Source organism: Tepidiforma sp. (assembly GCF_034433535.1).
Classification (GTDB): Bacteria; Chloroflexota; Dehalococcoidia; order Tepidiformales; family Tepidiformaceae; genus Tepidiforma.
Genome location: NZ_DAOUAO010000082.1, coordinates 1 through 47,786 on the forward strand (window position 1 = coordinate 1; position 47,786 = coordinate 47,786).

Here is a 47,786-nt window from a genome sequence, read left to right on the forward strand (position 1 = left end):
GCTTCGCCCCCGCCCGCGGCCCCGCGCGACCCCTTCGGCCGCGGGCAGGCCGGCCAGGCGGCGAACAGCCCGGCGGCCGACGAAGGCCCGGTCATCGGAGGGTAGGGCTCGCCGGCGGGCCGTGGCCGGCAGTGTGCGACGGGACGCTTCAGGAAGCGGCAGGAGCGGGAACGCCGACGAGCGCGGCGAATTCGACCGAGTCCAGCAGCTCCGCCATGCGCTCGAGCTTGCGCTCGCCGCGGAAGCGGGTGCGTTCGAAGACCCGCTCGAGGGCGATGACGGTGTTCTCCGTATCGGTGCGGGAGAGGACGACGGGCACGCCGCTCGCGCTGGCGGCATCAATGGTGTAGCCGCTCGGCTGGCGGCCGCCGGTGAGGATGAGCGCGTTGGGCGAAGCCCGCAGGGCCGCAAGGTGCATATCGGTGCGGTCGAAGCGGGCGACCACGGTCATCGAGGGGAAGCGGCGGAAGTAGGGCTGCCCGGCGTCGGAACCGATCGGGGCGATGACGAGGTGGTCGGAGGTGGCATCCGGCGGAACGTCCCCGGGCACGATAAGCTGGCCGTGGAGCAGCGCGAGCGCCTCATCGAGCGCGAAACCGGCGAGCGTGCGGTCTTCGCCGAGTTCGACCAGGGCGGGCGTGCCATCCTTGCGGCGCGCGCCGCGCAGGCGGGGTACGGCGGTGACCACGCAGGCAGCCGTGCCGGCCGGGAAGGATGCCGGCGCGGCCTTTCGCTGCACGAAGACCACCTGCGCGCCCGCGGGGATGGCTGCGGACGGCCCTTCGACCACAAGCAGCTCGCCGTCCGCGGCCGGCACCGCAGCCTGGGGGCTGGCGGGGCTGCCCGGCGCGAACTCGAGGGTCGCGAACCAGGCGGCATCGGCGGCGGCGTTCGCCTCCGGCTCTTCGAGCCGCACGAGGCGGGTCGGCTGGCCGGCATAGGCGAAGTGGCGGGCGAGTGCGGCGGCAACGCCGGTCCGGCCCTGGCCGGGTTGGGCGGAAGTCACGTACAGCAGCGTCACGGCATGGCTCCCGGCGCCGGCAGGCGCCACGGTGATTGTGACGAACTGCACGGATTGCGGCAACGCGCCGACAACCGGGGACCGCTACGATGGGGGCATGCACACGAGCCGACGCATCACCGTTGAACGCAACCGCCTCCGCTTTGCCGCCGCCCACATGGCCACCTTCGGCGGCGCCTGCGAGCCGCTCCACGGCCACAACTACGACGTCTTCATCGAGCTCGAGGGGCCGCTGACGGAGGACGCCTGGGTCTGGGACTTCGGGGCGACGAAGCGCGCCGCGCGCGAGCTGGTCGAGCTGCTCGACCACAAGTTCCTGCTGCAGCGGCGGAGCCCCCACCTGGAGATCCGCGAGCTGCCGGATGGCTGGGAGGTCGGCTTTGGGGGGAAGACCTACCGCTTCCCCGCGAGCGATGTGCTGCCGCTGCCGATCGCGAATTCGACCGCCGAGTGCATCGCGGAGTGGTTCGCTGGCGAGCTGCTGCAGCGCCTGCAGCGGGATGGCGCGACGCACCTGCGGCGGCTCTCGGTGGGCATCGAAGAAATGCCGGGGCAGGCCGGCTGGTATACACTGGAGGTGTGAGCGGAGCGCCGCGCGCGGCGCGGTGTCGCTTTCCCCGGAGGACCTTCAATGCAGCTCGATTGGGACAAGGCGATCAACGAGATTCTCTCCGAGAAGCTCGCCTGCCAGGCGTGCGGCGCACTCGGGGATGAGATGGTCGTTGGCTACACGCGCGAGGCCTCGGCTGCGGAGTTCGCTGCCCGGTGCCGGGATTGCACCGACAAGTCCGATTGCGACGCCCGCAAGCTGGTGGTCGTGTGTGAGAACTGCGCCCGCGCGCATCGAGTGAACGGCGAGCTGATGGATGAGACCGGCATGATGACGATGATGCTGGAAGAGTGCCGGCGGAATCTCGAAGAGTCGATTGACTACCTCTCCACCTACTGGAAAGAGGAGACGGACGTCAGCTACGACGACATGCAGAAGGGCCTCCACGAGGTGGACCCGGAGCTGTTCCGCGAGGAGGACGCCTGGCGCATGAAGCTGGAGGAGGAGTACCTGCAGCTCCACCGCTGGTTCCGGGAACACCGGGTGCCGATCCCCGACCCGGGCTGGCGCAGCGAGTACGTGGAGGACGTGATCGCGCTCGGGTATACGACGCTGCTGGGCGATTGACCGCCCCGCGGCCCCTTGCCCTGAGCCGGCCGCGTGCTAGGATAAGGGTGTCTCAGGCGGAAGTAGCTCAGTGGTAGAGCGCCTCCTTGCCAAGGAGGAGGTCGCGAGTTCGAACCTCGTCTTCCGCTCCAGCAACGCCGCCAACGCCCGCCGATGCGGGCGTTTCGTTTGCCCGCAGAGGGTATGATGGCAGGCGCGGCCGAAGTGGCGGAATGGCAGACGCGGCGGTCTCAAAAACCGCTGGGCTCGACGCCCGTGTGGGTTCGACTCCCACCTTCGGCACCAGGCGTGCGGGGCGAGGCCGCTCCCGGGCGTTGCCGAGTGGTGTAACGGTAGCACACGGGCCTTTGGAGCCTATGGTCGGGGTTCGAATCCCTGCTCGGCAACCACGCTGAAGGCGCTCAGCTTCCCGCCTTGCGCAGCTGCTCATCTTCGCCGGCGATCAGCCAGACGTCCCCCTCTTCGACGACGACATCACGATCGGGCCGGAAGGTTACGAGGTCGTTTCGGACCATGGCGAGCAGGACGACGTTGTGGCGGGTGAAGGTTTCGAGCGAGCCGATGGTGCGCCCGACGGCGGTGATGGGGGCTTCGAGCTTGGCCACGCCGTAGGTCGGCCCGAGGGAGAGGTACTCCCGCAGGTGGCTGGAGGGTCCGAGCGTGTGCGCGAGGCGAACGGCGGCCTCCTGCTCGGGGCTCACGACGAGGTCGGCGCCGGCGAGGCGGAGCGCTTCGGCGTGGTCGTTCGTGCTGGCCTTGGCGACGACGTGCTTGAGCGCGAGGCGGCGCTTGAGCGTCAGGGTGAGGAGCACAGAGGTTGCGATCTCGCTGCCGATAGCGACGACGACGGTGTCGTAGTCGCCGAGCGCGAGGCTCTGCAGGAACTCGAAGTCGGCGAGGTCGCCCTCGGCGGCGAGGGTCGCGGTCTCGGCGAGTTCGTTCACGCGCTCGCCGGAGCGGTCGACCGCCAGCACCTCGACGCCCATGGCCACCAGCTCTTCGACCAGCTGCGAGCCGAACCGCCCCAGTCCAAGGATGGCAACGTTCATAGTTAGCTCAACCTCACGCTATCGACAGGATGGTGGTAGGGAACCTTGCGGTGGGGGCGTGTCATGTAGAGGACGAGCATGACGGGGCTGAAGCGGCCCGCCAGCATGGCGAGGATGAGGATGAAGTGGGCGGTGGGGCCCAGGGAGACCGTGCCAGTGGTGGAGAGGCCGACCGTCGAGAGCGCGGACTGGGCCTCGAAGAGCAGGTCGATGAAGGGGCGGTCGGCGGCAAAGGTGAGCGCGAGCGAGAAACCGAACACGAGGGCGACGTGGTAGAGCGCGAGCGTCGTGGCCTGCTGGATGACGGTGAGCGGGATGCGCTTGCGGAAGGCGGAGACCTCCTCCTCGCCGCGGATGGTGGCGATCATCACCGCGAAGAGGAGGGAGAAGGCCCCGACTTTCAGGCCGCCGCCGGTGGAGCCTGCCGCGGCGCCGATGAACATCAGGCCGATGGTGGCGAGCTTCGTCTGGTCGTGCAGCGCGCTCATATCGATGGCGCTGAAGCCGGCGGTGCGGGCGCTGGTGCTCTGGAACAGCGCGACGAGCGGGCGTTCGAGCCAGGGCAGGCCCCCGAGCGTCTGGCGGTTGTTCCATTCGACCAGGGCGGTGAAGAGCATGCCGGCAACGAGCAGGGCCGCGCTGGTGGTGTAGATGAGCTTGTTATCGAGCGGCAGGCGGCGAAACGAACGGCGCCGCATGAGGTTGACCACGGGCAGGAAGCCGATGCCGCCCATGATGATGAGGACGATGAGCGTGCCCAGGACCACGGGGTTGTCGGTGTAGGGCACCATGTCGCGGCCGGTGAGGCTGAAGCCCGCGTTGTTGAAGGCGGAGACCGAGTGGAAGATGCCCCACCAGGCGGCCTGCCCGGCAGGGACTCCATCAGCCCGGAAGGCCCCCCAGAGGATGAGCGACCCGGCCCCCTCCATGATGAGGGTGAAGAGCGCCACGCTCCGGGCGAAGGAGAAGGTCTCGCTCATGCTGGGGGCGCCGTAGTAGAGGCGCAGCATGTTGCGGTCGCGGATGCCGATCTGGCGGCCGAGGGCCCACATCACGACGGTGGTGCCGACCATGTAGCCGAGGCCGCCGATCTGGATGAGGACGAGGATGGTGGCCTCGCCGAGGTTGCTCCAGTGGGTGGGGGTATCCACCACGGTGAGGCCGGTCACGCAGATGGCGGAGACCGCCGTGAACAGGGCATCGCGCGGGTGGACCCAGTCACCCCCCTCGGAGGCGAGCGGCGTGACCAGGATGAGGGTGCCGACAAGTAGGATAGCCCCGAACCCGGCCGCGAGGCGGGCGACGCCGCTGCCGACGACAGGCCTGCGGCGCTGACCCCGCATCCTCGTGGTGAGGATGCCGCGGGGCATCGCCCGGGTTTCCTGGCTCACTCCCGGCACCCGGTGCGGCCTCCTGCGGGAGCAGCCGCAGACTCAGCCATCGACCTGGACTCCGCTGAGCCGGCGACGCCCCATATCAGCTGGCGGGGGAGGCGGCCCAGCGCTCCGCGACGCTGGCGAGCTGCTCGCGCAGCTGGTTCTTGGCGAACTTTCCGACGCTCGTCCGCGGGAGGGCTTCCACGAAGACGACCTCATCGGGGAGCCACCACTTCGCCACCTTCTCGGCGAGGTAGTCGCGAATCTCCTCGGCGGTGATCTGGTTGCGATACTCGGGCCGGGGCACGACGGCGGCGACGGGACGCTCCTGCCAGCGCGGGTGCGGCAGCCCGACCACGGCGGCCTCCATCACCTTCGGATGGGCCATGATCAGGTTTTCGAGCTCGACCGAGGAGATCCACTCGCCGCCGGACTTCACCAGGTCCTTGGTGCGGTCGACCAGCTGCACGTAGCCGAGCGGGTCGATGGTCGCCACATCGCCGGTCCGCAGCCAGCCGTCCATGAACTTCTCGGAGGCGGTCGGGTCGTTGTAGTAGGTGCCGGTGATGTAGGGCCCGCGGATCTGGAGTTCGCCGATCGACTTGCCGTCCCAGGGCTGCTCCTCGCCGGTTTCGAGGTTGATGATGCGCCACTCGAGGGTCGGCACGATGACGCCTTGCTTCGCGGCCACCTCGAGCTGCTTCTCCTCGGACCAGTCCTGCATGGTCGAGCGGATACGCGTGAGCGATGCCAGCGGCGAGGTTTCGGTCATGCCCCAGGCGTGGACGAGCCGGATGCCGTGGCGGCGTAGGCCGGCGATAAGCGCAGGCGGCGCCGCCGAGCCGCCGCAGAGGACGCGTTGCAGCCGTGGGAGTTTCCGGCCGGTCTGGTCGAGGAGGTTGAGCACCGGCAGCCAGACCGTCGGCACGCCGGCAGAGATGGTGACGTTCTCGCGCTCGAGCAGGTTGACGACGCGCTCGGCATCGAGGAAGCGGTCGGGGAACACCTGGGATGCGCCGGCGAGGGCCGCGGCGTAGGGCAGGCCCCAGGCGTTCGCGTGGAACATCGGCACCGCGTACATGAGGGTGTCGACTTCGGAGATGTTGACCGAATCCGGCAGGGCGGCCACGAGGGAGTGGATCATGGTCGAGCGGTGGCTGTAGACGACGCCCTTCGGGTTGCCTGTGGTGCCGGAGGTGTAGCACATCGCCGCCGCGGAGCGCTCGTCGATCTCCGGCCAGGCGAACCGCTCATCGCCGGAGTTGAGGAACTCCCAGTAGTCGACCGTTCGCTTCAGTTTGCCCGTGGGTTCGGGGCCTTCGTTCATGAGGACCACGAGCCGCACCGTGGGGATGCGGTCGGCGAGCCCTTCGAGGATGGGCAGCACGGAGCGGTCGCAGAAGATCACCTCGTCGCCGGCGTGGTTGATGATGTATTCGAGCTGGTCGGCGAAGAGGCGCACGTTGAGGGTGTGGAGGACAGCGCCCATGCAGGGGATGGCGAAGTAGCATTCGAGGTGGCGCTGGGTGTTCCAGCCGAAGGTGGCCACCCGGGTGCCGCTGCCGACGCCTTCCTTCGCGAGGGCGCTGGCCAGCCGATGGACGTTGCGGGCGAGTTCGCCGTACGTGGAGCGGATGGCCTCGCCCGATTCCGTGTAGGTTGCGAGCGGCTTGTCGTAGTAGAGCCGTTCCAGCCGCCAGAAGATGTTCTGAACGGTGAGCGGGAGATCCATCATCGTGCTCGGGAACATCGCGCGACCTCCAGTGGGTTGGCCCGTTCGGGCGCCGTACACATTACGAACCGGGGTCAGGCGGGTGCAAGCATGCCCCGCCGGGCGCTGTCCCGTTCAGATGAGTGGCCAGGGGTAGTGGCGCGCCTGGCCGGGAACGGGGAACGTGCCGCGGTGCAGCAGCTGCCGCGCGCGCGACCGGACCATCTCCAGCTCGTGGGGGGAAATGAGGTCCCGGAGCGCCGCATCGGCGGCGGGCCGGCGCTGGAGCGCGTCGAGCAGCGCGGCGACGTCTTCGAGCAGCGGTTCGGGGATCGGTTCGCCGGCCCAGTCCCAGATCACCGTGCGCAGCTTGTACTGCTCGTTGAAGCAGAGGCCGTTATCGATGCCCCAAACGTGCCCCTCGGCGTCGAGCAGGCAGTGGCCGCCCTTGCGGTCGGCGTTATTGGCGATGGCGTCGAAGAGGCAGAGCCGCTGCAGCTGGGGCCAGAGCTCAGGGCGTTCGCGCTGCACGAAGTAGTGGGCTTCCGGGTCGTGGTCGATGTAGAGCTGGAGCGAGCCGATGCCTGCCGGCCCCTCGCGCACCACGGTGGGCGGGATGAGCTCCCAGCCGAGCAGCCGGGCGAGGCGGTAGGCCGCGACCTCTCGCCGGTAGAGGGTGCCCTCGGGGAAATCCCAGAGGGGCGTTTCCCCGCGCCGGGGCTTGTAGATGGCCGCGAAGACCTCGTCCCCCGCGCAGAGGCGCGCCAGGTAGACGTAATTCGATGAGTACCAGACCGGCCGGCAGTCGAGGAACTCGGCCGCGAGCAGACGCTGCTCCCAGGTTGCCAGCTCCGCAGCGCCGTCCATCACCCACGAGCGTAGCAGAGCCGGTCGGGGTGCGGTCAGACCGCCAGGGTGCCGCGCAGGACGGTCACGGCCGTGCCGGCGATGCGGATGCCCACCGGCTCATCGCCCTCGGCATCGACCTCGACATCGACCAGCCCCGGGCGGCCCATGATGTGGCCCTGCTCCACGCGGTAGGCGCGCTCGCGCAGGAGCCCGTACTTCCAGAGGTAGGCCGCCATCGCGCCGGTTGCGCTGCCGGTGACGGGGTCCTCGGGGATGCCGGCGCGGGCGGCGAAGTGGCGGGCGTGGGCGCGGTGGGCGGGGTCGAATGCCTCGAGGGTGAACACATGGACGCTGAAGTAGTGCCCGACCGCCTCGAGGTCGCTCAGGTGCTGGACGTTCGGTTTCAGGCGCCGGAGCACCTCGAGCGAGCGGACCGGGACCATCGCCTGCGGCGTGCCGGTCGAAACGACCTGCACCGGCACATCGGGGAGCATGTCCGAGACCGAGATGCCGAGCGCCTCGGCGAACACGTTGCGATCGAGCCGGCGGCCAAACTCGGGGCGGGCCTGGGTCATGATGACGCGGACGTGGCCGCCCTCCTGGCGGACGATGTCGACGGGCAGCACGCCGATGCTGAGCTCCTGGGTGACCCGTGCCCTGCCGGCGGAGAGGTCGATGCGGCCCTCCTCGGCGAGGGTATGCATGGTGGCGATGGTGGGATGGCCGGCGAGCGGGATTTCGCTGGTGGGGGTGAAGAAGTGCACGCGGAAATCGGCCCGGCGGGAGGGGAAGACGAAGGCGGTCTCGCTGGCGTTGATCTCGCGCGCGATGGCCTGCATCTGGGCATCGGTGAGGCCTTCGGCGCGGGTGATGACGCCGCAGGGGTTGCCGGCGTAGCGCTCGGTGGTGAAGGCATCGACAATCTTGACTTCGTACTCCGCCATGGCGGAAGCATACCAGCGCCGCGGGCGAGCGGCCGGGAGGAGCCGATGGGACGATACCCGCTCGAAGTCGATGAGCTGGCAGCCCGGGTGGGGGAGCTGCTGGTGGCCCGCGGCCAGAAGGTCGCCGTTTCGGAGACGACGGCCGGGGGCCTGATCAGCGCGCGCATGCTTAGCGTGCCGGGGGCCTCGCGCTGGTACGATGGCGGGCTCATCCCGTATGCCGGTGCGCACCGCTGGGAGCAGCTGGGGCTCGACCGCGAGATCGCGCGGGAGCACGGCGCGGTCAGCCCGCAGTGGGTGACCGCCACCGCCGAGGGCCTCCGGCGCGCGCTGGGCTGCGACTGGGCGCTGGCGGAAAGCGGCATCGCCGGTCCGCAAGGGAGCCGCCGCTCGCCGAAGCCGGTCGGCAGCGTGGTCATCGCGCTGGCCGGCCCGGCGGGGACGCGCTGCGAGGAGCACCTCTTCCCCGGCTCGCGCGTGGAGGTGATGGAGCAGATCGCGGAGCGGGCGCTGCAGCTGCTGGCCGAGGCGCTCGAGGGCAGCGGCTGAGGCGGCGTGCCGGCCGTTAGAAGACGTCGAAGAGGGCGAAGCGCGGGCCGTCCTTGCAGCAGAGCCGCACGCCGCGCCGGGTGAAGATGGCGCAGCCGTAGCACATGCCCCAGCCGCAGGGCATGTTCTCCTCCATCAGGATCTCGGGCGATTGCCGCCGGTCATTGCCGCGGAGCACGCGGGCGAGGGATTCGAACATGGCGTTCGGGCCGCAGGCGTAGATGCGGTTGGCCCACTCCTGGTAGCGGCCCAGGTGGTCGGTGACGTACCCCTTCGGCCCCGCCGAGCCGTCCTCGGTGACCACGACGTATTCCACCTCCCGCGGCCATTCGCTGGCGGGCAGGAGATGGCGGGCCGTCCGGGCGCCCATCATGGCGACCACGTGGTGGCCGGCAGCCACCGCGCGCTCTGCGGTATCCACCAGCGGCGCGATGCCCACCCCGCCGCCGATGAGGAGCAGGTTCGACGGCTGTTCCGGGAGGCGAAAGCCGTTCCCGAGCGGGCCGTACGCCCGCACCAGCGTGCCCGGCGGCTGCTGGGCCAGCCAGGCCGTCCCGCGCCCGACGACGGCGTAGCAGAGCGCGAACCGTTCGCCATCGAGCCGGTAGTAGCTGAAGGCACGGGCGAACATGGGGTCGGTTCGTTCGTGGCTGCAGTGCACCATCACGAACTGGCCGGGCTGGACGCCGCGGGTGAGCCCTGGCGCATGGAACCAGGTGATGCAGGCGCCCTCCCACGCGGGCCGGGTCTCGAGGATGACGGCGTCCTCAATCTGCACCGAGGTACTCCCGGACAGTGGCGACGTCGTAGTGCGAGGGGCGCGCGAGCGCCTGGATCGCGGCCCGCGCGGTATCGATCGAGGTGAAGCAGGGGATGCGGCGTTCGGCCGCGGCGCGCCGAATATGGAAGCCGTCCCGCAGGGAGCCGGTCATCCGGCCCTCGGGCGTATTGATCACGCACTGGACCGTGCCGTCCATGATGACATCGACCACGTTGGGATGGCCACCGCTGAGGACCTTGGTCACGGTGGTTACGGGGAGACCCAGCGCCTCGATCATCCGGCTGGTGCCCTCCGTTGCGTAGAGGCGGTAGCCGGCGTCGGCCAGCTGGTGGACCAGCGGCAGGGCGTCCGCCTTGGTGCGGTCCGAAATGCTCAGCAGGATCGATGCCTTCGGTGGGAGCGCAAGGTCAGCGGCGATGAGGGCCTTGGCGAGGGCCGCTTCAAAGGTGCGGTCGACGCCCATCACCTCGCCGGTGCTCTTCATCTCCGGGCCGAGGTAGGTATCCACGCCGGTCAGCTTCGACATGGAAAAGACCGGGGCCTTGACGGCGTAGAGCTTCCGCTCGGGCCAGAGCCCATCGGGGTAGCCGGCATCGGCGAGGCGCCGGCCAAGCATCGCGCCGACTGCCAGCTGCACCATCGGCACACCGGTCACCTTTGAGAGGAACGGCACGGTGCGGCTCGCCCGCGGGTTCACCTCGAGGACGTAGATGCGCGGCGCTTCACCGGCGCGCCGGGGCAGGACCACGAACTGGATGTTCGTCAGCCCGATGGCGCCGAGGCCCAGCACGATCCGGCGGGTATAGTCAACGATGGTGGCCTTCTCCTCGTCGTCGAGGTGCACGGGCGGGTAGACGGCCATCGAGTCGCCGGAGTGGACGCCGGCGCGCTCGATGTGCTCCATGATGCCGGGCACGAGGACCCGCTCGCCGTCGCAGATAGCGTCGACCTCGACCTCCGCGCCCTCCAGGAACTTATCGATGAGGATTGGGCGACCGCCGGCAACCTCGGCAGCCGCGCCGACGAAAGTCACCAGCTCGGAGGCGTTCTGCACGATCTCCATGGCCCGGCCGCCGAGCACGTACGACGGCCGAACCAGCACAGGGTAGCCGATGGCCTGGGCAGTCTTGATGGCGTCCTCGAGGTTGGTGATGGCGGCCCCGGGCGGCTGGGGAATGCCGAGATCCTGCAGGAAGCGCTCGAAGAGGCGCCGGTCCTCGGCGGTATCGATGGCCTCCGCGCTGGAGCCGATGATGGGCAGCCCGGCCCGGCGCAGGGGCCCCGCGATGTTGATCGCGGTCTGGCCGCCGAACTGGCAGATGCTGGCGGGGATGCCCGCGCCGCCGGCGCCCTCGTTTTCGATGACGTCGCGGATGGACTCCTCATCGAGGGGTTCAAAGTAGAGGCGGTCGGAGGTGTCGAAGTCGGTCGAGACCGTCTCCGGGTTGGAGTTGACCATGATGGCGCGGAGCCCGGCGTCCTGGAGGGCCCATGCGGCGTGGACGCTGGCGTAGTCGAATTCGATGCCCTGGCCGATGCGGATGGGCCCGCTGCCGATGACGACCGCGGCGCGGCCCTCCTCGGAGGTGGCTTCGTTCTCCTGCTCGTAGGTGCTGTAGAAGTAGGGCGTTTCGGCGTCGAATTCGGCCGCGCAGGTGTCCACCATCTTGTAGACGGGGCGGATGCCCCACTCATGGCGGAGCGCACGGATCTGCTCGGGCAGCCGGTCGGCGAGCTGGCCGACCATCTCGTCGCTGAAGCCCATGCGCTTGGCCTCGCGCAGGAGCTCGGGGCTGAGCGGCTCGTTGAGGAGGCGCTGCTCCATCCGGACGATGTTCTGGAGGCGCTCGAGAAACCACGGGTCGACCCCGCGGGAGCGGCGGGCGAGCGAGAGGACGTCTTCGCCGCGCCGCAGGGCGGCCATCAGCGCCCAGAGCCGCTCGTCGGTCGCGTGCACGGGGATTTCCGCCATCTCGCGCCACTCCGGCCGCTCCCAGAGCAGGCTCCGCCCGCCGACTTCGAGCGAGCGCACGGCCTTGTTGAGGGCCGCCTCGAAGGTGCGGTCGATGGCCATCACCTCGCCGGTGGCCTTCATCTGCGTGCCGAGGGTGCGGTCGCCGAGGGAGAACTTATCGAAGGGCCAGCGCGGGATTTTGACCACGACATAATCGAGAGCGGGCTCGAAGGCGGCGGTGGTCTTCTTCGTGACCGCGTTGGGGATTTCGTCGAGCGTCTTGCCGCAGGCGATCTTGGCGGCGACGCGGGCGATCGGGTAGCCTGTCGCCTTCGAGGCCAGCGCCGAGGAGCGGCTGACGCGGGGGTTGACTTCGATGACGTAGTAGGGGAGTGGGGCATCGGGGTCGCCGCGCCAGTCGCAGACGTCCTTGCGCGGGGCGAGGGAGAACTGGACGTTGCAGCCGCCTTCGATCTTGAGCTCCGAGATGATGCGCAGGGCGGCCGAGCGCAGCATCTGGTAGTCCTTATCGCTCAGAGTTTGCGATGGGGCGACCACGATGGAGTCGCCGGTGTGGACCCCCATTGGGTCCATGTTCTCCATGTTGCAGATCGTGATGCAGTTGCCCGCGCTGTCGCGCATCACCTCGTACTCGATCTCCTTCCAGCCGAGGAGATTCTTTTCCACGAGGACCTGCGTGATGGGGCTGGCGGCGAGGCCGGAGGCGGCGACCGCCCGCAGCTGCTCCATGGTGAAGGCCATGCCGCCCCCGGTGCCGCCGAGGGTATAGGCGGGCCGAATCACCACCGGGAGGCCAATCTTCTCGGCCGCGGCGATGCACTCTTCGACGGTGTGGCAGATTTCGCTCTCCAGCACCGGCTCGCCGAGCTTGGCCAGCATGTCGCGGAAGAGTTCGCGGTCTTCGGCGCGGCGGATCGCTTCGAGCTGGGTGCCGAGCAGGCGGACGTTGTACTTCTCGAGAATGCCGGCCTTCGCCAGTTCGACGGCGAGGTTGAGGCCGGTCTGGCCGCCGAGGGTGGGGAGCAGGCCCTCGGGGCGCTCCTTCGCGATGATCCGCTTGAGCACCGGCACGGTCAGCGGTTCGATGTAGACGGCGTCGGCGACATCGAGGTCCGTCATAATCGTGGCCGGGTTGGAGTTGACGAGGATGCTGCGGACGCCCTCTTCGCGCATGGCCTTGCAGGCCTGGGTGCCCGCGTAATCGAACTCGGCCGCCTGGCCGATGACGATAGGCCCGGAGCCGATAATCAGCACGCTCGCTGGTTTCAATCGTTCCCTCCGCGGTGGAGTGAGCTGCCGTGTGGGCAGGAGATGGTGGCCCGGTGTTCCGGCCGGGCTGCGGCTGCGAATCGCGGCATGTCAGCGCCCCCGTGCCCGCCGGGCGAGGATGCGGCGAACCGGTCGCAGGGCAAAGACGAGCAGGACGAAGGGGACCGGGATGAGCGCCGGCGCGGGCCGGAGCAGGATGAGCGCCTCGGCGACGCCGATCGCCGCGCCGATCCCCGCGGGCGCGATGACATGGCTCGCCCGGTCGTCCGAACCCGCGGAGAGCAGCACCCCGGCCGCGCCGAGGCTGACGGCGGCGAGGGCGAGGAAGGCCGCGAAAACGCGCGCCAGGTCGGTGCCGGCATCGCCCCGTGAGAGGTCGGGCACGAGGAAGGTCGCAGCGGCGAAGATGCCGGCCATGACGGCTGCCGCGGCGGCCAGCGCGAAGGCGAGATCCGGCGCCGATGAGGGCTCGCGGCGCGGCCGAATCGGTGCGTTGTTGCGGCGGCGGATGCCGGGTCGGGGCTGGGTCACGAACAGATTCCCTTCGATGGCGGCCACCTCAGAGCGGGAGCTCAAAGCGCATGTTGGGGTTGCGCAGCGGCACCATGGCGCCGATGGAGGAGAGGAAGCTGAGGGCAGGTTCGTTGCCTTCCGGGAGGCGGCCGCGAATGCGGCGGTAGCCGTGCTGGCGGGCGAATTCGAGGATCGCCTCGGCGAGGTCGGTGGCGAGCCCGCGCCGCCGGTATTCGGGCAGCACCCAGACGCCGAGCAGGCCGGTGCCGGGGTCGGCGGTATCGAAGTCGAGGGCGCCGAAGGCCACGGGGATGCTGCCGTCGTAGGCGACGAAGAGGGCGCCGTCGTCGCCGAGCCGGCGGAGCCAGGCGGTCACGCGCGCGGCATCGAACGGCCCCTCGAGGCCGACGTTTTCGTTGCCCATGCCGCGCAGGATCGCGGCGATGCCTTCGGCGTCCGCGAGGGTGGCGCGGCGGATTTCGGTGGTGCGGGTCATTTCACGCCTCCTTTGACGGTGGCCATCATCTCGACGAACCGGTCGAAAATGTACTCATTGTCGAGCGGGCCGGGGCAGGCCTCGCTGTGGTACTGGATGGTCATCAGCGGGTCCGTTTTCGAGGCGATGCCCTCGACCGTCTGGTCGTTCAGGTTGATGTGGCTGACGAAGGCCGAGCTGTGAAGGCCGTCGGGGTCGACCGCGTAGCCGTGGTTCTGGGCGGTGATGGCCACGTGCCCGCTGACGAGGTCCTTGACCGGGTGGTTGCCGCCGCGGTGGCCGAAGGGCAGCTTGTAGGTGCCGGCGCCGAGCGCGCGGGCCGCGACCTGGTGGCCGAGGCAGATGCCGAAGATCGGCACCCGCCCGATGAGGCGGCCCACCTCGCGGACCATGCCGTCGAGCAGGCGCGGGTCACCGGGGCCGGGCGAGAGCACGACGCCGTCGGGGTGCAGGGCGAGGATGTCGTCGGCGGGCGTGGCGGCCGGGAAGACGCGGACGGCGCAGCCGCGCGCCTCGAGCAGCCGCATGATGTTGCGCTTCACGCCGCCATCGAGCAGGGCGACGCGGTAGCGGCCTTCGCCGAGCGGCAGCGACCAGTCGAACACCCGCGGCGTGGTGACCTGCTCGACCCAGTTGATGTCGTCGTAGCCCGGGAGGTCGCGCACGCGGGCGAGCGCCTGCTCCGGGGTTTCGTGGGTGGTGATGGTGCCGAGCATGACCCCGTGGCGCCGGATGCGCCGGGTGACGGCCCGCGTGTCGACGCCGTCGATGGCCACCACGCCGCGGGCCTGGAGGTACTCGCGCACCGTCTGGTGGGAGCGGAGGTGGCTCGGCTGGTCGGTCGCCTGGCGCACGATGAGCCCGGCAGGCTGGATGCGCGCCGATTCTTCCACCCGCTCATCGATGCCGTAATTGCCGATCAGGGGATAGGTGAGGACGAGCAGCTGCCCGGCGTAGGAGGGGTCGGTGAGCATCTCCTGGTAGCCGGTCATGGAGGTGTTGAACACCACCTCACCATCGGCGTGGCCGGCGGCGCCGATGCTGCGTCCGGGGTAGGCGGTGCCGTCGGCGAGCACCAGCCAGGCATCAGACATGCAGTTCCTCCTCGAGCAGGGTAAGCGCGCCGCCGGCGACCACCGCCCGGACGCGCCCGGTGAGGCTGCGCCCGGCGAGCGGAGTGTTCTTTCCTTTCGATGCCCAGCGGGCCGGGTCGATGGTGACGGGGGCCGCCGGGTCTATGACGACGAGGTCGGCCGGGCTGCCCGGCTGGAGTCGGCCGAGCCCAGGGACGCGGCGGTTGAGTTCGAAGGCGGCGACGGGGCCGATGGTGAGCGCCCGCGCTACCGCGTGGAGGTCGAGTTCGCCCCGCGCGACCTGGGTCCAGAGGGTTGCCACCGCAGATTCGAAGCAGGAGATGCCGAAGGCGGCGTCTTCGAACTCGACGAGCTTGTCTTCGACCGCATGGGGCGCGTGGTCGGTGGCGATGGCATCGATGATGCCGGCGTTGAGGGCGGCCACCAGCGCGCGCCGGTCCTGCTCGGTCCGAAGCGGGGGGTTGATCTTGGCGTTCGTGTCATAGGCGGGCTCGGGGCCTTCGCCGAACACGGCCTCCTCGGTCAGGAAGAGGTGGCTGGGTGTGACCTCGCAGGTGACCGGGATACCCCGCTGCCGCGCGTCGGCGATGATCTCGATGCCGCGCGCGGTGGTGACGTGCGCGATATGCAGCCGGGCTCCGGTGGCGGCGGCGAGTTCGATGTTGCGGGCGATGGCGGCGACTTCCGCGGCGGCCGGTTGCCCGGGCAGCCCGAGCCGCTCGCTGACGGCGCCCTCGTTCATCGCGCCGTGGTGGAGTTCCGGGGTGTCGCAGTGCTCGGAGATGGGGAGCCCGAGTGCGGAGGCGAGCTGGAGGGCGTTGCGCATCAGCCGTCCGTTCGCGACCGGGCTGCCGTCGTCGCTGAAGGCGACGCAGCCGCCGGCTGCCAGCTCGGCCAGCTCGGCGAGCTCCTGGCCCTCGCGGCGGCGGGTGATGCAGCCGATGGGGAAGACGCGCACCCGGGCATCGCGGGCGAAGCGCTCGAGGATGCTCTCGAGCACTGGGCCACAATCGGGCGCAGGGCTGGTGTTCGGCATCGCGCAGATCGTGGTGAACCCGCCCCGCAGCGCGGCCCCGGTTTCGGTGCGGATGGTGCCCTTCTGTTCGAAGCCGGGTTCGCGGAGGTGCGCGTGGAGGTCGACGAAGCCGGTCAGGACGAGGCAGCCCGCGGCATCGACCACGCGCGCGCCGGCGGGCTCGAGGTTCGTGCCGAGCGCCGCGATGCGGCCATCGCGGGTGAGGACGTCGAGCACCGCGTCGGTGCCGCTGGCGGGGTCGATGACCCGTCCGCCACGAATCAGCAGCGGTTCGTTCATGCCCGGCTCCTTGCGGCGATGAGGTAGAGGAGGGCCATGCGCACGGCCACCCCGTTGGCGACCTGCTCCTCGACGAGCGACTGGGCGCCGTGCGCGACCTCCGGCGAGAGCTCGATGCCCTCGTTCATCGGCCCCGGGTGCATGACCAGCGCCCCGGGATTGGCCCGCGCGAGGCGGGCAGCGTTCACCTGGTAGCCGGCGATGTACTCGCGCAGCGAGGGGATCAGGCCGCGCTCCTGCCGCTCTTTCTGCATGCGCAGGGCCATCACCACATCGGCCCCTTCGATGGCGGCATCGAGGCTGGTGCTGACGGAGCAGCTGCCGGGGCCTTCGCAGCGGGGGGGCAGCCAGCGGGGCAGCAGCGTCGCGGGTCCGCAGAGGACGACGCGGGCGCCCATGGCGGTCAGGGTCCAGAGGTTGGAGCGGGCGACCCGTGAGTGGAGGATATCGCCGACGATGACGACCTTGCGGCCCTCGAGGGAGCCGAGGTGCTGGAGCATCGTGAAGAGGTCGAGCAGGGCCTGGGTCGGGTGCGCGTGCGTCCCGTCGCCGCCGTTGATGATGCTCGCGCCGGTGTGCAGGGCCGCGAGGTAGGGCGCGCCTGAGCGGTGGTGCCGCATCACGATGATGTCGGTTCCGATGGCTTCCAGCGTGCGCACGGTATCGATGAGGGTTTCGCCCTTTTCCACCGACGAGCCACTGGCGGTGAGGTTGACCACGTCGGCGCCGAGCGCCTTGCCGGCCACCTCGAAGCTGGCCCGCGTGCGGGTGCTCTGTTCGTAGAAGAGCGTGGCGATGGTGGTGCCGCGCAGGGTGGAGACCTTCGAGACCGGCCGCATGCGGACCTCTCGCATCGCCCGGGCGGTCTCCAGGATGAGGTCGATCTCCGGCCGGGTGAGGGTGTCGGTATCGAGGAGGTCCTTGCGCGTCCAGGTCGATGGCCCGGCAGCGGTGCTCGTGGGGGTCTCAAGCATCGGCGGCCTCCTCGCCGTAGACGTAGACGGCGTCTTCGCCGTCGGTCTCGCTCAGGCGCACGCGGACGCGCTGCACCAGCGCGGTGGGGATGTTCTTGCCGACGAAGTCCGGCCGGATGGGGAGTTCCCGATGGCCGCGGTCGATCAGCACGCACAGCCGCACCCGTGCGGGCCGGCCGAAATCGAGCAGGGCATCGAGAGCGGCGCGGGCCGAACGCCCGGTGAAGAGGACATCATCGACCAGCACCACGGTCTTGCCGTCGATCGGCACGGGGATATCGCTGGGGCGAACGGGCGGGGGCGCACCCCGGCGGGCGACGTCGTCGCGATAGAGGCCGATGTCGAGCGAGCCGACGGGCACGTCGACGCCTTCGAACTCACGAATGGCGGCGGCGAGACGGCGGGCGAGCGGGTAGCCCCGGGAGAGGAGGCCGACAAGCACCAGGTCGCCGGTGCCGCGATTGCTTTCGATGATTTCGTGCCCGAGGCGGCGAATCGTGCGGGAGATCTCGTCGGGGCCGAGGTAACGGGTGGCGCTCACGAAAAACGCCTCCCCCGGGGCGCGGAGCAGGCGCGACAGGCAGCAAACAGGCCGGGCATTCCGGCGCCTCCTCCCTTAGCGGCCTCACGGGACCGCCTTAAAGGGTTTCTAAGATTGTACGCGCACCCGGCCGGGGAGCGCCAGCTCGTTCGTTCGCCTCTCGAACGCGCCGGCCGTATACTCGCGATGCCGCCCGACTTTTCCCGTGGAGCGCTGGTGTGACCTCGAACCCGGGCCCGGCCCAGGAACGCGAAGCAGACGTCCGCGACCGCATTTTTGCCAGTGCCCTGCGCCATTTTTCGCAGAAGGGGTTCGCGGCGACGTCGCTGCGCGAGATCTCGGAGGATGCCGGCACCACCAAGCCGATGATCTACTACTACTTCGGCTCGAAGGAGGGCCTCTACGCCGGCATCGTCCGCCAGATCCTCGAGGAGATGGCGGAGGCGATTCGCGCGCAGCTGCCAGCGGAGGCACCGGTCGGGGAGCAGGTGCTGGCCTACTGCGAGCGGTACCTGGACTACTTCCTCCAGCAGGAAGAGATCATCGCGCTGGTGCTGCGGGAGGTGTTCGGGCTGGGCGGGGTGCCGATGGCGGAGTTCTCGCAGGCCCTGGGGGAGCGCGTCCGTCTCCCGCTCGATGAAATCCTGGCCCGCGGCATGGAGACCGGGGAGCTGCGCCTGGATTCGGTGCCCGTCTGCGCCACGGCGATCACGGGCATCCTGAACATGTTCATCCTTGCCCACGTCTTCGGAGGCGCGGAGATCGACCGGAATGCGCCGCTGCAGCAGGTCCGCTACTACCTCGCGGGCCTCGCCTGCCCGCCGAGGTAAAGGCCGCCCGGGGCTCCCTCATCTTTTGCCGGCCGCTGCCGAATCTGTTCGGTAGGGAGGGCTGGCAATGGCCGAGTCCCGGCTGGTCGATTACTACTCCATCCTCAACCTGCCGCCGAAGGCGGACCTGGCCGGCATCGAAGCGGCCTACGCGCGGCTTTCGAGCGACCTGATGCGGCAGTCGCAGTACGACGAATCCGCCAGGGAGGCGATGCAGCGCCTGAACGAGGCGTACGCCGTCCTTTCGAAGCCGGAACTTCGGCGCGAATACGACCGGGCCTTCTTCCGGGCCGAGCTCGAGCGGCTCGAGCGGGAGGCCCGGGCGATGCAGCGCAGGCGGGCGCTCGCGGGCAACATCCTCATCGGCGCGCTCGGACTCGTGGTGGCTGTGCAGGCTGCGGCCCTGCTCTACCTCGGCTGGGAGAGCGCCACCGGGCTGTTCCGCGCCATCGGCGGCCTGCTGTTCTGAACTCGTCTGCGGGAGCGGGGCCTGCGAGGCGGTGCCGTCAGCCGGCGGCCTCGCTGGAGCTCCGTGTGGCGAGCCGGGCTGCTTCGGCTTCGGCGTACGGGGTGATGGTGTCGATCATGTTGATCGTGCTTTCGAGCCGCTTCTGCAGGCCGCTCATGAGCCCCAGCACCCGGAAGATGAGCAGGATATCGGCCGGGATTTCCGTGACCGGGTTCGCATTGAGCACGCGCGCCAGGCGCTCGTTGACCTCCGGCATGACGTCGGCGTCCATATAGGGCTTCTGGTCCGGCCCGGCGGCTTCGAAGAAGGAACGGCCGAGGGCGATGAGGGACTCCGGGTCTTCCGACTTCGTGCGGAAGCCGATGGCGCGGAAAGCCTCGACCATCTCGCGGTCGTCCTGCCGCATGAGGGCGACCACGAGGCGCGCATAGTTGAGGCGGAAGTCCTCGGGGAGCTCCTTCGAAAGCCCGAAATCGAGGAAGACCACGACGGGCCCGGGCAGGACAAACAGGTTGCCGGGGTGGGGGTCGGCGTGGAAGTAGCCGTGGACGAGGATCTGCTCGCAGTAGGCCTCGGTGACGATGAGGGCGACGCGGTTGGGGTCGATGCCAGCCGCCAGCATCGCCGGGATGTCGGAGATCTTGATGGCCTCGATGAATTCCGTGGTGAGTACCCGCCGGGCGGTGTACTCCCAGAGGACGCGCGGGATGCGGATATCGCCGCGATGCGCGAGGTCCCTGGCCACACGCTCGGCACTCTGGCCTTCGAGGACGAAATCGAGCTCACGCGGGACCTGCCGGTTGAGCTCCTGCATGACGATGCGGAAGTCGAAGTTCGGCTCGATGCGGGCGAGGATTTTCACGAGGAGGGAGATGTTACGCAGGTCGGTCTCGATGACGCGGTCGATGCCCGGGTACTGCACCTTCACGGCGACATCGCGGCCGTCGCGGGTGCGTGCGCGGTGGACCTGCGCCAGCGATGCGGACGCGATGGGGCGCCGGCTGAACTGCGCGAAGAGGCGGTCGGGGTGGTCGCCCAGTTCGCGGCGGACCTGCTCGACGACCTCGCGGAAAGGGCGCGCGGGCACGCGGTCCTGCAGGCGGCTGAGCACACTGATGTACTCCGGCGGGGCGATATCGGCGCGGCTGCTGATGAACTGGCAGGTCTTGATCAGCAGCCCTTCCATGCGGGTGGCGAGGGCGTAGATGCGACGGGCGCTGGCGAGGTGGGCGTTGGAGAGCCGCCGCGCCCGCTCTTCCGGGTCCTTCGCCGGGAACTTCTGCAGCCGCTTGTAGGTCAGGTAGATGACGAGGAACGTCCAGCCGACATCGAGGAACCGGCGGATGCGCCGGGGCCAGGGGAGGGGCGGGGCTCCGGTGAGCGTTGCAGCCACGCCCTCCAGCGTAACAGCTCGCGCCGGGGCAGAAAGAGAGGCCGCCCACGTGGGCGGCCCCTGAGCGAGACTGAACGAGAGGCCGGGTCAGGCCTTGAGGGAGATGCCGTCGACCTTCCAGGCGCCGGTGGCGTCCTGCTTCCAGCGGGTGGCGATGACGCGGGAGCCGGCATCGGAGGACATGGTGAGGTCGACGAGGTGGTCATCGCCCTCCTGGCCGACGACTTCGACGGTGGTGGTGACGGGGCCGCTCGGCTGGGGGCCGCCCGCGGCCTGCATCTGCGCCTGAAGGGCCATCGCCTGGCCCATGCCGTTGGGCGTGAAGGCCATCATCAGGCCGGCGATGTTCTGGTTCGCGAGGTCCTTCGCAAACTGTTCCGCTGCTTCCTTGAGTTCCGCCATGTGATGCTGCTCCTTGTTTCCCGGCCGGTAGGGTATGGAGGGATGCCGGGAACGCCTAGGGTAGGGGGCGGCCGGCGGCTGTCAAGTCAGGCGGAGGGAAAGTAGGCGCGGAACTGGTGGAGCAGATCGGGGCCCTGGCGCAGGTGGTGGCCGCCGTCGGCGGGCAGGACCATGCCGGTGACCCAGTCGGCGTCGTCGCTCAGGAGGAAGGCCACGGTGTTCGCGATGTCGTCGGTGGTGCCGAGGCGGGCGAGCGGCATGCGGCGGAGGTATTCGGCGACGGTTTCCTCGTTGGCGACCAGCCCGGCGGCGAGGTCGGTCGGCACGAGGCCGGGCGCGACCGCGTTGACGCGAATGCGGAACTCGCCGAGGTCATCGGCGGCGCAGCGGGTGAGCATGTTGAGGCCGGCCTTGGCCACGCAATAGGCGGTCATCCAGCGGTGGGTGTGGGTGCCGGCAATCGAGCTGATATTCACGATGCTGCCGCCGCCGGATTCCCGCATCAGCCGGGCCTCGTGCTGCATGACCCGGTAGACGCCGGTCAGGTTGGTGTCGAGCACCCGGGTGAACTCGCTGACCGGCCCGTTGAGAACGCTGCCGACCGTGCCGGTGCCGGCCGCGTTGACGGCGAGGTGGAGCCGGCCGTGGCGGCGCTGCAGCTCGGCGAGGGCGGCCTCGACCGAGGCGTCGCTGGCGACATCGCACACGATGTAATCGGCGGCGGAGCCGAGCGCGGCCGCAGCTTCCTGCAGGACCGACTCCCGGCGGCCGGCGATGGTCACGCTGCCGCCCTCTTCGGCGATGCGGCGGGCGCAGGCGAGGCCTATGCCGGTGCCGCCGCCCGTAACGAATACATGTTTTCCCGTAAACCGTGCCACTTCGCTCAACTCCCTGGCTGGATGGTGGGCCGCTGGATGCGGCGCGGATTGCTCAATAGCGGCGGCTATCCCAGAGGATGTCGCCGATCCCTGCGAGCTGGGCCTGCCGGCGTGCCGCGACGAAGAGGAGGTCGGAGAGGCGGTTCAAGTAGGGCACAACGTGCTGGCCAATCGGCTCCTCGCGGGCGAGCGTGACCACGATGCGCTCGGCCCGGCGGCACACGGTGCGGGCGACGTGCAGCTGGGCAGCCGCGAGGTCGCCGCCGGGGAGGATGAAGCTGGTGAGCGGTTCGAGCGCTTCGTTCCAGCTATCCATCCACTGCTCGAGCTGTTCGACGTGGCGGGGTTCGATGCGGGGTACGGGCAGGCGCTCCTTGTCCTCTTCGAGGATGCAGAGGTCGGAGCCGAGGTTGAAGAGCACCTGCTGGATGACGTGGAAGGGTTCGCGGAGGGACTCGTGGAGGCCGGCGGCGATGGCCACGCCTATGACGCTGTTGAGCTCATCGACAGTGCCGTACGCCTCGATGCGGAGGCTGTCCTTGGGGACGCGCTGCCCGCCGCCGAGGGCGGTGGTTCCGGCGTCGCCGGTTCGGGTGTAGACGCGGTTGATCCTGACCATACGGCTCCCCGTGGGGTTGGCTGTGTGCAAGGCGCATGCATGGCAGAATGGCGGTCGAATCGATCAGGACGGGGGCCCTCGATGAGCAACGACGACCAGCCGCGCTGCATCCGCTGCCATGCAGTCTACACGCCGCCGCCGCACATCATGGCCGGTCGGAAGTACTGCTGCGCGAGCTGCTCGGTGGGGTCGGCCTGCGAGCACCAGGGGATTCGCCGTCCATTCGAGGTGCGGCGGTTCGACACGATGTTCGACCCGTTCCGGCAGGTGGCGAAGAGCGCGACGCCCTACGAGCGGGAAGTGACGCCGCACCGGTCATAATCGCGGGCGGGAAAATTCACCATCCGGATTGTCATAAGTTGACCGCGGGCGGGCGCAGGGCTGGTAGAGTCCGCGCCCGTGGGGCCTGGCGCCTCCGCCAGGACAGGTGCTCGACCCGCCGGCCCGCAGGTTCTGGGTGAAGTCGCGCGCGCCCGCCCGTGCAGCTTCGTCACCCGGCGCCGGCCCCCAACTCCACCTTCGCGCGCCGGGGAGGCGGCGAATGCCGGGGGAGGGATTCGAACCCACATGCCTCTCGGCCGCCGGGTTTAAGCCGGCTGCGTCTGCCATTCCGCCACCCCGGCGTCCTGATCAGCCCTGAGCGGAGCACGCCTGGCACACGCCGTAGAGCTCCACGCTGTGCCCTTCGAGGGTAAACCCGTGAGAACGCGCCTGCTCCTGGATGCGCGCGTCGAGTTCGAGGTCGGTGAATTCGGTAAACCGGCCGCAGGTGCGGCAGACGAGGTGGTGGTGGTGGCCGCCCTGGCTGAGCTGGTAGCGCACGCTGCCGTCCTCGAGCGGGACGCGGCAGAGGAGTTCGAGCTCCTGGAGCAGCTTGATCGTGCGGAAGACGGTGGCGCGGCCGACGTGCGGGAGCCGCGCGAGGAGGTCTTCGACGGTGAACGGCTCGCCCGCCTCTTCGATGGCCTGGAGCACCGCCCGCCGAGGGGCCGTTGAGCGGAAGCCGATGGTCTCGAGACGGGCGTGTGCCACGTCGGTAAAGCTCACGTGACAATGCTAGCAAAAGGGCCTCTGGAGCCTCCAGCCGCGCGCTTTCGCGCCGACAACCCCGGCAGGAGGGTGCCCCTTGCGCCGAGCTTCGCTGCCCAACCGGCCGGTCCAGTGCGTCATCTTCGCCGTTGGCGAGACGCACCACGCCATCGATATCGACCACGTGCGGGAGATCCTCGTCCCGCCGCCGCTGACGCCGATGCCGGGGGCGCCGCCGCACGTGCTGGGGCTTGCCCAGGTGCGCGGACACGCCATCCCGGTGATCGACCTCGCCGCGGCGCTCGGGCTGCCGGCGGGGGAGGACAGCGACCGGAAGCGCCTGGTGGTGGTGGCCGCGGGCGAGGGCGCGACCGCGCTGCTCGTCGACGCCGTGGAGGAGGTGGCCACCTGTGCGCCGGCGGAGTTCGAGGCGGTCCTGGTGCCGGGGATGGCCGGCGAACGGGTGGTCATCAAGCGCAACGACCTGCTCGTCGGCTGGCTCGAGCCGGACGATGTGCCCGGGATGGCTCAGGAGCGGGTGCTGCGGGCCGCCTGAGCCGGGAGCCAATCCGCGCCGCGCTGCGCGGCCCGCCCCCGCGCCTCCAGCTCATCGAGCAGACCCTGCACGGTCGCCACGATCTGCCAGAAGCGGCGTGCCGCCGCGCGCGGGTAGAGCTCCTCGGCGATGCGGTAGACCGGGGCCGGGCCGATGCGCTCCAGCGCCTCGCGGGTGCGCTCCAGGCGCTGTTCGGCCTGGTCGAGGTCCCGGCCGATGACCGCGTCGACGCCGTCGAAGGGCGCGCCATGGCCCGGGAAGCAGCGGGATGGGCGCAACGCGCGGACCCGGGCGAGCGACCGCAGGAAGGCAGGGAAGCTGCGGTAGCGCCAGTCGGGACCGGTGCCCGGCGGGGCCGCCTGCAGGGCCGGGGTCGGCGTCAGCCCGGGGAGGAGCTGGTCGCCGGAGAACAGCCAGCCCTCGGCCGGGACCAAGGCGACCGCGTTGCCGGGGGTGTGGCCGGGGCAGGGCAGCAGCTGGAGCTCGCCGGGGAGCTGAACCTGCGCCGGGCTGACCGGGGTGAACGGCCGATAGCGCAGTCCCGTCGGCCAGCGGCGGTCGCGCGCTGGCAGGTACCCGTCAGCGGCGCGGGCAGAGCGCGTCCAGGCGCGGCGGCGTTCGACGGCTTCGACGGCGTCCGCCACGACAGCGGGCGGGGCGCCGCTCTCGCGGGCGTAGCGAATGAGCCCGTCGAACTCGGCGTCGCCCGGCGCCTGGCCGGTCGCCAGGGGGTGGTCGGCTTCGAACAGGGCCACGGGCACGCCGCGCTCCTGCCACCAGGCGCCGAGCCCGGCGTGGTCGAGGTGGCCGTGGGTGGCGATGACCGCATCGGGCAGGCGGCCGCCCAGGGCCGACCGAAGGGTATCGGAGGCGCCGTGGAAGTCGGGCCCGGTATCGATGAGGACGCGGCAGCCGCCGAGCTCAAGGAGATAGACCGCGTTATCGCCGAGGCGGATGGCCTGGACGGAGGGCACCCGGCCAGTCTACGAAGCGGAGCGCGCAGGCCCAAGGTTCGCGCCCGCTGCCCGGAGCGGCTACCATCCGCCCACCATGGACGACACACCTCCTTCGGAACGGCTGAGCGCGGACGAGGTCGCGCTGATCCGCGACACCGCACGCCGCCTGCGCCAGAACGTCGAGCGCGTCATCGTCGGCAAGACCGAGGTGGTCGACCTGGCGCTCGTGGCGCTCCTCTGCGAGGGCCACATCCTGCTGGAGGACGTGCCGGGCATCGGCAAGACCACGCTGGCGAAGGCGCTCGCCCGGTCGCTCGATTGCTCCTTCCGCCGCATCCAGTTCACGCCCGACCTGATGCCGTCGGACATCACGGGCATCAACTACTACAACCAGAAGCTGGGCGAATTTGTGTTTCGCGAAGGTCCCCTCATCGCGCAGGTGGTGCTCGCGGACGAGATCAACCGCGCGACGCCGCGGACCCAGGCGGCGCTGCTGGAGGCGATGGAGGAGCGCCAGCTGACTGTGGAGGGCGTGACGGTTCGGCTGCCGCGGCCGTTCCTGGTGCTGGCGACGCAGAACCCGGTCGAGCTGGAGGGCACCTTCCCGCTGCCGGAGGCGCAGCTCGACCGCTTCCTGGTGCGGCTGCGGCTCGGCTACCCGGGAGAGGACGAGGAGGACGAGATGCTGGCGCGGTTCGAAACCTCGAACCCGCTCGAGGCGCTGGGGCCGGTCGCCGATGCGGCCACGCTGGTCAACCTGGCGGGCCGGCTGCGGCACCTCCACGTGGCGCCGCCGGTTCGGCGGTATGTGGTCCAGCTGGTGCGAGCGACGCGCGAGGACCCGGCGTTCGAGCTGGGCGCCAGTCCGCGGGCGAGCCTGGCGCTCTTCCGGACGGCGCGGGCGCGTGCGGCGCTCGATGGGCGGGACTACGTGCTCCCCGACGACGTGAAGCAGATGGCGCCGTATGTGCTCGGGCACCGCCTGATCCTTTCGACCCAGGCCCGCCTGCGGGGGCGTTCGGCCGATGAGGTCCTCGCCGAGGTGCTGCAGCGGGTGCCGGTGCCCGTGGAGGGATGAGCGATGCCCTTCCGCGATTCGTGGCCGCTCATTGGGGGGCTGCTTTTTGTGGTTGGGTTTGGTGCGGAGCTCCCCGCGGTGGCCCTGCTCGGGCTGGCCGTGATGGTGCTGGGCATCGGCGCGCGGCAGTGGTCGAACCACCTGTTCGACCGCGTGGCCCTGCGGCGGAAGCTTGCGAATCGGCGCGTGTTCATCGGGGAGCCGACCGAACTCGAGGTGGAGCTGGAGAACCGCAAGTTCCTGCCGCTGCCGTGGTTCGAATGGCGGCTGGCGCTCGGCGAGCACCTCGGGGTTGCCGGGGAACGGCTGGCGGCCTCGGCGGTGCCCGGGCTGCACTACCTGGTGCGGCGCGGCGCCGCGGGCTGGTACGCGGTCGAACGGTGGCGGGTGGTGCTCGAACCCGCGCGCCGCGGGTATCACCCCATCGGGCCGGCCTCGCTCCGTTCGGCCGACCTGATTGGCGCGTGGCCCCGTCGCATCGAAGATGACGGGCGCGACCATCTGGTCGTCTATCCGCGGGTGTACCGGCTCGAAGAGCTGGGGCTCGAGGCGGAGCGCCCCTTCGGCGACCTCCGCGGCGGGGAGCGGATTTTCGAAGACCCGCTGCGCATCGCGGGGCTGCGCGAGTATCGCCCCGGGGACCCGCTCCGGCGGATCGACTGGAAGGCGACTGCGCGCTCCGGGGACCTGCGCTCCCGCGTGTACGAGCCTTCGGCAACGCGGCAGCTGTACCTGCTGCTGAACATCGACACGATGGAGCACGCCTGGGAGGGCTACCTCTCGGAGGAGCTGGAGCAGCTGGTCTCGGTGACTGCGTCGCTGGCCACCTGGGCTGCCGGGTCGCGTTATGCGGTCGGCATGCTGGCGAACGGCGCCTATCCAGGTGCCGACCGGCCCATCCGGGTTGCTCCTTCCCGTTCCCGGGAGCAGCTCGTTCGCCTCCTCGAAGCGCTCGCGGTTGTGCAGCCGCTGACGATGGGCGATCTGTCCGGGGCGATCCGGCGGGAGAGCGGCCGATTCGAGGCGGGTTCGACGCTGGTCCTGATCGCGTCGCTCATCCCCGAGCCGCTGGCTGCGGTGCTGGGGCGGCTGGCCGCGGAGGGGCACCGGGTGCACGTGGTTGCCGTGTCCGACCGGGCCGCGGCGGCGGTACCCGCCGGGGTGCCTGTCCACCGGGTGGGCGGGCGCTTCCAGCGGGCGGAGGTGCTGGTGTGATCGGCGGCCTGGCGTACGCGGCAGCGCTGGTGGCGGAGGCGCTGATGCTCGCCGTCGTGGCAGCGCTGGCCGGCGGGGCGTTTGGCGATGATGCGCTGCGCCCCGCGGGAGCCGCCTCGTACCTGGCGGCAGTGGTCACGGCGTTCGTGCTGCCGCGATGGCTGCGGCGATCGTCGGACCCCCGGCGTGCGGCGCTCATCGATGCTGCCATCGGCGCAGGGCTCATCTACCTGCTCATCCGGGTCGACGTCGCCGGCGACTTTCGGCTGTGGGATTTCGGCTGGCTGGGCGACTTCTATTCGGACACCGAAGCGACGCTCCGGGAGGGCGCGCCGGCGGTGCTCTCGGCAATGCTGCTGGCGATCGGCTGGGCCCGCGGGGCCGCCCGCGCCGACGAGGACCTCGACCTGGAGCTGCTGCCGAAAACGATGGCGCTCCCGTTCGCGGTGGTCATCGCCGCCACGGTACTCGGGGCCGCCGGGCCGCAGGCGGGGGAAGTCGGCCGTCTCGCGGCGGGGTTCTTCGCCGCGGCCGTGCTCGCGCTGGCCGCCTCGCAGCTGGCCCTGAGCGGCCAAACGCTCGGCGCGATGCGCTCCAGCGGGGTGGTGGTCACGCTCCTCGGGGCGACCGCAGGGCTGGCCTTCGCCGGCCTGGTGCTGTTCGGCCTGCTGGGCGACCGCCTGGGGCCGGTGGTCGGGCCGCCGGTCGGGCGCGCTTTCGAGCTGGTCCTGACGATCGTGCTCACGCCGATTGCCTGGGCGCTGACGGAGGTGTTCGAGCGCCTGTTCCGTGGGATCGACCCGTTCGAGGGGCTGGCCGACCTCGCCAGGGAACCATCGCGGGAGGCGGCAGCCTCCGAATCGGAGCCTTCGACCCCCGAGAGGATCGGGTTGTTCGGGCTGCGCACCCTCGGACTGCTGCTGTTTTTCGCGCTGGTCGCAGGGGTGCTCATCGCCTGGGCACGGGTGCGGAAGCGGTATGCCCGCCTTCGTGAGGGCGCAGCGCAGAGCGGTCACGCCGGGGGGCTGGGCCAGGACGTGCGTGCGCTGCTCGGTGCGTTCGTGCCCCGGAAATCCAGGCACCGGCCGAGCGCGACCTCGCGAGCAGCCCGGCTCTACTTGGAAGTCCTCGAGGACGCCGGGCGCCGCGGGCTGGAGCGGCCGCACTGGGCCACGCCGCATGAGTTCGCGCCGCGCCTGCACGATGCCTACGCGACCGACGTGACGGACGAGATCACGCGGCTGTTCGAAGAGGCCCGCTACGGCGGCCGCGAGCCGGACCCGGCACGGCTGAGGGCGCTGGAGCGGCGCTGGCAGGAGGTCAGCCGGGGGCCGGTTCGAGGCGAACCCAGCCCTCCCCGCGGGCAGTGACGACGGGGACGACCTCGCTGGTGTCGACCCGCGCCGCGAGGTCGATGTCGGCGTGGAGGCCGAGTCGGCGGAGGGCGTCCGCGTGCTGTGCGGCCGGGATGAGCGCGGGCGGGTCGGCCAGCTCGAGGGCGAGGCGCGCCCCGTCGCCGGGGATGGCCCCGGGGTGCGCGGCGACGAGCGTGCGGGCGATGCAGGCTGCGGCGGCGAGGTCCTCGAGGGCGAAGGCGGTGCCTCCCGCTTCGCCCGCGCAGACGATGAGCGCGGATTCGGCCTGCGCCAGAACGCGCGCACAGGCGGCTGCGTTGACCGCCGCCCCGGCGACCACCACCCGCCCGCGGGCGGCGGCGAGGGCGCGGGTGCCGTTGGTGGTGAAGAGAACGACCTCGCGACCCGCGACCATGGTCGGGTCGACCGCGACGGGCGAGTTACCGAGGTCGAAGCCGACCGGCGGCAGCCCCTCGACCTCCCCCGCAAGGAGCGCGCCCGTGGAGGCCGCCAGCTGGCGCGCGAGGGATTCGCTGACTGCCGCGATGACGCCCTGCGCTCCGGCATCGAGCAGTTTCACGGCCATCGTCGTGGCGCGCAGGCAATCGACGACGGCGACGGCGTCGGCGGCGGGCCACGGCGCGGCCGGGGGGAGGAGCAGGACGTCGAAGGAGCGCATCGCCTGACTTTCGCGCACCCGGGGGTTTGCCGCATCCCGTGCTATCCTCGCGGTCGTGGATGCGCGGCCGGTTGGTGCGTTCGATTCGGGCGTCGGGGGCCTCGCGGTGGTGCGGGCCTTTCGGCAGCTCGCTCCGGCCGAGCGCGTGATCTACTTCGCCGATTCGGCGTGGTTCCCCTACGGTCCGCGCCCGCCGGCCGAGGTGCGGAAACGCGCGTTCGCCATCACCCATCGGCTGCTGGAGAGCGATGTCAAGCTGATCATCGTTGCCTGCAACACCGCGTCCGCCGCTGCACTCCGCGAGTTGCGGGAAGCGTTCCCGGGGGTTCCCTTCGTGGGCATGGTGCCGGGCGTCAAGCCGGCGGCCCTGCGTTCGAAATCCGGCCATGTCGCGGTCCTTGCCACGGCCGGCACGCTCGACGGCGAGCTGTACGATCGCGTGGTCGAGCAGTTCGGGCGAGGCACGAAGGTGACCGCAGTCGCGGGAACAGGGCTGGCAGATATGGTCGAACGCGGCGACATCTCAGGTCCGGCGATTGCGGCGCGCCTCGAACAGCTGCTCGGACCGGCGGTCGGGCGCGGAGCGGATACCGTCGTGCTCGGCTGTACGCACTATGCCTTCCTCGGCGAAGCCATCACCCGACTCTTCCCGTCCGTGGAGGTCGTGGACACGTCAGAAGCCGCGGCGCGCCGCGCCGTCGACCTGCTCTGCGACGCCGACGCCCTCTCGCCCGGGCCGGGGGGTCTCGACCTCATCGTTAGCGGCGATCGGCAGCGGCTGCGTGCTACGATGGCCGCGCTGGGGTTCACGCCAGCCGAGCAGGAGGCGAATCGATGACGTTTTTCGAACGGCTCGAGGCGCGCTCTCGCGAGGCGGACTCCCTGCTCTGCGTTGGGCTCGACCCCGACCGCGAGCTCCACGCGGTCGACGACGTGGCCCCGTACCTCTGCGATATAGTCGCGGCCACGGCCGAATTCGCGGCCTGCTTCAAACCCAATCTCGCCTTTTTCGAACAGTGGGGAATCGCGGGCCTGCGGGCGCTGGAGCAAGTGCTGGCGGCGATCCCGGAGGGCATCCCGGTCATCGGCGACGCGAAGCGCGGCGACGTGCCCAACACCGCCGCCGCCTACGCCCGGGCGCTGTTCGAAGCCTGGGGGTTCGATGCAGTGACCGTGAACCCCTACCTCGGGCGAGATTCGGTCGAGCCATATCTTGCTTACCGCGACCGCGGTGTGTTCGTGCTGGCACGCACTTCCAACCCCGGCGCAGCAGACTTCCAGGCCCTCGCACTCCACGGCGGAGAGCCGCTGTACGAGCGAATCGCACTGAAAGCGGCCGGCTGGGGCGAACACGTGGGCCTTGTCGTCGGCGCAACAGCTCCACACGAGCTTCGCCGCATTCGGTCGCTGCTCCCCGAGGTGCCGCTTCTGGTCCCGGGCGTCGGTGCACAGGGCGGAAGCGCGGCGGAAGTGATTGCCGCAGCCGGCAGTACCCCGGGCCGGGTTGTCGTCAACGCGTCGCGCAGCATCCTCTACGCCGGGAAGGGGGAGGACGCCGCCACGGCCGCCTCCGATGCTGCCCGGCGTCTTCGTGATGAACTCCGGACTGCGCTTCGGCCGGCATGATCGCCGAGATTCGGGAGGGCGAGGTCTACGAGATGCGACGGCAGCACCCGTGCGGGGGCTGGCAGTGGCGCGTCTATCGGGTCGGTGCGGATATCGGTATCGAATGCCTCACCTGCGGTCGACGTGTTCTCCTGGAGCGGCGCAAGTTCGAGGCGCGCGCTCGAAGGTTGCTTCCGCCCAATGCATGAGGAGGTCCCAACCCGCCAGGTGCCCCTCCTCCAGCAGCGGCCCTTCCGCATGCTCAGCTACACGCGCTTCTGTTCGCGGGTGGCGCAGAACGCGATCAACTTCGCGCTCGTCCTGCTCATTACCGAAGAGACCGGGCGGGCGTTCCTGACGTCGCTCCTGGTGCTTGCGCTGGTGGTGCCTTCGACGGCGGCTGGATTGCTCGCCGGCACGGCGGCGGACATGCTTCCGAAGCGGCTGCTCGTCTTCGGCGGTGACCTCGTGCGGGCGGCCCTTTGCCTGCTCTTCTTGCTCCATGGTGGCTCAACTGCCAGCTACTACCTGGTGGCCATCCTGCTCGCAACCGCCACGCAGTTCGCCAGCTCGGCGGAGGGCGCCATCCTGCCGGCGATCGTGCGGCGGGAGGACCTCGCCCGCGCCAATGCCATCGGGCAGGCGGTCGGCGGGGCGGCGCAGCTCGTGGGGCTTGGCGTGCTGACGCCGGTCGTGCTGCGGGTGTTCGATAGCCGCGATGCGCTGTTCGCGATCTGCGGCGCACTGTTCCTGGTCGCGGCCGTGCAGGCGCTGCTGATTGGGAGCACGGCTTCGCCGGAACGGCGGGAGATCGGCGGCGAGCCGGGCGGCCCGTGGTGGGCGGTCGGCTGGCGGGCGATGCGGTCCGACCGGGCGGTGTTCCACGCGGCGATCGAGCTCACGCTGATTTCGACGGCGGTAATCATCCTCAGCGGCCTTATCCCGACCTACATCACGGAGACGCTGGGCATGCGGGTCGACCTCGGGGCGATCGTGCTGCTGCCGGCTGCGCTGGGGGTCGCGCTGGGGCTGCGGCTCGCTGGCATGGTGGCGCGGCGGCTCCCCCACAGCGTGCTCAGTTCGGCCGGGTTCTTTGTCTTCGTGGTCTGCCTGGGGCTGCTGGCTTTCGTGAACGAGCTGGCGGCGTTCCTGGGCGGCTACGGGATCTTCAGCTGGCTGAACAGCGTGCAGATCGGCCGGTTCGATGGCGGCGGTGTGGTCGCGATGTGCCTTTCGTTCCCGCTCGGGTTCGCCTATGCGATGGTCAACGTGGCCGGCCAAACGGTGCTGGACGACCGCGTGCCCCTCTACCTGCGCGGGAGGGTAGGGGCCACCCAGGCGGCGCTTTCGGCGGTGGCCTCGTCGCTGCCGGTGCTGGCGGCCGGCGCGCTGAGCGATGTGGTGGGGGTGACGCCGGTGCTGGCGCTCTTGGCCGGGGGGATTGGCGCGGTGGCCGCTGTGAATCTGCGGCGCGGCCGCGGGGCGCCGTCCGGCCCCATGGTGGGTGTGGTGCGCAGTCGTTGACTCCCTGATCTGGCCGAACCTATCATCGACCACGGGAGGGTGGCACCCGCACCCCTTCCCGGGAGGCGTCACGTGAGAGAGCTGAGCATCGAGAGCATCCGGCTCAGCCTGATGAACTACCAGCGCGTGGTCATCCTTCGCGAGAAGGATTCCGACCGCTACCTGCCGATCTGGATCGGGCCCGCTGAGGCCGACGCGATCGCCGTCCGCCTGCAGGACGTCTCGGTCGCGCGGCCGCTCACGCACGACCTGCTCCGCAACATGATCGAGCAGCTGGGCGCGCGCGTGGCCTACATCGTTGTGAACGACCTGGAGAACGACACCTTCTACGCCCGCATCGTGCTCGATGTGAACGGGCGCACGCTGGAAGTGGATAGCCGGCCTTCGGATGCGATTGCGCTGGCGGTGCGGGTGGATGCGCCGATCTTCGCGGAGGAGTCCGTGCTCGACCGGGCGGGGGTAATCCTGGAGGAAGGCGAGACGGAGGAGTCGGCGAAGTCGCGGACTGCCCCGGTGGAGGAGACCCGCCCGGTGGACCCGGAGGAGCTGGAGAAGCTGGGCGTGTTCAAGGAGTTCATCGAGGGGCTGGACCTCGATGACTTCGATAAGCGCTAACACGCCTCAAGAATTCGTGCCCCCGGCGGCCTGTGACCGCTTGCGCATTGCTTCACAATCGTCCTATGATGCGCGGGGTCTGGAGACCGGGCGCCCGGGGAGAGGCGCATGAGCAGGTGGGCGGTTCCGGCCGTGTCCCTGCTCGGCGCCGGCTGGTTCTTCGCCACCGCCGTGATCCTCGGGGTCGCTCTCGGCCGGTGGGCCGATGACGCGACCGGACTCGAGCCCATATTCACGCTTGCAGGGATTGTGCTCGGGCTCGCCGTGGCGCTCTACGGCGGATACCGTATGCTGCAGCCCCTGGTGAGCCGGCTCAATGATGAGCCACCGGAGTGAGGTCGGTTGAAAATCATCCTCATCGCAGTCATTGCGCTCGCGGTCATCGCCGCCGGCTTCGTGTTCGCTGCCGGGCCCGAACCGCACATCGTCATCCCCGGCGACGTGCTCTGGGACCTCGGGCTCTTCCAGGTCACGTCCACACTCATGGCTGCGTGGCTGACCATGCTCGTGCTGATCGTCGGCACCTTCCTGATGACCCGCAGCATGAAGCTCATCCCCTCGGGGGCGCAGAACTTCATCGAATCCGTCATTGAGTTCCTCTACGGCCAGGTGGAGGAGATCGCCGGCGAGGTGAACGCGCGGCGCTTCTTCCCGGTGGTCGCGACCTTCTTCCTCTTCATCCTCATGGCGAACTGGCTCGCGCTTCTGCCCTTCTACAAGGCGATCGGTATTACCAAGGACTACGGGCACGAGATCTTCCACGAGATCCAGGATAAAGCCGAGGCCGGGAAGCCGTTCGATAAGGACAAGCACTTCTTTGCATGGCAGATGGAAGACGCCGGCGGCCTCGGGCTGGTGCAGAGCGGCGCGGGCACGTTCAAGTTCGACATCCACACGGGCGAGGCGCCCGGCGACGTCCTCGACCGCTACATCATCGCGCTGGCTGAGTTCTACACGGACTTCGCGCCCTCGCACGGCGCCGAGTCGAACGGCGAGGCTGAGCACGGCCACGCCGCGCCCGAAGATGTCGCGGCGGCGCTCGCGGCCCTCAACGCCGACCCGAAGGCGCCGAAGTTCCTGCCGGCCGACGCGCATGGCGAGGGCGGTGCTGACCACGGGGCTGTCGAAAGCGTGGCCCTGGGGCAGGCGTTCGGCGGCGTAGAGTTCCCCGGCGATAAGGTCGCGATGGTCTATCCGTTCTTCCGGGCGACGTTCAGCGACCTCAATAACACGCTGGCGCTGGCGATCTTCGCCTTCCTGGTGATCGAGTTCTGGGGCTTCCAGTCGCTCGGCTTCGGCTACCTCGGCAAGTTCTTCATCAACCCCCTGAAGAACCCGATCCTGACCTTCGTCGGCTTCCTCGAGCTGCTTTCGGAGTTCATCCGCATCATCAGCTTCGCGTTCCGCCTCTTCGGCAACATCTTCGCGGGCGGCGTGCTGCTGCTCATCCTTACCTATCTCGTCCCGTTCCTCGCACCGCTTGGGATTTACGGCCTCGAACTCTTCGTGGGGCTCATCCAGGCGATCGTCTTCTCACTGCTGCTGCTCGTGTTCGCGGTCGGCGCGGTTGAGCATCACGGCGAGGAGCACGATGAAGAGCATGGCCATGGCGAAGCGCACGGCGCGGCGGGCCATCACGAACCGAGGGCAGTCCAGGCGCACTAAGCGCCTGTTCGCAGGCACATCAGAACAACGCACCCCGGAAGGGTGCAACGGAGGCAAGCAACCATGGACCTTCTCTCGTATCTGCCGTTCCTCGTGATCCTCGAGACCGACGGCGCCAAGGCAATCGGCGCGGCGATCGCCATGGCCGTGGGCGGTATCGCCCCGGCGCTCGCCATCGGCATGCTCGTGGGTAAGGCGATGGAGGCCCTGGGCCGCAATCCCGAGGCGCGCGCAGCCATCCAGACCAACATGATCCTTGGCGTCGCATTCGCCGAAGCGATCGGTATTTACGCCCTCCTCTCCGCGCTCATCATCGCGTTCGTTATCTAGTCACCAGCGCGGACTTCCCGCCTGCGCGGGGAGCAAAGAAAGGGGTAGTACGGATATGGGCGAGGCATTTAGCGCCCTCGGTATCAGCCTTCCGCAGTTGATTGCGCAGTTCGTGAACTTTGCGGTGCTGCTTGTCATTCTGCGGCTGACGCTGTACCGGCCCGTCCTGAAAATGCTCGACGAACGGCGCCAGCGCATCGCGGAAGGGCTCAACGCCGCGGAGATCGCCCGGCAGGAGGCCGCCTCCGCACAGGCCAACATCCAGGCCCAGCTCGACGCCGCGCGGAAGGAAGGGCAGGAAATCGTCGCGAACGCCCAGGCGATTGCTACCCGCATCGAAACGGAGTCGCGCGAGCAGGCGGCGCGGGAGCGCGAGGCGGCTCTGGAGCGCGCCCGGAACGAGATCCAGCTCGAGCGCGACCGTGCAATCGCCGAGCTGCGGCGGGAATTCGCGGCCATTACGGTTGCTGCCGCCGAAAAAGTCATCAACCAATCGCTCGACCCGCAGGCGCACCAGCGTGTCATCGATGAGACGCTTGCGGAGTCGCGCTTCAGCGGGAACTGACGATGGCGAACGTCGCGGCAGCCCGCCGGTATGCACAGGCCGCTTTTGAGCTGGCGCGTGAGCGCGGCGAGGTTTCCCGCTGGCGAAGCGACCTCGTAGACATCGCGACGGTGCTGGTTGATTCGCAACTGGCACCCGTCCTGGCGGATCCGAAAGTGCCACTGGAGCAACGGTTCGCCGCACTGGAACGCGTCCTGGAAGTTTCGCCGCTGGCGCTGAACCTGGCAAAACTTCTGGTGCAGAAGGGGCGGTCGCTGGATGCGCGGGCGGTGGCGGAAGCGTTCAACCGCCTCGCCGATGCCTACGAAGGCATCGCGCATGCGCAGGTGACCACCGCCGTGCCGCTTTCCGAGGAGCGCCTGCAGGAGATTTCGCGGCGCATCGGCGAGCAGCTCGGCGAGACGGTCGTCGCCACGAACCGGGTCGACCCGAGCATCATCGGCGGGGCGATCATCCGCGTCGGCGACCGCCTGATCGATGGAAGCATTCGGACGCGGCTGAAGGCGCTTCGCCGCGAACTGGAGGGAGCCCGCTGACGGGCGAGTGAAATTGGAAGAGGTAATGCCGCATGGCAGTACGTGCTGAGGAAATCGCATCGATCCTTCGCGAGCAGATCGAGCACTTCGGGTCGAAGGTGACGGCCACCGACGTCGGCACGGTTATTGAGGCCGGCGACGGCGTGGCGCGCATCCACGGGCTTTCGGGGGCTATGTACTCGGAGCTGCTGGAGTTCCCGAACGGCACGATGGGCATCGCGCTGAACCTGGAAGAGGAATCCGTCAGCGCCGTCATCCTGGGCGATTATGCGGCCATCAAGGAGGGCGACGAGGTCCGCTCCACCGGGCGCGTCATCGAGGTGCCCGTTGGCGACGCGCTCATCGGGCGTGTGGTCGACCCGCTGGGCAATCCGATCGACGGGAAGGGGCCGATCAACACGACGAAGACCCGCCCGGTCGAACGCATCGCCCCCGGCGTGACGCTTCGGAAGAGCGTGTCCGTCCCGGTGCAGACGGGCATCAAGGCGATCGACGCGATGTTCCCCATCGGCCGGGGCCAGCGCGAGCTGATCATCGGCGACCGCTCCACCGGGAAGACGGCCATCGCGCTCGACACGATCATCAACCAGAAGGGCGGCGACCTCATCTGCATCTACGTGGCGATTGGCCAGAAGGCCGCGAAGGTCGCCCAGGTGGTGGGCATCCTCGAGGAGTACGGGGCGATGGAGCACACCATCGTCGTCGCCGCGAACGCCTCGGAGTCGGCCGCGCTGCAGTACCTCGCGCCGTATGCCGGCTGCGCGATGGGCGAGGAGTTTATGGAGTCCGGGCGGGATGCGCTCATCGTCTACGACGACCTGAGCAAGCACGCCTGGGCGTACCGGCAGATGTCGCTGCTGCTGCGGCGCCCGCCGGGCCGCGAAGCGTACCCCGGTGACGTGTTCTACCTGCACAGCCGCCTGCTGGAACGCGCCGCGCGCCTCGAGAAAGGTGGTTCGCTCAGCGCGCTTCCGATTATCGAAACCCAGGCGAACGACGTTTCGGCGTACATTCCGACGAACGTCATTTCGATTACCGACGGGCAGATCTACCTCGAAGCGGACCTCTTCAACGCGGGCATCCGCCCTGCCATCAACACCGGCCTCTCGGTGAGCCGGGTGGGTTCGGCAGCGCAGACGAAGGCGATGAAGTCCGTCTCGGGCGGGCTGAAGGGCGACATGTCGCAGTACCGCGAGCTGGCCGCCTTCGCCCAGTTCGGGACCAGCGACCTTGACGCCGCGACGCGCCGCCAGCTCGAGCGCGGCCAGCGCGCGACGGAGATCCTGAAGCAGGACCAGTTCCAGCCGCTCAGCCTTGCCGAGGAGGTGATCGTCATCTTCACCCTCACGAGCGGGCTGCTCGACGACGTGCCGGTTGCCAAGGTGCGGTCGTTCGAGAACGAGCTGCGCAAGTATCTGGCGAGCAACGAGAAGCCGCTGCTCGATGAAATCCAGGCGAACCCGGTGATGACGCCCGAACTGCAGGAGCGCATCACGAACGTGATCCGAACGTTCAAGGAGACGGTGCCCTACTAAGGCACGGCTCCCGCATCCGAGCCGGCCCCAGGCCGGACGACCAGGCCCACCGCTGGGCCGCCAGCCCGGGAACGAACGAACGCATGGCGACCATCCGGCAACTTCGGCGACGCATCCAGAGCGTCAAGAACACGGCGAAAATCACCAACGCGCTGCAGCTCGTGGCCGCTTCCAAGATGCGACGGGCGCAGGATCGTGCGCTCCAGGCGAAACCGTATTCTGAGAAGCTTCGGACGGTGATTGCCGGGCTTGCCGCCGCGATGGTGGACCCTGAAAGGCCCGCGCACCCGTTGCTGGTGACTCGCGAGGTAAAGAACATCGGGCTCCTGCACATCACGCCGGACCGCGGGCTCTGCGGAGGCCTGAACGCGAACCTGAACCGGAGCGCCGGGACCTGGGTCGCCATGCAGCACGAGCCGGTCGATGTGGTTGCGGTGGGCAAGAAGGGGCGCGATTTCTTCATCCGCGCTCACGTGCATGTGGTCGCCGAGTTCACTGAGCTTGGGGACTATCCCGCCCAGTCGGATGCGGCAAGCATCGCCCGGCTGATCATGAATGACTACCTCGAGGGCGTGATCGACCGGGTCTACATCAGCTATCCCGAATTTGTCTCGACGGCCGTGCAGCGCCCGGTGATTCGGCAGCTGCTTCCCATCGAGCCCCCGCAGATGGCGGAAGGCGATGACGGGGAGGGCTTCGCCCAGGATTACATCTTCGAGCCCTCGCCCCAGGAGGTGCTGGCGCAGCTGCTGCCGCGGTATGTGGAGATGCAGGTGTACGAAGCGATCCTGCAGAACGCTGCGAGCTTCCAGAGCGCTCAGATGGTCGCGATGAAGAACGCGACCGACAACGCAAACGAAATCACCCGCGAGCTCACGCTGACCTACAACAAGGCCCGCCAGGAGCAGATCACCAAGGAGCTCCTCGATATCGTTGGCGGCGCGGCCGCGCTGGAGGGTTGACCCTGGCACGCTTCGCAGCGGTCATCTTCGATATGGACGGCGTCCTCGTGGACGGCGAGCCGCTGCATTTTGAGGCGGTCAACGAGCTGCTGGCCGAAGAGGGTCTCTCGATCTCGCTGGAATCGTACAAGCCCTACATGGGCACCAAGACCGGCTGGCAGGATATGGCGGTGGACCTGGGGCTGAAGCGCCCGCTCGAGGAGTTCGCCGCCGCCTACCGGGAGGTCATGCTGGAGAAGTACCGCTCGCGCAGCGAGGCGCTCCCCGGCGCGCGCGAACTGGTGACCGCGCTGGCTGCGGCGCACGTGCCGCTCGCGGTCGCGTCATCGTCGATTCGCCCGTGGGTGGAAGCCTGTCTCGATCGCATCGGGCTGCGGGAAGCGTTTTCGGTGGTGGTGACCGGGAGCGAAGTGGCGGAGGGCAAGCCTTCGCCGGAGATATACCTGAAGACCGCGGAGCTCCTGGCGTGCGCGCCCGCGACCTGCCTCGTGTTCGAAGACGCGCCCGCCGGCATTCTCGCGGCGAAAGCGGCGGGGATGACGGTGTGGGCGGTGCGCACGGACTACACCCGCGGGCTGGAGCTGCCCGGCCCGCACCGCGACTACGCCTCGCTGCTCGAGGTGCACCCCGGGCAGCTGCTGGAGGTGGCCGCATGACGGCCCCGCTCAACTGCAAACTTGCTGCGAATTCGCCGGAGGTCTCGCCATGGTCATGACTGCTACTGAGGGACGCGTCGTCCAGGTCATCGGTACCGTTATCGACGTTGAATTCCCGCCCGATCAGCTGCCCGCGCTGTTCAACGCGGTCAACATCATTCGCGACGACGGTTCGGTGCTCGTCACCGAGGTGCAGCAGCACCTGGGCAACAACTGGGTGCGCTGCCTCGCGATGGACTCGACCGACGGCCTCCGCCGCGGCGTTCGGGCGGTCGATACCGGCGCGCCGATCTCGGTGCCGGTGGGCCCGAAGGCGCTCGGGCGCATGTTCAATGTGCTCGGCCAGCCGATCGACGACCTCCCGGCCCCGGATGACGCGCCGCGCTGGGCCATCCACCGCGAGCCGCCCACGTTCGAGGAGCAGGAGACCGCCCCGTCCGTGCTCGAGACCGGCATCAAGGTCATCGACCTCATCGCGCCCCTGGTGCGCGGCGGGAAGGTCGGCCTGTACGGCGGCGCGGGCGTCGGCAAGACGGTCGTCATCCAGGAGCTGATTTCGAACATCGCCCGCGAGCACGGCGGCTACTCGGTCTTCGCCGGCGTGGGCGAGCGCTCCCGCGAGGGGAACGACCTCTGGCACGAGATGAAGGAATCCGGGGTGCTCGCCAAGATGGCGATGGTCTTCGGCCAGATGAACGAGCCCCCCGGCGTGCGCCTGCGGGTCGCGCTCACCGGCCTGACCATGGCGGAGTACTTCCGCGATGAGGAAGGCCGCGACGTCCTCTTCTTCGTGGACAACATCTATCGCTACACGCTCGCCGGTATGGAGGTGTCGGCGCTGCTGGGCCGCATGCCCTCCGCGGTGGGCTACCAGCCGACCCTCGCGACCGAAATGGGCGAGCTGGAAGAGCGCATCACCTCGACCAAGAAGGGCTCGATTACTTCGTTCCAGGCGATCTACGTGCCGGCGGACGACTACACCGACCCGGGCGTGGCGACCACCTTCGGCCACCTTGACGCGGTCGTGGCGCTCGAGCGGTCGCTCGCCGAGCAGGCGCTCTTCCCGGCGATGGACCCGCTGACCTCGTTCTCCCGCGCGCTCGAGCCCCGCATCGTGGGGCAGGAGCACTACGAGGTGGCGCGGGGCGTCCAGCGGGTGCTGCAGCGCTACAAGGACCTGCAGGACATCATCGCCATCCTGGGCATCGACGAACTGTCCGACGAAGACAAGCTCACTGTTGCCCGGGCGCGCAAGATCCAGCGCTTCCTCACGCAGCCGTTCTTCGTGGCCGAGCAGTTCACCGGGAACCCCGGCCAGTACGTGCCGGTGCGCGAGACGGTGCGCGGCTTCAAGGAGATCCTCGAAGGCAAGCACGACGGCCTGCCGGAGCAGGCATTCTATATGGTCGGCAACATCGACAGCGCGGTCGAAAAGGGCCGGCGGCTGGCCGAGGGCTGATTCCATGCCGCTCACGGTCGAACTGGTGACGGCTGAGCGCGTGGTGCGGGTCGAGCAGGGCATCGATGCGCTGATCGCGCCCGGTGCAGAGGGGCAGCTGGCCATCTATCCCCGGCACGCCGCCCTTATGACGACGCTGGAGCCGGGCGAACTGGTGTTGCGCCGTGCCGGCCAGGAGGAGTCGTTCGTCGTCACGGGTGGTTTCATGGAGGTCCGCAACGACCGCATCACCATCCTTGCCGATGCGTCCGAAGCCGCCGAGGAGATCGACATCGCCCGCGCTGAGGAAGCCCGCCGCCGCGCAGAGGAGCGCATCCGCCGGTACCGCGAGCAGGCCGACCGGGATGTCGACCTCGCCCGCGCCCAGGCAGCGCTGCAGCGCGCCCTGCTGCGCCTGCGGGTCGCCGAGCAGCGCCGCCGCCGGACCACCGGCCGGCCGCAGGTGTAGCCCGGGAGAAGCGCCATTCCGCGGGGCAGGTCGGTCAGCAACGGCCTGCCCCGTTGTCGTGTCTGAGGTTCGCGTGATCGGGCAGGAAACCCTAGACTGGCCGGTGAGATGACAACGCGCGTCCGCGGTGGGCGGTACATTGTCCGGGGCGAGGTGGCCCTGCGGGGGACCATCGAGGTATCGGGCGCGAAGAATCACGCGCTCGCGGCGATGTGTGCGGCGCTCCTCACCGATGAGGACGTCATCCTCGAGAACGTCCCCTACATCTCGGATGTCGATTCGCTCGGGCAGCTGCTGGCCAGCCTCGGTGCCGTGGTCGAACGCCTGCCGGGCGGCGCGCTGCGGCTGAACGCGGCGGGGGCTTCGACCTGCGAGGCGCCGACGGAGCTGATCAGCGAGAACCGGGCGTCGTTCCAGGTGATGGGCCCCCTGCTCGGGCGGCACGGCTTCGCGGCCTCGGCGCCGCCGGGCGGCGACGTCATCGGCCAGCGGCCGATCGATGTCCACCTTTCCGGGTTCGAGGCGATGGGCGCGGCGGTCTCGCGCGAGGGCGAGCGGTTCGTGGCGCGCGGCCCGGCCGGCGGACTGCGCGGCGCCCGGGTGTTCATGGATTATCCCTCGGTTTCGGGCACGCAGAACGTGATGATGGCGGCGGTGCTGGCCGAAGGCCACACCACGATCGTCAACGCCGCGACGGAGCCCGAGGTGCAGGAGCTCGCCCACCTGCTCAACGCGATGGGGGCGCGAATCAGCGGCATCGGCAGCCAGATGCTCGAAATCGAGGGCGTCGAGCGGCTCCACGGGACGCGCGGCCGCATCATGCCGGACCGCATCGAAGCCGGGACGTGGGCCATCGCCGCGGTGATGACCGGCGGGGAGCTCTACCTGCGCGACGCCCCGGCCGGCGTGATGGACGCCCTCGTGCACAAGCTGCGGGCGACCGGCGCCGAGGTGCGCGCGGTCGAAGGCGGGCTGCATGTCGCGGCGGGTGCGACGATTCGGGCGGTCAGCTTCCAGGCGCTGCCGTACCCCGGCCTGGCGACCGACCTGCACGCCCCGTTCGCGGCCCTGCTGACCCAGGCTAACGGGGTCTCGATTATCCACGAGCGCGTGTTCGATAACCGCATGCTGTACGTCGGCGAATTGCGCAAGATGGGCGCCGAAATCGTCTCGACCGGCTCCTCGGCAATTGTCTCAGGTCCCACGCCGCTGCACGGAACCCGCGTCCGGGCGCTCGATGTGCGTGCCGGCGCGGCCGTGCTGCTCGCGGCGCTCGTCGCCCAGGGAACCACGATCATCGACGACATCTACCACCTCGACCGCGGCTACGAGCGGCTTGATGAGAAGCTTCGGGCGGTCGGCGTGCAGGTGGAGCGCGCCTGATGGCGTTCGAATTCCTCGCCCCGAAGAAGGTGGGCATCGACCTCGGGACCGCGAACATCCTGGTCTACGTGAAGGGCCAGGGGATCGTGGTGAACGAGCCGAGCGTGGTGGCGCGGCATAACCGCGACAACGCGATCGTGGCGGTCGGCAATGAGGCGCGGGCGATGCAGGGGCGCACGCCGGGCTCGATCAGCGTCATCCGCCCGATGCGCGACGGCGTGATCGCCGATTACCTCACGACCGAGGCGATGCTGCGCTACTTCATCGGGCAGATTACCGGGCGCTTCAACCTGATCCGGCCCGAGGTGATGGTCACTGTGCCGGCGGGCGTGACGAGCGTTGAGCAGCGCGCCGTCCGCGATGCCGCCGAGCAGGCGGGTGCCCGCAAGCCGGCCCACCTCGTGCCCGAGCCGCTGGCCGCGGCCATCGGTGCGCGCATCCCCATCGGCACGGCCCGCGGCAACATGGTGGTCAACATCGGCGGCGGCCGCACCGAGGCGGCGGTCATCTCGCTGTATGGCATCGTGGTGTCGGAATCGGTGCGGATGGCCGGGGACCGGATCGACGAGGCGATCATCGCCTATGTGCGGCGGCGACATAACCTGATCATCGGCGAGAAGACCGCCGAGGAGATCAAGATCGCCATCGGCAGCGCACTTCCCATCGATGAAGGGCTGGCCACGCAGGTGCGAGGCCGCGACCAGCTGAGCGGGCTGCCGAAGACCATCTCGCTCACGTCGACCGAGGTGGCGCAGGCCATCCAGGACTGCCTCGGAACCATCGTGCAGACCGTGCGGGCGGTGCTCGAAAAGACCCCGCCGGAGCTGGCGGCCGATGTGATCGACCGAGGCATCGTGCTGACGGGCGGCGGCGCGCTGCTTCGGCACCTGGACGAACTGCTGACGCAGGAAACCGGGGTGCCCTGCTACGTGGCCGATAACCCGCTCGAGTGCGTGGCCATCGGGGCGGGTATCGCGCTGGATCACCTCGACGTCATCAAGCGCAGCCTGCCGACCGAAGAAGAGAACCTGGTGGGGATGTTCCCGCAGGCGGAGCAGCGGTAGCCAGCCCCGGCAGCCAGTCGTCCGTTGGAGGCACCTGGGCCGACAGTCGCAGCCGGGTCGTGGCTGGAGGGCGCGGCCGTTCCCAGCGGATTCGAGCGGTTGACACCTTGTCGCAGGGCCCTGTGGGCCTCGCTCGCCCGCAGTGCCTCAACGCTTTAATGGAGATGCTACTTGGCGCCGGCGGGCTCGCTCCGCTTGATGTAGTAGGTCATGCTCTGCATGGCCAGAACGGGGTCGATGTGGCGGATGCTGACACCCGGCGGGACGTGGGCGGTAACCGGCGCATAGTTCAGGATGGCGCGGATGCCGCCGCGCACGAGCCGGTCGACGACGTCCTGCGCTTCAGCCGCCGGCACCGCCACGATGCCGATATCGACGCGATTGTGGGCGAGGTACTCATCGAGGCGGGCGATATCCTGGACTTCGACACCGCCGACGTGCTTCCCGACGACGGCCGGATTGGCGTCGAAGGCGGCGACGATGTGGAAACCCTGCGGCCCGAAGCCGCCGTATTCGGCGATCGCCTGGCCGAGGCGCCCAACGCCGACCAGGCAGAGGCGCCACTGGCGGTCGATGCCGAGGATCTCGCGCAGGCGGTGAAGCAGGCCCTGCACGTTATAGCCGCGCCCCTGCTTGCCGAATCGCCCGAAGTAGGAAAGGTCCTTGCGGATCTGGGCCGGGGTCACATCCAGCAGCTCGCCCAGGGCCTGCGAGCTCACGACCGTTTCCCCGCGGGCGGCGAGGTCGGCGAGGGCGCGTGCATAGACCGGCAGGCGATTGATGACGACTTCGGGGATTTCGAGCGTCATGGCTGAGGTTGTGAAATCCGTAACTTTCGGCGGACTATATGCCCGCGCCGGCAGATGGGTCAACCCGTTCACAGCAGATGCGCATCGGCTGCGGGAAGGAGGACGGCACGGTTCGCGCCGAATACTGGTATCGAATCCACCATTGGCGCGCGGCGGTATCCCTGATTGACCCACCGCCGATAACCGCTGACGATGATGGTACTTCTGGCAACGGAGCTGACTGTGAACCTGCGCATCCCTGGTCCCACCCCCTGCCCTGAGGAGGTCCTGGCTGCGGGCGCGATGCAGATGATGAACCATCGCGGGCCCGAGTTCGCCCAGATCCTCCGGCGCGTGACCGACGGCCTGAACTGGGTCTTCGGGAGCTCCTCCGACGTGCTGTCGTTCACCACGTCGGGCACGGGCGGGCTCGAGGTGGCGGTGGTGAATACGCTGAGCCCCGGGGACCGGGTGCTTTCGGTGTCGATCGGCTCCTTCGGCGACCGCTTCAAGAACATCGTGAAGACGTACGGCGCGGACGTGGTGAGCTATGCGACTGAGTGGGGCGAAGCCGCCGACCCGGCGGTCATCGGCCGCATGCTCGATGAGGACCCGACCATCAAGGCGGTGCTGGTCACGCACAACGAAACCTCGACCGGCGTGACGAACCCGCTGGAGGCGATCGCCCGCGAGGTGCGCCAGCGCGACCGGCTCATCCTCGTAGATGCGGTGAGCAGCATGAGCTCGATCCCCTGCCCGGTGGAGCGCTGGGGCCTCGACGTGGTGGTGAGCGGCTCGCAGAAGGGCTGGATGGTTCCGCCCGGGCTGGCGTTCGTCTACATGAGCGAGCGGGCGTGGGCGGCCAATGCCGAGGCGAAGATGCCGCGGTTCTACTTCGATGCCGCGAAGACGCGCGATTCGCTGGCGAAACTCCAGAACCCGTGGACGCCGGCGCTCTCGGTGTATTACGCGCTCGACAAGGCGTTCGAGCTGATGCGGGCGGAGGGGCTTGAAAGCATCTTCGCGCGGCACGAGGCGATCGGGAACTACACCCGCCAGCGGGTCAAGGCGATGGGGCTGAAGCTGGTGCCGGTGGATGAGCAGTATGCCTCGAACACCGTCACGGCGGTGTGGTGGCCCGAGGGCGTGGATGGCAAGGCGATCAGCCGTCGCGCCCGCGAGGAGTTCGGCGTGGTGCTCGGCGGCGGCCAGGGCAAGCTCGAAGGCAAGATTTTCCGGGTCGGCCACCTTGGCTGGGTGCAGCAGCACGAAGTGGAGGAGGCGCTCGACGTGGTGGAGAAGCTGCTGGCGGAGGCCGGCGCCCGGGTATAGCGCTTCCTGGTTGACTTCCGCGCGTGCCCCGTCCATGCAATTTGCATGACGGGGCATCTTCATGCATCCTGCATAGGTGATGAAGCCCGAAGCCTTCGCCGCTGAGCGCATCGCCCTGGGGCTCTCGCAGAGCGCCCTCGCCGAGGCGCTGGGGGTCGACCAGGCGACCGTCAGCCGCTGGGAATCCGGCAAGACCCGGATCCCGCCCGCCATCGAACTCGCACTTGCCACGCTGAAGGAGAAGCTGCAGCCCATGTCTACACCGCGCCGTCCCCGTGTCCTCGTTGCCGATCCGGTTGCGCCCGAGGGAATCGAGCTTCTGCGCCGGGTCGCCGATGTTGAAGTCCGGACCGGGCTGCCGCAGGATTCGCTGATTGCGGCCATCCCGGAATTCGAGGCGCTGGTGGTGCGGAGCGAGACGAAGGTGACGCGGCCCGTCATCGAAGCCGCCAGCCGCCTGCAGGTCATCGGCCGCGCCGGGGTGGGCGTGGACAACATCGACCTCGATGCCGCGACGGAGCGGGGCGTGATCGTCGTGAACGCCCCGCAGGGGAACACCGTGGCGGCGGCGGAGCACACGATCGCTCTCCTGCTCGCGCTGGCGCGCCATGTCCCGCAGGCCGATGCTTCGATGCGCTCGGGCAAGTGGGATCGGAAGAGCTACGTCGGCACCGAGGTCCGCGGGAAGACGCTGGGCATCGTGGGCCTGGGCAAGATTGGCTCGGAAGTGGCTCGCCGCGCCATCGCCCTGGAGATGCGGGTCCTCGCGGTCGACCCCTTCGTGCCGGTGGAGCGGGCGCGGGCGCTGGGCGTGGAGTCGGTCGATTTCGAGCAGCTGCTCATGCTCTCGGACTTCATTTCGGTTCATCCGCCGCTCACGGCGGCCACCCAGGGGATGATCGGCGAGGCGGAGCTCGCCCGCATGAAGGATGGGGTGCGCATCATCAATGTGGCGCGCGGCGGGATCATCGATGAGGCCGCGCTGGCGAAGGCGGTGGCCAGCGGCAAGGTCGCGGGGGCAGCGGTGGACGTCTTCACCGCGGAGCCGCCGCCCGCCGATAACCCGCTGCTCGGCGACCCCCGCATCATCACCACGCCGCACCTCGGGGCGTCGACCGCCGAGGCTCAGGAGCGGGTCGCCATCGACGTGGCCGAGCAGATCGTCGATGTGCTGGAAGGGCGCCCTGCCCGGTATGCGGTAAACGCTCCGCTCCTGGCGCCCGAGACGCTGCAGGTGGTGGGGCCATACATGGGGGTTGCGGAGCAGCTCGGCATGGTCGCGACCCAGCTGGTGACCGGCAAGCTGCAGGCGATCGAGATCGAGTACTACGGGGAGATCACCGAGCACGATACGACCCCGCTGCGCGCGGCGGTCATCCGGGGGCTGCTGCGCCCGATCAGCGAGGAGAACGTGAACATCGTCAACGCTCACCTGACCGCGGCAAGCCGCGGCTGGGACATCCGCGAGAGCACCCGCGCCTCGCATGAGGTATTCCTCAACCTGGTGAACGTCCGCGTGACGACCTCCGAGGCGGAGGTGATGGTCGGCGGGACGGTCGAGCGGGGCCAGCCGCGCATCGTCCTGATCAACGGGCTCGACGTGGACATCGCCCCGGAGCGCGGGACCTGCATCATCGTCTGCGACAACGAAGACCGCCCCGGCATGATCGGCCGGGTGGGCACCCTGCTGGGCCGGTTCGACATCAACATCCAGTCGATGCAGGTGGGCCGGCGGGCGCGCCGCGGCCGCGCGCTGATGCTGATCGCGGTCGATGAGGAGCCGACCTCGGACCAGCTGCAGGCGATCGAGGCGATCGACGGGATCTACAACGTCCGGCTCGTGCGGCTCTAGGCATTCCCGTCGCGCGGCCCGCGGGCACTGTGCGAGAGGCCGAGCAGCAGGCCGACGAGGCCGAAGTTGACCACGAGGCTGGACCCGCCGTAGCTGACGAACGGCAGGGTGATGCCCGTGGTGGGGATCAGCCGCACGTTCCCGGCGATGATGACGGCAGCCTGGATGGCGATGAGCAGGGCGATGGCCGCGGCGAGCAGGCGCTCGTACGCGGCGGGTGCTTCGCGGGCCACCTGCAGGCCGGAGGCGAGCATCGCCAGGTAGAGCACCCCGACCCCGAGCGCGCCGGCCAGTCCGAGCTCCTCTGCCACCGCCGTGAAGACATAATCGGTGGAGGCGGCCGGCACGACCTCCGGCATGCCGCGCCCGATGCC

The 47,786-nt window shown here is 69.4% G+C and carries 52 protein-coding genes and 4 tRNA genes; 32 read left to right on the forward strand and 24 right to left on the reverse strand.

All coding sequences use genetic code 11. From position 1 onward, the window contains the following. Positions 1–148 precede the first annotated feature (148 nt). Positions 149–1,021: a DRTGG domain-containing protein gene (locus VAE46_RS04555; RefSeq protein WP_322795735.1), complete on the reverse strand. Its 873-nt coding sequence runs from the start codon at positions 1,019–1,021 to the stop codon at positions 149–151. Positions 1,022–1,118: 97 nt separating this feature from the next. Between VAE46_RS04555 and VAE46_RS04560 the strand changes: the two genes are divergently transcribed. The 5 genes from VAE46_RS04560 to VAE46_RS04580 all read left to right on the forward strand — a co-directional run bounded on the left by VAE46_RS04560 (position 1,119) and on the right by VAE46_RS04580 (position 2,587). Further along, entirely contained in the window at positions 1,119–1,604 is a 486-nt protein-coding gene (locus VAE46_RS04560) for a 6-carboxytetrahydropterin synthase (RefSeq protein WP_322795736.1), read from the forward strand. A gap of 48 nt (positions 1,605–1,652) precedes the next feature. Continuing rightward, positions 1,653–2,198, forward strand: coding sequence for a hypothetical protein (locus VAE46_RS04565; RefSeq protein ID WP_322795737.1), 546 nt, complete (start codon positions 1,653–1,655; stop codon positions 2,196–2,198). Positions 2,199–2,254: 56 nt separating this feature from the next. Further along, positions 2,255–2,329: transfer RNA gene (locus tag VAE46_RS04570), tRNA-Gly, on the forward strand. Between the two features lie 67 nt (positions 2,330–2,396). Further along, positions 2,397–2,483: transfer RNA gene (locus VAE46_RS04575), tRNA-Leu, on the forward strand. Between the two features lie 30 nt (positions 2,484–2,513). Then, positions 2,514–2,587, forward strand: a tRNA-Gln gene (locus VAE46_RS04580). A 12-nt stretch (positions 2,588–2,599) separates the two neighbouring features. On the opposite strand, the gene VAE46_RS04585 is transcribed toward VAE46_RS04580, so the two are convergent. From VAE46_RS04585 to VAE46_RS04605, 5 genes are all read right to left on the reverse strand, one after another. After that, positions 2,600–3,247: a TrkA family potassium uptake protein gene (locus tag VAE46_RS04585; RefSeq protein WP_322795738.1), complete on the reverse strand. Its 648-nt coding sequence runs from the start codon at positions 3,245–3,247 to the stop codon at positions 2,600–2,602. A 2-nt stretch (positions 3,248–3,249) separates the two neighbouring features. Then, entirely contained in the window at positions 3,250–4,638 is a 1,389-nt protein-coding gene (locus VAE46_RS04590; RefSeq protein ID WP_322795739.1) for a TrkH family potassium uptake protein, read from the reverse strand. An 85-nt stretch (positions 4,639–4,723) separates the two neighbouring features. Beyond that, complete coding sequence (locus tag VAE46_RS04595; RefSeq protein WP_322795740.1) at positions 4,724–6,373, reverse strand: long-chain fatty acid--CoA ligase; 1,650 nt, start codon at positions 6,371–6,373, stop codon at positions 4,724–4,726. Between the two features lie 96 nt (positions 6,374–6,469). Continuing rightward, positions 6,470–7,201, reverse strand: coding sequence for an SCO1664 family protein (locus tag VAE46_RS04600; protein ID WP_322795741.1), 732 nt, complete (start codon positions 7,199–7,201; stop codon positions 6,470–6,472). A 35-nt stretch (positions 7,202–7,236) separates the two neighbouring features. After that, positions 7,237–8,127, reverse strand: a complete 891-nt coding sequence (locus VAE46_RS04605) for a PhzF family phenazine biosynthesis isomerase (protein ID WP_322795742.1) — start codon at positions 8,125–8,127, stop codon at positions 7,237–7,239. Between the two features lie 45 nt (positions 8,128–8,172). Between VAE46_RS04605 and VAE46_RS04610 the strand changes: the two genes are divergently transcribed. Continuing rightward, positions 8,173–8,676, forward strand: a complete 504-nt coding sequence (locus VAE46_RS04610) for a CinA family protein (RefSeq protein WP_322795743.1) — start codon at positions 8,173–8,175, stop codon at positions 8,674–8,676. Positions 8,677–8,692: 16 nt separating this feature from the next. On the opposite strand, the gene VAE46_RS04615 is transcribed toward VAE46_RS04610, so the two are convergent. The 8 genes from VAE46_RS04615 to pyrR form a co-directional block, all read right to left on the reverse strand. Then, positions 8,693–9,454 (reverse strand): hypothetical protein, encoded by a 762-nt coding sequence (locus tag VAE46_RS04615; protein WP_322795744.1) that lies wholly within the window; start codon positions 9,452–9,454, stop codon positions 8,693–8,695. Next, on the reverse strand, positions 9,444–12,701 hold the full coding sequence (gene carB / locus VAE46_RS04620; protein WP_322795745.1) for a carbamoyl-phosphate synthase large subunit: 3,258 nt from the start codon (positions 12,699–12,701) through the stop codon (positions 9,444–9,446). The genes VAE46_RS04615 and carB overlap by 11 nt, the downstream gene beginning before the upstream one ends. 90 nt (positions 12,702–12,791) lie before the next feature. Beyond that, positions 12,792–13,259 (reverse strand): hypothetical protein, encoded by a 468-nt coding sequence (locus VAE46_RS04625; RefSeq protein ID WP_322795746.1) that lies wholly within the window; start codon positions 13,257–13,259, stop codon positions 12,792–12,794. A gap of 1 nt (position 13,260) precedes the next feature. Beyond that, positions 13,261–13,710, reverse strand: a complete 450-nt coding sequence (locus VAE46_RS04630; protein WP_322795747.1) for a GNAT family N-acetyltransferase — start codon at positions 13,708–13,710, stop codon at positions 13,261–13,263. After that, entirely contained in the window at positions 13,707–14,804 is a 1,098-nt protein-coding gene (gene carA, locus VAE46_RS04635; protein WP_322795748.1) for a glutamine-hydrolyzing carbamoyl-phosphate synthase small subunit, read from the reverse strand. Before carA ends, VAE46_RS04630 begins: the two co-directional genes overlap by 4 nt. Continuing rightward, positions 14,797–16,119 carry a dihydroorotase gene (locus VAE46_RS04640; protein ID WP_322795749.1) on the reverse strand — a complete coding sequence of 441 codons (1,323 nt, stop codon included), beginning with the start codon at positions 16,117–16,119 and terminating at the stop codon, positions 14,797–14,799. Before VAE46_RS04640 ends, carA begins: the two co-directional genes overlap by 8 nt. Continuing rightward, entirely contained in the window at positions 16,116–17,093 is a 978-nt protein-coding gene (locus VAE46_RS04645; RefSeq protein ID WP_322795750.1) for an aspartate carbamoyltransferase catalytic subunit, read from the reverse strand. The genes VAE46_RS04640 and VAE46_RS04645 overlap by 4 nt, the downstream gene beginning before the upstream one ends. Beyond that, on the reverse strand, positions 17,086–17,634 hold the full coding sequence (pyrR, locus tag VAE46_RS04650) for a bifunctional pyr operon transcriptional regulator/uracil phosphoribosyltransferase PyrR (RefSeq protein WP_322795751.1): 549 nt from the start codon (positions 17,632–17,634) through the stop codon (positions 17,086–17,088). The genes VAE46_RS04645 and pyrR overlap by 8 nt, the downstream gene beginning before the upstream one ends. Before the next feature lie 218 nt (positions 17,635–17,852). On the opposite strand from pyrR, the gene VAE46_RS04655 reads away from it, so the two are divergent. Together VAE46_RS04655 and VAE46_RS04660 are read left to right on the forward strand one after the other, a co-directional pair. Further along, entirely contained in the window at positions 17,853–18,464 is a 612-nt protein-coding gene (locus tag VAE46_RS04655) for a TetR/AcrR family transcriptional regulator (RefSeq protein WP_322795752.1), read from the forward strand. 67 nt (positions 18,465–18,531) lie between these two features. Next, positions 18,532–18,933, forward strand: a complete 402-nt coding sequence (locus VAE46_RS04660) for a J domain-containing protein (RefSeq protein WP_322795753.1) — start codon at positions 18,532–18,534, stop codon at positions 18,931–18,933. Positions 18,934–18,970: 37 nt separating this feature from the next. Here VAE46_RS04660 and VAE46_RS04665 read toward each other — a convergent pair whose 3' ends face one another. The 4 genes from VAE46_RS04665 to VAE46_RS04680 form a co-directional block, all read right to left on the reverse strand. After that, the gene (locus tag VAE46_RS04665) at positions 18,971–20,326 is read right to left on the reverse strand and encodes an ABC1 kinase family protein (protein ID WP_322795754.1); all 1,356 of its coding nucleotides are present in this window, start codon (positions 20,324–20,326) and stop codon (positions 18,971–18,973) included. 87 nt (positions 20,327–20,413) lie between these two features. Next, positions 20,414–20,728: a hypothetical protein gene (locus tag VAE46_RS04670; protein ID WP_322795755.1), complete on the reverse strand. Its 315-nt coding sequence runs from the start codon at positions 20,726–20,728 to the stop codon at positions 20,414–20,416. An 86-nt stretch (positions 20,729–20,814) separates the two neighbouring features. Continuing rightward, the gene (locus tag VAE46_RS04675; protein ID WP_322795785.1) at positions 20,815–21,606 is read right to left on the reverse strand and encodes an SDR family oxidoreductase; all 792 of its coding nucleotides are present in this window, start codon (positions 21,604–21,606) and stop codon (positions 20,815–20,817) included. Between the two features lie 52 nt (positions 21,607–21,658). Further along, positions 21,659–22,225, reverse strand: a complete 567-nt coding sequence (locus VAE46_RS04680; RefSeq protein WP_322795756.1) for a cob(I)yrinic acid a,c-diamide adenosyltransferase — start codon at positions 22,223–22,225, stop codon at positions 21,659–21,661. 81 nt (positions 22,226–22,306) lie between these two features. Between VAE46_RS04680 and VAE46_RS04685 the strand changes: the two genes are divergently transcribed. Then, positions 22,307–22,546 carry a hypothetical protein gene (locus VAE46_RS04685; RefSeq protein WP_322795757.1) on the forward strand — a complete coding sequence of 80 codons (240 nt, stop codon included), beginning with the start codon at positions 22,307–22,309 and terminating at the stop codon, positions 22,544–22,546. A gap of 221 nt (positions 22,547–22,767) precedes the next feature. Here the strand turns inward: VAE46_RS04685 and VAE46_RS04690 are convergent. Next, positions 22,768–22,848 (reverse strand) — tRNA-Leu (locus VAE46_RS04690). Between the two features lie 7 nt (positions 22,849–22,855). After that, on the reverse strand, positions 22,856–23,272 hold the full coding sequence (locus VAE46_RS04695) for a Fur family transcriptional regulator (RefSeq protein WP_322795758.1): 417 nt from the start codon (positions 23,270–23,272) through the stop codon (positions 22,856–22,858). Positions 23,273–23,351: 79 nt separating this feature from the next. On the opposite strand from VAE46_RS04695, the gene VAE46_RS04700 reads away from it, so the two are divergent. Further along, positions 23,352–23,810, forward strand: a complete 459-nt coding sequence (locus VAE46_RS04700; protein WP_322795759.1) for a chemotaxis protein CheW — start codon at positions 23,352–23,354, stop codon at positions 23,808–23,810. Here VAE46_RS04700 and VAE46_RS04705 read toward each other — a convergent pair. After that, a complete protein-coding gene (locus tag VAE46_RS04705; RefSeq protein WP_322795760.1) occupies positions 23,783–24,784 on the reverse strand; it encodes an MBL fold metallo-hydrolase in 1,002 nt (333 codons plus the stop codon). The genes VAE46_RS04700 and VAE46_RS04705 overlap by 28 nt on opposite strands. A 76-nt stretch (positions 24,785–24,860) precedes the next feature. Here VAE46_RS04705 and VAE46_RS04710 point away from each other — a divergent pair, with 76 nt between their 5' ends. Genes VAE46_RS04710 through VAE46_RS04720 form a run of 3 tightly spaced genes read left to right on the forward strand, consistent with a single transcriptional unit; the run spans position 24,861 to position 28,429 of the window. Continuing rightward, positions 24,861–25,844 (forward strand): MoxR family ATPase, encoded by a 984-nt coding sequence (locus VAE46_RS04710; protein WP_322795761.1) that lies wholly within the window; start codon positions 24,861–24,863, stop codon positions 25,842–25,844. Positions 25,845–25,847: 3 nt separating this feature from the next. Next, on the forward strand, positions 25,848–27,059 hold the full coding sequence (locus VAE46_RS04715) for a DUF58 domain-containing protein (protein ID WP_322795762.1): 1,212 nt from the start codon (positions 25,848–25,850) through the stop codon (positions 27,057–27,059). Continuing rightward, positions 27,056–28,429: a DUF4129 domain-containing protein gene (locus VAE46_RS04720; RefSeq protein ID WP_322795763.1), complete on the forward strand. Its 1,374-nt coding sequence runs from the start codon at positions 27,056–27,058 to the stop codon at positions 28,427–28,429. Before VAE46_RS04715 ends, VAE46_RS04720 begins: the two co-directional genes overlap by 4 nt. Here the strand turns inward: VAE46_RS04720 and VAE46_RS04725 are convergent. Continuing rightward, positions 28,380–29,111, reverse strand: coding sequence for a 2-phosphosulfolactate phosphatase (locus VAE46_RS04725; RefSeq protein WP_322795764.1), 732 nt, complete (start codon positions 29,109–29,111; stop codon positions 28,380–28,382). The genes VAE46_RS04720 and VAE46_RS04725 overlap by 50 nt on opposite strands. 37 nt (positions 29,112–29,148) lie before the next feature. Here VAE46_RS04725 and murI point away from each other — a divergent pair, with 37 nt between their 5' ends. The 17 genes from murI to VAE46_RS04805 all read left to right on the forward strand — a co-directional run bounded on the left by murI (position 29,149) and on the right by VAE46_RS04805 (position 43,440). Continuing rightward, positions 29,149–29,931 (forward strand): glutamate racemase, encoded by a 783-nt coding sequence (gene murI / locus VAE46_RS04730; protein ID WP_322795765.1) that lies wholly within the window; start codon positions 29,149–29,151, stop codon positions 29,929–29,931. Continuing rightward, entirely contained in the window at positions 29,928–30,719 is a 792-nt protein-coding gene (pyrF, locus tag VAE46_RS04735) for an orotidine-5'-phosphate decarboxylase (protein ID WP_322795766.1), read from the forward strand. Before murI ends, pyrF begins: the two co-directional genes overlap by 4 nt. Continuing rightward, a complete protein-coding gene (locus VAE46_RS13520; protein ID WP_416223942.1) occupies positions 30,716–30,907 on the forward strand; it encodes a DUF951 domain-containing protein in 192 nt (63 codons plus the stop codon). Before pyrF ends, VAE46_RS13520 begins: the two co-directional genes overlap by 4 nt. Next, on the forward strand, positions 30,900–32,222 hold the full coding sequence (locus VAE46_RS04740) for an MFS transporter (RefSeq protein WP_322795767.1): 1,323 nt from the start codon (positions 30,900–30,902) through the stop codon (positions 32,220–32,222). The genes VAE46_RS13520 and VAE46_RS04740 overlap by 8 nt, the downstream gene beginning before the upstream one ends. A gap of 72 nt (positions 32,223–32,294) precedes the next feature. Continuing rightward, a complete protein-coding gene (locus VAE46_RS04745; protein ID WP_322795768.1) occupies positions 32,295–32,837 on the forward strand; it encodes a bifunctional nuclease family protein in 543 nt (180 codons plus the stop codon). Between the two features lie 132 nt (positions 32,838–32,969). Continuing rightward, positions 32,970–33,173, forward strand: coding sequence for an AtpZ/AtpI family protein (locus tag VAE46_RS04750; protein ID WP_322795769.1), 204 nt, complete (start codon positions 32,970–32,972; stop codon positions 33,171–33,173). A gap of 6 nt (positions 33,174–33,179) precedes the next feature. Continuing rightward, positions 33,180–34,502, forward strand: coding sequence for a F0F1 ATP synthase subunit A (locus VAE46_RS04755; protein WP_322795770.1), 1,323 nt, complete (start codon positions 33,180–33,182; stop codon positions 34,500–34,502). 63 nt (positions 34,503–34,565) lie between these two features. After that, on the forward strand, positions 34,566–34,832 hold the full coding sequence (locus VAE46_RS04760) for an ATP synthase F0 subunit C (protein WP_322795771.1): 267 nt from the start codon (positions 34,566–34,568) through the stop codon (positions 34,830–34,832). A 55-nt stretch (positions 34,833–34,887) separates the two neighbouring features. Further along, positions 34,888–35,397 carry a F0F1 ATP synthase subunit B gene (atpF, locus tag VAE46_RS04765; RefSeq protein ID WP_322795772.1) on the forward strand — a complete coding sequence of 170 codons (510 nt, stop codon included), beginning with the start codon at positions 34,888–34,890 and terminating at the stop codon, positions 35,395–35,397. 2 nt (positions 35,398–35,399) lie between these two features. Continuing rightward, on the forward strand, positions 35,400–35,933 hold the full coding sequence (atpH, locus tag VAE46_RS04770; protein ID WP_322795773.1) for an ATP synthase F1 subunit delta: 534 nt from the start codon (positions 35,400–35,402) through the stop codon (positions 35,931–35,933). Between the two features lie 32 nt (positions 35,934–35,965). After that, complete coding sequence (gene atpA / locus VAE46_RS04775) at positions 35,966–37,468, forward strand: F0F1 ATP synthase subunit alpha (protein WP_322795774.1); 1,503 nt, start codon at positions 35,966–35,968, stop codon at positions 37,466–37,468. An 83-nt stretch (positions 37,469–37,551) separates the two neighbouring features. Continuing rightward, complete coding sequence (atpG, locus tag VAE46_RS04780) at positions 37,552–38,430, forward strand: ATP synthase F1 subunit gamma (RefSeq protein ID WP_322795775.1); 879 nt, start codon at positions 37,552–37,554, stop codon at positions 38,428–38,430. Then, on the forward strand, positions 38,427–39,086 hold the full coding sequence (locus VAE46_RS04785; protein ID WP_322795776.1) for an HAD family phosphatase: 660 nt from the start codon (positions 38,427–38,429) through the stop codon (positions 39,084–39,086). Before atpG ends, VAE46_RS04785 begins: the two co-directional genes overlap by 4 nt. 55 nt (positions 39,087–39,141) lie before the next feature. Continuing rightward, the gene (gene atpD / locus VAE46_RS04790; RefSeq protein WP_416223943.1) at positions 39,142–40,545 is read left to right on the forward strand and encodes a F0F1 ATP synthase subunit beta; all 1,404 of its coding nucleotides are present in this window, start codon (positions 39,142–39,144) and stop codon (positions 40,543–40,545) included. 4 nt (positions 40,546–40,549) lie between these two features. Then, positions 40,550–40,993, forward strand: a complete 444-nt coding sequence (locus VAE46_RS04795) for a F0F1 ATP synthase subunit epsilon (protein WP_322795778.1) — start codon at positions 40,550–40,552, stop codon at positions 40,991–40,993. A gap of 108 nt (positions 40,994–41,101) precedes the next feature. Further along, a complete protein-coding gene (murA, locus tag VAE46_RS04800; RefSeq protein ID WP_322795779.1) occupies positions 41,102–42,376 on the forward strand; it encodes a UDP-N-acetylglucosamine 1-carboxyvinyltransferase in 1,275 nt (424 codons plus the stop codon). Next, a complete protein-coding gene (locus tag VAE46_RS04805) occupies positions 42,376–43,440 on the forward strand; it encodes a rod shape-determining protein (RefSeq protein ID WP_322795780.1) in 1,065 nt (354 codons plus the stop codon). Before murA ends, VAE46_RS04805 begins: the two co-directional genes overlap by 1 nt. A 167-nt stretch (positions 43,441–43,607) precedes the next feature. Here the strand turns inward: VAE46_RS04805 and VAE46_RS04810 are convergent, their stop codons facing one another. Then, entirely contained in the window at positions 43,608–44,249 is a 642-nt protein-coding gene (locus VAE46_RS04810) for a redox-sensing transcriptional repressor Rex (RefSeq protein ID WP_322795781.1), read from the reverse strand. A gap of 222 nt (positions 44,250–44,471) precedes the next feature. Here VAE46_RS04810 and VAE46_RS04815 point away from each other — a divergent pair, with 222 nt between their 5' ends. Together VAE46_RS04815 and serA are read left to right on the forward strand one after the other, a co-directional pair. After that, positions 44,472–45,560, forward strand: a complete 1,089-nt coding sequence (locus VAE46_RS04815; protein ID WP_322795782.1) for an alanine--glyoxylate aminotransferase family protein — start codon at positions 44,472–44,474, stop codon at positions 45,558–45,560. 79 nt (positions 45,561–45,639) lie between these two features. Continuing rightward, positions 45,640–47,412, forward strand: coding sequence for a phosphoglycerate dehydrogenase (serA, locus tag VAE46_RS04820; protein ID WP_322795783.1), 1,773 nt, complete (start codon positions 45,640–45,642; stop codon positions 47,410–47,412). Here the strand turns inward: serA and VAE46_RS04825 are convergent. Continuing rightward, the coding region (locus VAE46_RS04825; protein WP_322795784.1) for an FtsW/RodA/SpoVE family cell cycle protein at positions 47,409–47,786 on the reverse strand (378 nt) is incomplete at its 5' end. The two genes, serA and VAE46_RS04825, sit on opposite strands and share 4 nt — an antisense overlap.

What these genes read in the sequence shown, in the direction of transcription:
- VAE46_RS04560 (WP_322795736.1), top strand. Translation starts at nt 1,119, where the DNA reads ATGCACACGAGCCGACGCATCACCGTTGAACGCAACCGCCTCCGCTTT.
- VAE46_RS04565 (WP_322795737.1), top strand. Translation starts at nt 1,653, where the DNA reads ATGCAGCTCGATTGGGACAAGGCGATCAACGAGATTCTCTCCGAGAAG.
- VAE46_RS04585 (WP_322795738.1), bottom strand. Translation starts at nt 3,247, where the DNA reads ATGAACGTTGCCATCCTTGGACTGGGGCGGTTCGGCTCGCAGCTGGTC.
- VAE46_RS04595 (WP_322795740.1), bottom strand. Translation starts at nt 6,373, where the DNA reads ATGTTCCCGAGCACGATGATGGATCTCCCGCTCACCGTTCAGAACATC.
- VAE46_RS04600 (WP_322795741.1), bottom strand. Translation starts at nt 7,201, where the DNA reads ATGGACGGCGCTGCGGAGCTGGCAACCTGGGAGCAGCGTCTGCTCGCG.
- VAE46_RS04605 (WP_322795742.1), bottom strand. Translation starts at nt 8,127, where the DNA reads ATGGCGGAGTACGAAGTCAAGATTGTCGATGCCTTCACCACCGAGCGC.
- VAE46_RS04610 (WP_322795743.1), top strand. Translation starts at nt 8,173, where the DNA reads ATGGGACGATACCCGCTCGAAGTCGATGAGCTGGCAGCCCGGGTGGGG.
- VAE46_RS04630 (WP_322795747.1), bottom strand. Translation starts at nt 13,710, where the DNA reads ATGACCCGCACCACCGAAATCCGCCGCGCCACCCTCGCGGACGCCGAA.
- carA (WP_322795748.1), bottom strand. Translation starts at nt 14,804, where the DNA reads ATGTCTGATGCCTGGCTGGTGCTCGCCGACGGCACCGCCTACCCCGGA.
- VAE46_RS04640 (WP_322795749.1), bottom strand. Translation starts at nt 16,119, where the DNA reads ATGAACGAACCGCTGCTGATTCGTGGCGGACGGGTCATCGACCCCGCC.
- VAE46_RS04645 (WP_322795750.1), bottom strand. Translation starts at nt 17,093, where the DNA reads ATGCTTGAGACCCCCACGAGCACCGCTGCCGGGCCATCGACCTGGACG.
- VAE46_RS04660 (WP_322795753.1), top strand. Translation starts at nt 18,532, where the DNA reads ATGGCCGAGTCCCGGCTGGTCGATTACTACTCCATCCTCAACCTGCCG.
- VAE46_RS04670 (WP_322795755.1), bottom strand. Translation starts at nt 20,728, where the DNA reads ATGGCGGAACTCAAGGAAGCAGCGGAACAGTTTGCGAAGGACCTCGCG.
- VAE46_RS04680 (WP_322795756.1), bottom strand. Translation starts at nt 22,225, where the DNA reads ATGGTCAGGATCAACCGCGTCTACACCCGAACCGGCGACGCCGGAACC.
- VAE46_RS04685 (WP_322795757.1), top strand. Translation starts at nt 22,307, where the DNA reads ATGAGCAACGACGACCAGCCGCGCTGCATCCGCTGCCATGCAGTCTAC.
- VAE46_RS04710 (WP_322795761.1), top strand. Translation starts at nt 24,861, where the DNA reads ATGGACGACACACCTCCTTCGGAACGGCTGAGCGCGGACGAGGTCGCG.
- VAE46_RS04715 (WP_322795762.1), top strand. Translation starts at nt 25,848, where the DNA reads ATGCCCTTCCGCGATTCGTGGCCGCTCATTGGGGGGCTGCTTTTTGTG.
- pyrF (WP_322795766.1), top strand. Translation starts at nt 29,928, where the DNA reads ATGACGTTTTTCGAACGGCTCGAGGCGCGCTCTCGCGAGGCGGACTCC.
- VAE46_RS13520 (WP_416223942.1), top strand. Translation starts at nt 30,716, where the DNA reads ATGATCGCCGAGATTCGGGAGGGCGAGGTCTACGAGATGCGACGGCAG.
- VAE46_RS04740 (WP_322795767.1), top strand. Translation starts at nt 30,900, where the DNA reads ATGCATGAGGAGGTCCCAACCCGCCAGGTGCCCCTCCTCCAGCAGCGG.
- VAE46_RS04760 (WP_322795771.1), top strand. Translation starts at nt 34,566, where the DNA reads ATGGACCTTCTCTCGTATCTGCCGTTCCTCGTGATCCTCGAGACCGAC.
- atpF (WP_322795772.1), top strand. Translation starts at nt 34,888, where the DNA reads ATGGGCGAGGCATTTAGCGCCCTCGGTATCAGCCTTCCGCAGTTGATT.
- atpH (WP_322795773.1), top strand. Translation starts at nt 35,400, where the DNA reads ATGGCGAACGTCGCGGCAGCCCGCCGGTATGCACAGGCCGCTTTTGAG.
- atpA (WP_322795774.1), top strand. Translation starts at nt 35,966, where the DNA reads ATGGCAGTACGTGCTGAGGAAATCGCATCGATCCTTCGCGAGCAGATC.
- atpG (WP_322795775.1), top strand. Translation starts at nt 37,552, where the DNA reads ATGGCGACCATCCGGCAACTTCGGCGACGCATCCAGAGCGTCAAGAAC.
- atpD (WP_416223943.1), top strand. Translation starts at nt 39,142, where the DNA reads ATGACTGCTACTGAGGGACGCGTCGTCCAGGTCATCGGTACCGTTATC.
- VAE46_RS04795 (WP_322795778.1), top strand. Translation starts at nt 40,550, where the DNA reads ATGCCGCTCACGGTCGAACTGGTGACGGCTGAGCGCGTGGTGCGGGTC.
- murA (WP_322795779.1), top strand. Translation starts at nt 41,102, where the DNA reads ATGACAACGCGCGTCCGCGGTGGGCGGTACATTGTCCGGGGCGAGGTG.
- VAE46_RS04805 (WP_322795780.1), top strand. Translation starts at nt 42,376, where the DNA reads ATGGCGTTCGAATTCCTCGCCCCGAAGAAGGTGGGCATCGACCTCGGG.
- VAE46_RS04810 (WP_322795781.1), bottom strand. Translation starts at nt 44,249, where the DNA reads ATGACGCTCGAAATCCCCGAAGTCGTCATCAATCGCCTGCCGGTCTAT.
- serA (WP_322795783.1), top strand. Translation starts at nt 45,640, where the DNA reads ATGAAGCCCGAAGCCTTCGCCGCTGAGCGCATCGCCCTGGGGCTCTCG.